The 57,671-nt window shown below is 61.4% G+C and carries 51 protein-coding genes, 1 pseudogene and 1 other annotated feature (1 of these 53 running past the window's edge); of the genes and pseudogenes, 40 read left to right on the top strand and 12 right to left on the bottom strand.

Annotated features, from left to right (window positions below):
• From leuC to CRO06_RS16910, 20 genes are all read left to right on the top strand, one after another.
• A protein-coding gene (gene leuC, locus CRO06_RS17005; protein ID WP_022995982.1) for a 3-isopropylmalate dehydratase large subunit crosses the window boundary here: on the top strand, positions 1-607 show its 3' end. The gene continues 806 nt to the left of window position 1, outside the view; only the last 607 of its 1,413 coding nucleotides appear in the window; its start codon lies off the left edge, out of view; the stop codon is at positions 605-607.
• 6 nt (positions 608-613) lie between these two features.
• Positions 614-1,267, top strand: a complete 654-nt coding sequence (gene leuD, locus CRO06_RS17000) for a 3-isopropylmalate dehydratase small subunit (protein ID WP_097058942.1) — start codon at positions 614-616, stop codon at positions 1,265-1,267.
• A gap of 26 nt (positions 1,268-1,293) precedes the next feature.
• Positions 1,294-2,370 (top strand): 3-isopropylmalate dehydrogenase, encoded by a 1,077-nt coding sequence (gene leuB / locus CRO06_RS16995; RefSeq protein WP_022995980.1) that lies wholly within the window; start codon positions 1,294-1,296, stop codon positions 2,368-2,370.
• Between the two features lie 56 nt (positions 2,371-2,426).
• The gene (asd, locus tag CRO06_RS16990; RefSeq protein WP_022995979.1) at positions 2,427-3,539 is read left to right on the top strand and encodes an aspartate-semialdehyde dehydrogenase; all 1,113 of its coding nucleotides are present in this window, start codon (positions 2,427-2,429) and stop codon (positions 3,537-3,539) included.
• A 112-nt stretch (positions 3,540-3,651) separates the two neighbouring features.
• Positions 3,652-4,665, top strand: a complete 1,014-nt coding sequence (locus CRO06_RS16985) for an aspartate-semialdehyde dehydrogenase (protein ID WP_022995978.1) — start codon at positions 3,652-3,654, stop codon at positions 4,663-4,665.
• Between the two features lie 461 nt (positions 4,666-5,126).
• Positions 5,127-8,264 carry a FimV/HubP family polar landmark protein gene (locus CRO06_RS16980; protein WP_097058941.1) on the top strand — a complete coding sequence of 1,046 codons (3,138 nt, stop codon included), beginning with the start codon at positions 5,127-5,129 and terminating at the stop codon, positions 8,262-8,264.
• Positions 8,265-8,363: 99 nt separating this feature from the next.
• Entirely contained in the window at positions 8,364-9,152 is a 789-nt protein-coding gene (truA, locus tag CRO06_RS16975) for a tRNA pseudouridine(38-40) synthase TruA (protein WP_022995976.1), read from the top strand.
• A gap of 236 nt (positions 9,153-9,388) precedes the next feature.
• On the top strand, positions 9,389-10,033 hold the full coding sequence (locus CRO06_RS16970) for a phosphoribosylanthranilate isomerase (protein ID WP_022995975.1): 645 nt from the start codon (positions 9,389-9,391) through the stop codon (positions 10,031-10,033).
• A gap of 71 nt (positions 10,034-10,104) precedes the next feature.
• A complete protein-coding gene (trpB, locus tag CRO06_RS16965; protein ID WP_097058940.1) occupies positions 10,105-11,316 on the top strand; it encodes a tryptophan synthase subunit beta in 1,212 nt (403 codons plus the stop codon).
• An 11-nt stretch (positions 11,317-11,327) separates the two neighbouring features.
• The gene (gene trpA, locus CRO06_RS16960; protein WP_026949736.1) at positions 11,328-12,131 is read left to right on the top strand and encodes a tryptophan synthase subunit alpha; all 804 of its coding nucleotides are present in this window, start codon (positions 11,328-11,330) and stop codon (positions 12,129-12,131) included.
• A gap of 67 nt (positions 12,132-12,198) precedes the next feature.
• Positions 12,199-13,071, top strand: a complete 873-nt coding sequence (gene accD, locus CRO06_RS16955) for an acetyl-CoA carboxylase, carboxyltransferase subunit beta (protein ID WP_022995972.1) — start codon at positions 12,199-12,201, stop codon at positions 13,069-13,071.
• A complete protein-coding gene (locus CRO06_RS16950) occupies positions 13,068-14,321 on the top strand; it encodes a bifunctional folylpolyglutamate synthase/dihydrofolate synthase (protein ID WP_097058939.1) in 1,254 nt (417 codons plus the stop codon). The genes accD and CRO06_RS16950 overlap by 4 nt, the downstream gene beginning before the upstream one ends.
• A 98-nt stretch (positions 14,322-14,419) precedes the next feature.
• Positions 14,420-15,061 (top strand): SPOR domain-containing protein, encoded by a 642-nt coding sequence (locus CRO06_RS16945; protein WP_097058938.1) that lies wholly within the window; start codon positions 14,420-14,422, stop codon positions 15,059-15,061.
• A 273-nt stretch (positions 15,062-15,334) separates the two neighbouring features.
• Positions 15,335-15,835, top strand: a complete 501-nt coding sequence (locus tag CRO06_RS16940) for a CvpA family protein (RefSeq protein WP_026949739.1) — start codon at positions 15,335-15,337, stop codon at positions 15,833-15,835.
• 15 nt (positions 15,836-15,850) lie between these two features.
• The gene (purF, locus tag CRO06_RS16935) at positions 15,851-17,374 is read left to right on the top strand and encodes an amidophosphoribosyltransferase (RefSeq protein WP_026949740.1); all 1,524 of its coding nucleotides are present in this window, start codon (positions 15,851-15,853) and stop codon (positions 17,372-17,374) included.
• Between the two features lie 17 nt (positions 17,375-17,391).
• Positions 17,392-18,603, top strand: coding sequence for an O-succinylhomoserine sulfhydrylase (locus CRO06_RS16930; protein WP_026949741.1), 1,212 nt, complete (start codon positions 17,392-17,394; stop codon positions 18,601-18,603).
• Between the two features lie 93 nt (positions 18,604-18,696).
• Positions 18,697-19,605 carry an AAA family ATPase gene (locus CRO06_RS16925; RefSeq protein WP_014994963.1) on the top strand — a complete coding sequence of 303 codons (909 nt, stop codon included), beginning with the start codon at positions 18,697-18,699 and terminating at the stop codon, positions 19,603-19,605.
• A gap of 25 nt (positions 19,606-19,630) precedes the next feature.
• Positions 19,631-20,575: a DUF58 domain-containing protein gene (locus CRO06_RS16920; protein ID WP_022995967.1), complete on the top strand. Its 945-nt coding sequence runs from the start codon at positions 19,631-19,633 to the stop codon at positions 20,573-20,575.
• Positions 20,575-22,599, top strand: a complete 2,025-nt coding sequence (locus CRO06_RS16915; protein WP_097058937.1) for a transglutaminase TgpA family protein — start codon at positions 20,575-20,577, stop codon at positions 22,597-22,599. The genes CRO06_RS16920 and CRO06_RS16915 overlap by 1 nt, the downstream gene beginning before the upstream one ends.
• A 221-nt stretch (positions 22,600-22,820) precedes the next feature.
• Complete coding sequence (locus tag CRO06_RS16910; RefSeq protein WP_022995965.1) at positions 22,821-23,591, top strand: iron-containing redox enzyme family protein; 771 nt, start codon at positions 22,821-22,823, stop codon at positions 23,589-23,591.
• A gap of 100 nt (positions 23,592-23,691) precedes the next feature.
• Here CRO06_RS16910 and CRO06_RS16905 read toward each other — a convergent pair whose 3' ends face one another.
• The 3 genes from CRO06_RS16905 to htpX form a co-directional block, all read right to left on the bottom strand.
• The gene (locus CRO06_RS16905) at positions 23,692-24,222 is read right to left on the bottom strand and encodes a YecA/YgfB family protein (protein WP_026949744.1); all 531 of its coding nucleotides are present in this window, start codon (positions 24,220-24,222) and stop codon (positions 23,692-23,694) included.
• A 180-nt stretch (positions 24,223-24,402) separates the two neighbouring features.
• Positions 24,403-25,494, bottom strand: a complete 1,092-nt coding sequence (locus tag CRO06_RS16900; protein ID WP_231504743.1) for a GGDEF domain-containing protein — start codon at positions 25,492-25,494, stop codon at positions 24,403-24,405.
• A 283-nt stretch (positions 25,495-25,777) separates the two neighbouring features.
• Positions 25,778-26,674, bottom strand: coding sequence for a protease HtpX (htpX, locus tag CRO06_RS16895; RefSeq protein ID WP_022995962.1), 897 nt, complete (start codon positions 26,672-26,674; stop codon positions 25,778-25,780).
• A gap of 188 nt (positions 26,675-26,862) precedes the next feature.
• Between htpX and CRO06_RS16890 the strand changes: the two genes are divergently transcribed.
• Complete coding sequence (locus CRO06_RS16890; protein WP_097058943.1) at positions 26,863-27,783, top strand: class I SAM-dependent methyltransferase; 921 nt, start codon at positions 26,863-26,865, stop codon at positions 27,781-27,783.
• A gap of 64 nt (positions 27,784-27,847) precedes the next feature.
• On the opposite strand, the gene CRO06_RS16885 is transcribed toward CRO06_RS16890, so the two are convergent.
• A complete protein-coding gene (locus CRO06_RS16885; RefSeq protein WP_026949747.1) occupies positions 27,848-29,077 on the bottom strand; it encodes a pyridoxal phosphate-dependent aminotransferase in 1,230 nt (409 codons plus the stop codon).
• 108 nt (positions 29,078-29,185) lie between these two features.
• Between CRO06_RS16885 and CRO06_RS16880 the strand changes: the two genes are divergently transcribed.
• The 8 genes from CRO06_RS16880 (at position 29,186) to CRO06_RS16845 (ending at position 37,496) form a co-directional block, all read left to right on the top strand.
• Positions 29,186-29,854, top strand: coding sequence for a DNA-3-methyladenine glycosylase I (locus tag CRO06_RS16880; protein WP_022995959.1), 669 nt, complete (start codon positions 29,186-29,188; stop codon positions 29,852-29,854).
• A 104-nt stretch (positions 29,855-29,958) separates the two neighbouring features.
• Positions 29,959-31,872: a cytochrome c/FTR1 family iron permease gene (locus tag CRO06_RS16875; RefSeq protein WP_097058936.1), complete on the top strand. Its 1,914-nt coding sequence runs from the start codon at positions 29,959-29,961 to the stop codon at positions 31,870-31,872.
• Positions 31,873-32,011: 139 nt separating this feature from the next.
• Positions 32,012-32,785 carry a hydroxypyruvate isomerase gene (gene hyi, locus CRO06_RS16870; RefSeq protein WP_097058935.1) on the top strand — a complete coding sequence of 258 codons (774 nt, stop codon included), beginning with the start codon at positions 32,012-32,014 and terminating at the stop codon, positions 32,783-32,785.
• Positions 32,786-32,824: 39 nt separating this feature from the next.
• Complete coding sequence (gene djlA, locus CRO06_RS16865) at positions 32,825-33,658, top strand: co-chaperone DjlA (RefSeq protein ID WP_080531124.1); 834 nt, start codon at positions 32,825-32,827, stop codon at positions 33,656-33,658.
• Between the two features lie 244 nt (positions 33,659-33,902).
• Positions 33,903-34,145: an HP1242/YdcH family protein gene (locus CRO06_RS16860; RefSeq protein ID WP_022996354.1), complete on the top strand. Its 243-nt coding sequence runs from the start codon at positions 33,903-33,905 to the stop codon at positions 34,143-34,145.
• A 318-nt stretch (positions 34,146-34,463) separates the two neighbouring features.
• Positions 34,464-35,456, top strand: coding sequence for an LLM class flavin-dependent oxidoreductase (locus tag CRO06_RS16855; RefSeq protein WP_097058934.1), 993 nt, complete (start codon positions 34,464-34,466; stop codon positions 35,454-35,456).
• 323 nt (positions 35,457-35,779) lie between these two features.
• Positions 35,780-36,475 carry a transposase gene (locus CRO06_RS16850; protein WP_097058933.1) on the top strand — a complete coding sequence of 232 codons (696 nt, stop codon included), beginning with the start codon at positions 35,780-35,782 and terminating at the stop codon, positions 36,473-36,475.
• 472 nt (positions 36,476-36,947) lie between these two features.
• Positions 36,948-37,496: a hypothetical protein gene (locus tag CRO06_RS16845; RefSeq protein ID WP_097058932.1), complete on the top strand. Its 549-nt coding sequence runs from the start codon at positions 36,948-36,950 to the stop codon at positions 37,494-37,496.
• Between the two features lie 245 nt (positions 37,497-37,741).
• On the opposite strand, the pseudogene CRO06_RS16840 reads toward CRO06_RS16845, so the two are convergent.
• From CRO06_RS16840 to CRO06_RS16825, 4 genes and pseudogenes are all read right to left on the bottom strand, one after another.
• Positions 37,742-38,970 (bottom strand): annotated as a pseudogene (locus CRO06_RS16840) (IS3 family transposase).
• Positions 38,576-38,692 (bottom strand) — a sequence feature (AL1L pseudoknot). (Overlaps the previous pseudogene by 117 nt.)
• A 223-nt stretch (positions 38,971-39,193) precedes the next feature.
• Positions 39,194-42,694, bottom strand: coding sequence for an Ig-like domain-containing domain (locus CRO06_RS16835; protein WP_097058931.1), 3,501 nt, complete (start codon positions 42,692-42,694; stop codon positions 39,194-39,196).
• Positions 42,695-42,703: 9 nt separating this feature from the next.
• Entirely contained in the window at positions 42,704-44,020 is a 1,317-nt protein-coding gene (locus tag CRO06_RS16830) for an outer membrane protein transport protein (RefSeq protein WP_097058930.1), read from the bottom strand.
• A 761-nt stretch (positions 44,021-44,781) separates the two neighbouring features.
• Positions 44,782-45,024 (bottom strand): hypothetical protein, encoded by a 243-nt coding sequence (locus CRO06_RS16825; protein WP_014994944.1) that lies wholly within the window; start codon positions 45,022-45,024, stop codon positions 44,782-44,784.
• 284 nt (positions 45,025-45,308) lie between these two features.
• Here CRO06_RS16825 and eco point away from each other — a divergent pair, with 284 nt between their 5' ends.
• The 5 genes from eco (at position 45,309) to CRO06_RS16800 (ending at position 48,996) form a co-directional block, all read left to right on the top strand.
• A complete protein-coding gene (gene eco / locus CRO06_RS16820) occupies positions 45,309-45,803 on the top strand; it encodes a serine protease inhibitor ecotin (protein ID WP_022996362.1) in 495 nt (164 codons plus the stop codon).
• Between the two features lie 233 nt (positions 45,804-46,036).
• Positions 46,037-46,651, top strand: a complete 615-nt coding sequence (locus CRO06_RS16815) for a hypothetical protein (protein ID WP_051414502.1) — start codon at positions 46,037-46,039, stop codon at positions 46,649-46,651.
• A 389-nt stretch (positions 46,652-47,040) separates the two neighbouring features.
• Entirely contained in the window at positions 47,041-47,724 is a 684-nt protein-coding gene (locus CRO06_RS16810) for a transposase (protein WP_179746630.1), read from the top strand.
• Between the two features lie 203 nt (positions 47,725-47,927).
• Entirely contained in the window at positions 47,928-48,590 is a 663-nt protein-coding gene (locus CRO06_RS16805; protein ID WP_022996365.1) for an ArsR/SmtB family transcription factor, read from the top strand.
• 142 nt (positions 48,591-48,732) lie between these two features.
• On the top strand, positions 48,733-48,996 hold the full coding sequence (locus tag CRO06_RS16800; protein ID WP_158548996.1) for a DUF4351 domain-containing protein: 264 nt from the start codon (positions 48,733-48,735) through the stop codon (positions 48,994-48,996).
• Between the two features lie 48 nt (positions 48,997-49,044).
• Here CRO06_RS16800 and CRO06_RS16795 read toward each other — a convergent pair whose 3' ends face one another.
• Both CRO06_RS16795 and CRO06_RS16790 read right to left on the bottom strand, forming a co-directional pair.
• Positions 49,045-49,302, bottom strand: coding sequence for a hypothetical protein (locus tag CRO06_RS16795; RefSeq protein ID WP_022996367.1), 258 nt, complete (start codon positions 49,300-49,302; stop codon positions 49,045-49,047).
• Positions 49,303-49,443: 141 nt separating this feature from the next.
• Positions 49,444-50,199, bottom strand: a complete 756-nt coding sequence (locus tag CRO06_RS16790; RefSeq protein WP_022996368.1) for an SDR family oxidoreductase — start codon at positions 50,197-50,199, stop codon at positions 49,444-49,446.
• A gap of 404 nt (positions 50,200-50,603) precedes the next feature.
• Between CRO06_RS16790 and CRO06_RS16785 the strand changes: the two genes are divergently transcribed.
• The 4 genes from CRO06_RS16785 (at position 50,604) to CRO06_RS16770 (ending at position 54,897) form a co-directional block, all read left to right on the top strand.
• Positions 50,604-51,773, top strand: a complete 1,170-nt coding sequence (locus CRO06_RS16785; RefSeq protein WP_179746628.1) for a DUF2855 family protein — start codon at positions 50,604-50,606, stop codon at positions 51,771-51,773.
• A gap of 24 nt (positions 51,774-51,797) precedes the next feature.
• Entirely contained in the window at positions 51,798-52,697 is a 900-nt protein-coding gene (locus CRO06_RS16780; protein ID WP_022996370.1) for a LysR substrate-binding domain-containing protein, read from the top strand.
• Positions 52,698-52,907: 210 nt separating this feature from the next.
• The gene (locus CRO06_RS16775) at positions 52,908-53,729 is read left to right on the top strand and encodes an MBL fold metallo-hydrolase (protein WP_244902851.1); all 822 of its coding nucleotides are present in this window, start codon (positions 52,908-52,910) and stop codon (positions 53,727-53,729) included.
• Between the two features lie 478 nt (positions 53,730-54,207).
• Positions 54,208-54,897 (top strand): transposase, encoded by a 690-nt coding sequence (locus tag CRO06_RS16770; protein ID WP_097058925.1) that lies wholly within the window; start codon positions 54,208-54,210, stop codon positions 54,895-54,897.
• Between the two features lie 486 nt (positions 54,898-55,383).
• On the opposite strand, the gene CRO06_RS16765 is transcribed toward CRO06_RS16770, so the two are convergent.
• Complete coding sequence (locus CRO06_RS16765) at positions 55,384-55,737, bottom strand: HVO_A0114 family putative DNA-binding protein (protein WP_244902850.1); 354 nt, start codon at positions 55,735-55,737, stop codon at positions 55,384-55,386.
• Positions 55,734-56,078, bottom strand: coding sequence for a toxin-antitoxin system TumE family protein (locus CRO06_RS16760; protein ID WP_244902849.1), 345 nt, complete (start codon positions 56,076-56,078; stop codon positions 55,734-55,736). Before CRO06_RS16760 ends, CRO06_RS16765 begins: the two co-directional genes overlap by 4 nt.
• 396 nt (positions 56,079-56,474) lie before the next feature.
• On the opposite strand from CRO06_RS16760, the gene CRO06_RS20140 reads away from it, so the two are divergent.
• Together CRO06_RS20140 and CRO06_RS20095 are read left to right on the top strand one after the other, a co-directional pair.
• Positions 56,475-56,762: a DUF4351 domain-containing protein gene (locus CRO06_RS20140; protein ID WP_026949756.1), complete on the top strand. Its 288-nt coding sequence runs from the start codon at positions 56,475-56,477 to the stop codon at positions 56,760-56,762.
• A gap of 286 nt (positions 56,763-57,048) precedes the next feature.
• Positions 57,049-57,671, top strand: a 623-nt coding sequence (locus tag CRO06_RS20095; protein ID WP_179746626.1) for an Rpn family recombination-promoting nuclease/putative transposase, incomplete at its 3' end; no start/stop codon positions are given.

Below are 57,671 nucleotides of genomic sequence, written 5' to 3'. Positions count from 1 at the left end.
GTCCGATGACGACGCCCGATTCGATACCGTGGTGGAGATCGACGCCGCCGACATCCGCCCGCAGGTGTCCTGGGGCACCAGCCCGGAAATGGTAGTGGCGGTGGACGCCAGCCTGCCGGATCCGCAGGCGGAAAGCGATGAAGTGAAACGCTCCGGCATGTTGCGCGCCTACGAGTACATGGGCCTCAAGCCGGGCATCAAGGTCGGTGATATTCCCGTGGACCGGGTGTTCATCGGTTCCTGCACCAATTCGCGAATCGAGGATTTGCGCGCCGCCGCCGATGTGGCCAAGGGACGCAAGAAAGCGGATTCGGTGAAGCAGGTGCTGGTGGTGCCGGGTTCCGGTCTGGTGAAGAAGCAGGCGGAACAGGAAGGCCTCGACAAGATCTTCATCGAAGCCGGTTTTGAATGGCGCGAGCCCGGTTGCTCCATGTGTCTGGCGATGAACCCGGACCGTCTGCAACCCGGTGAGCACTGTGCCTCCACCTCCAACCGGAACTTCGAGGGCCGGCAGGGCAACGGCGGCCGCACCCATCTGGTGAGCCCGGCCATGGCCGCCGCCGCCGCGGTGGCCGGTCATTTCGTCGACGTGCGGGAATTGGGGTAAGCGATCATGGAAAAATTCGTCAAGCATGAAGGGCTGGTGGCGCCGTTGGATCGCGCCAACGTGGACACCGACCAGATCATTCCGAAGCAGTTTCTCAAATCGATCAAGCGCACCGGCTTTGGGCCGAACCTGTTCGATGAGTGGCGTTATCTGGACGAGGGCTACCCGGGCCAGGACAATGACGCACGGCCGAAGAACCCGGATTTCGTCTTGAATCAGCCGGTCTATCAGGGCGCTACTATTTTACTGGCCCGCCGCAACTTCGGTTGTGGCTCCAGCCGTGAGCACGCGCCCTGGGCGTTGATGGATTTCGGTTTTCGCGCGGTGATCGCGCCGAGCTTCGCCGATATCTTCTACAACAACTGTTTCAAGAACGGCTTGCTGCCCATCGTGCTCTCCGAGGAGCAGATGGAAGAACTGTTCCAGGCCGAGGCGGCCAATCCCGGCCTGCGTCTGACCGTGGACCTGGAAGCCCAGCAGGTGCGCACGCCGGACGGCAAGGCCTACGATTTCGACATTGATGAGTTCCGCAAACACTGCCTGCTCAACGGCCTCGATGAGATCGGCCTGACCCTGCAGGAAGCGGACACCATTCGTGCCTATGAGGAACGCCGCCGGGCCCGCGAGCCCTGGGTGTTCGCCGAGCACGTGAACCACTGATCAGGACAACACCACGGAAGCGAACCATGAGCCACATTCTGATTCTGCCGGGTGACGGCATCGGCCCGGAAATCGTCCAGGAAGCGGTGCGCGTGCTGCGCGCCGCCGAGCAGCGTTTCGGCCTCGACATCAGCCTGGACGAAGCGCCGGTGGGCGGCGCCGCCTATGATTTGCACGGTGACCCGCTGCCAGAGAGCACGCTGGACAAGGCGCGCGCCGCCGACGCCATTCTGTTCGGTTCCATCGGCGGTCCCAAGTGGGACACCATCGAACGGGACAAGCGCCCCGAGCGTGGCCTGCTGCGGCTGCGCTCCTCGCTGGGCCTGTTCGCCAATCTGCGCCCGGCGATTCTGTTCCCGCAACTGGCGGACGCCTCCTCGCTGAAACCGGAAGTGGTGTCGGGCCTGGATATTCTCATCGTCCGTGAACTGACCGGCGGCATCTACTTCGGTCAGCCGCGCGGTATCCGTGAGGAGAACGGCGAGCGGGTCGGCTTCAACACCGACGTCTATTCCGAATCGGAAATGCGCCGTATCGCCAAGGTGGCGTTCGAACTGGCCGGCCAGCGCAACAACAAGGTCTGCTCGGTGGACAAGGCCAATGTGCTGGAAGTCACCGAGCTGTGGAAAGAGGTGGTCACCGACGCCGCCAAGGACTACCCGAATATCGAACTGTCCCATATGTACGTGGACAACGCCGCCATGCAACTGGTGCGCGCGCCGAAACAGTTCGACGTGATCGTCACCGGCAACCTGTTCGGTGACATTCTCTCCGATGAAGCCGCCATGCTCACCGGTTCCATCGGCATGCTGCCCTCCGCGTCCCTGGACGAAAACCGCAAGGGCCTGTACGAACCCTGCCACGGCTCGGCGCCGGACATCGCCGGCCAGGGCATCGCCAACCCGCTGGCCACCATCATGTCGCTGGCCATGCTGATGCGCTACAGTCTGGAGCGTGGTGACGTGGCGGATGCGATCCAGGCCGCGGTGGAGCAGGTTCTCGATCAGGGGCTGCGTACCGCGGATATTTACACCGAGGGCACGCGCAAAGTGAGCACCGAGGAAATGGGCGCCGCCGTGGCCGAAGCACTGGCTCGCGGTTGATCGGCGCCTGAACCCATAGATTGAGAAGGGGCAACCCCTTCGGGAGACAAGTCTCAATGAAGAAAGTCGGTTTTATCGGCTGGCGTGGCATGGTCGGTTCCGTATTGATGGACCGCATGCGTGAGGAAAACGATTTCCAGGACATCGAACCGGTGTTCTTCTCCACCTCCCAGGTCGGCCAGGCCGGCCCGGATGTGGGCAAGGAAATTCCGGCGCTGGGCGACGCCAAAAGCGTCGATGAGCTGAAAAAACTGGACGTCATTGTCACCTGCCAGGGCGGCGACTACACCAATGAGGTGTATCCCAAACTGCGTGAAGCCGGTTGGCGGGGCTACTGGATCGACGCCGCCTCCGCGCTGCGCATGCAGGACAACAGCGTCATCGTGCTGGACCCGGTGAACCGCAAGGTGATCGATCAGGCGCTGGACAACGGCGTCAAGGACTACGTCGGCGGCAATTGCACCGTGAGCCTGATGCTGATGGCCCTGGGCGGTTTGTTCAACGCCGATCTGGTGGAGTGGGCCAGCGCCCAGACCTACCAGGCGGCCTCCGGTGCCGGCGCCCAGAACATGCGCGAGCTGATCGCGCAGATGGGCACCATCCACGGTGCCGTGGCGGACAAACTGGCGGATCCGGCCAGCGCCATTCTCGACATCGATCGTCAGGTGGCGGATACCATGCGCTCCAGTGATCTGCCGCAACAGCACTTCGGTGCGCCACTGGCCGGCTCGCTGCTGCCGTGGATCGACAAGGAAATGGAAAACGGCCAGAGCAAGGAGGAGTGGAAAGCCCAGGCCGAGACCAACAAAATCCTCGGTCGCGGCGACCAACCGATCCCGCTGGATGGCACCTGTGTGCGCATCGGCGCCATGCGCTGTCACGCCCAGGCGCTGACGGTGAAACTGAAGAAAGATGTGCCGCTGGATGAGATCTACGACCTGATCCGCAACGCCAATGACTGGGTGAAAGTGGTGCCCAACGAGAAAGAGGCGACGCTGCGTGATCTGACGCCGACGGCGGTAACCGGCACCTTGACCGTTCCGGTGGGGCGCCTGCGCAAGCTGAACATGGGCGGCGAATATCTCAACGCCTTCACCGTCGGCGATCAGTTGCTGTGGGGCGCCGCCGAGCCGCTGCGCCGCATGCTGCGGATTCTGCTGGAGCGGTGATCAAGAAGTCGAACGTCCGGCGCGGACGTCCGGCCCCAACGAACGGCACGAGTCCAGCGGGCTTGTGCCGTTTGTCTTTGTTCTGACGGAACGTTGTCCTGGAGGATAAACAATGTCGATGGAACCCGGATTGGCGGTGGTTGGTGCCACCGGCCTGGTGGGCGATGCCCTGCTGGAGCAACTGGCGCAGCGCAAGGTGCCCTACGGAGAACTGTTCCTGTTGGCCTCGGAAGAGAGCGAAGGCACGTCTTTGCGGGTGGGCGGCCGTTCGCTGACGGTACAGCGGCTGGATGGCTTCGATTTCTCCCGCGTGGCGCTGGTGGTGTTCGCCGCCGGCGCCGCGGTGTCCCAGGAATGGGCGCCGCGCGCGGTGGATGCCGGAGCCATGGTCCTGGACCTGTCACCGGCGTTCCGTTACGAGCCGGACGTGCCGTTGCTGGTGGCCGGGGTCAACGACGAGCAGATTCCCGCCGCCCGCGAGCGCAATCTGGCCGCCGCCGCCGATGCCGCCACCGTGCAACTGATGCTGGCCTTGAAGCCGCTGATGGCGATCTCCGAATTGCAGCGGGTCACCGTGACCCAGTTGCAGGCCGCCTCCTCCTCGGGGCGCAATGGCGTGGAACGTCTGGCCCGCCAGAGCGCGCGTTTGCTCAATGGCATGGACGCCAGCGAAGGCGCGGAACCGCAATACGCCTTCAACCTCGTGCCCACCGTCGGGCGTCTGCAGGACAACGGCTATACCAGCGAGGAATTGAAATTGATGCTGGAAGCCCGGCGGGTGCTCGGCCGTCCGGACCTGGCCGTGGATGTGAGCTGTGTGCAGGTGCCGGTGTTCCATGGCCTTTCCCAGGTGGTGGTGGTGCGCGGCGGTCTGCCCATCGGTCTGGCTCAGGCGCAGGCCTGCTGGGACGAGGCGCCGGGTCTGGCCCAGGACGAAGGCGGAGAGGGGGACGGCGCGTCCCCGGTACGGCAGGTGAAAGAGGAGCCGCTGGTGCGGCTGGCCCGTGCCCGGGAAGACGTGGACGGGCAGGGCGAACTGAGCTTCTGGACCGTGGCCGATAACATCAAGGCCGGCGCCGCCCGCAATGCCGTCCTGCTGGTGGAGCAACTGCTCGCCGGGGCGTGATCCTGCTCTCAACCGTCCGATTCCAATTCCCACAGCGGCCTTGTAGCGACGTGTATGCGGGCCAGGAGGCCAGCGCCCCGCCAACCGCGTGCCCGCAAATCGTGGGCAAAGGAAGTGCTTACCCCCTCGACAACCCCCATCCCGCCAGAATAAAGTCGTAGCTCTCGGGCCGCCCTAGCGGCTCGGGACGGGGGCGTCTCAATCCACGGTTGCGCGCGCATTTTTTCGAAAAAACCATGAAAAATGCGCACTTACTAGCAATATGTGACGCAGTTTCTAGGTTTATACCCCGTCGTCGGGCACAATCGAATGCGGACTTTCTGACCAGAGCGTCTCAGAATAAGGTTTGTTTTCTCTGGATTGTTCCAGGCCTTATTCCGAGACTCGCGGAAAGAAATCCGCAGCGTGCCTGCCGGCTCAGAGGGCGGGGAATACAGAATAAGTAACTGGGGTTCAACCACATGCTCCGAAAATTTGGCATAGGGTTTGTCGCGCTGGCGGCGATGACGCCGGGGCTTGCGGCTGCTCTGGGGGTGGGGGAATACGAGCTTAACTCCTATCTGAACCAGCCGCTGGAGATGGACGTCGTCCTGCACGAAACCGGACGGCTGTCGACAGAGGAAATCGTGGTCAATCTGGCCCCGCAAGCGGAATTCGACTCCGCCGGGGTGGAGCGCGGCTACTTCCTCAATGATTTGACGTTCGAGGTGACCTTCACCGGCGAGGGCGACGGGGTTCTGCACATCCGTTCCCGCCAGCCGGTGCGTGAGCCCTATCTCAACTTCCTGGTGGAGATTCTCTGGCCCACCGGCCGTCTGGTGCGCGAATACACCGTATTGCTGGATCCGCCCAGCTACGACGCCAGCGGTGAGGCGGTCAGTGCCGCCCAGGTTCAACCGGCGCCGGTGCCGGTCGTGCCGCAAGCGCAGCCGAAGACCGAACCGGCGCCGCCCGCGCCGGAGCCCGAACCACGGGCACCCGCCGTCAGCGACGCGGCGACGGAGGGCGAACCGCGAGAAGAACCCCAAGAGGAAACAGCAAACACCGTTGAGCCGGAGGACGATGCTGGAACGGTGGCCGAATCCGCGGAACCGAAGCCGGAACCGGAGCAAGCGGACTCGGACCAGGGTGGCACCGCCAGCAGCGCGACGCCGGGGCGTGGCACTCTGAACGAAAACAATGACCGCTACCGGGTGCGCTCGTCCGATACCCTGTGGCGCATCGCCGCCGAGCATCGCCCTGGCGGCGGGGTCTCCGTCCAACAAATGATGATGGCGATTCAGGAAATGAATCCGGAAGCCTTCATCGACGGCAACATCAATCTGGTGCGGGAAGGCGCGGTGCTGCGGCTGCCCAGCGAACGTCAGGCGGCGGCGATCGCCAGCAGCGAAGCAATGCGGCGAGTGGCCGATCAAACCAGCGAATGGCGCCAGCGGCGTGCGGCCAGCACCAATGCGGAGGAAACGCTGGCGGCGGCGCAACTGGATGCCACCGAGCAAAGCGATGCCGCGCCAGTGGAACAGGAAGGCGATGGCGGCCGGGTTACGCTGGTGGCGCCGGATGCCTCCGACGCCGCCCGTGACGGTGATGGCACCGGTACCGGCGGTGGCGGTGAAGCGGCCACCGCCGCGCTGCAGAACGAACTGGCTATTCGCGATGAGAATCTGGACCGGCTGAGCCGGGAGAACGATGAGCTGCGCAGCCGTATCGATGAGCTCGGCGAGCAGTTGGATACCAGTGGCGAAATGCTGCGCTTGCAGAATGAGAAGATCGCGGCCCTTCAAGAGGCACTGCGGCAGCTGCGGGAGGGCGAGGGCGATGGCAAGGTGGATGAGGCCTTGCTTGCACCTGCTCGGATTACCCCAGCGGAGATGGCCCCCGAGCAACAGGCGCCGGGGGAGCCGGTGCCCGCGGAGACGACGGATCCGGCGGCCAGCACCTCGCCGCCGGCCGACTCCGCCGCCATGGGGGGTTCCACCATTGACTCTTCGACCACGGATACGGAGAGGCCCGACGGCGCCGCCAAGGCCGCGCCGAAATCCCCGTCCCAACCGGCAAGCGGCGCTGACAGTGCCGCTTCCGTGCGTCCGCTGCCGCCGGCGGCCGAGCCGGCTGCCCCGGCGCCCGCTGGCTGGCTGGACTGGGTAATGCGCAACCTGCTGTATCTGGGAGCCGCCGTGGCGGCACTGTTGCTGCTTCTGCTGTTGGCGTTGCGCCGCCGTCAGAGCGGCAAGGATGACCCGGAGGAAGACGCTTTGCCGCCCTTGATGCCGCTGGCGGACGACGGTGACAACGAAGACGAAGGGCGGTCCGGGCAGGACCCGGTGGCGGCGCGGACCGGTGCCGGCGGCGCCGATGACGAGGATCGATCCCGTGCTGCCGCCGCCGCCAGTCAGGATCCGCTGGAAGAGGTGGAGGTCTATGTGGCCTATGGCCGCTACCCGCAGGCGGCGGATTTCCTCCGTAATGAAATCAACCAGGCGCCGGGCCGTAACGATTTGAAAGTGCGGCTGCTGGAAGTGCTGAACGAAATGGGCGATCAGGCGGCGTTCCGGCAACAGGCGGCGCTGTACGCCGGTACCGCGGAGGAACTGGACCGGGCCATCGAACGGCTGGGCGGAGGCGGGCAGGCCGGCACGGACGAGTCCGCTCCGCTATCCCTGGACGATCTGGAACTGGATCTGGCTGGTGATCCCGGCGGGCCGGTCCCGTCGGAGCACGATCAGCAAGGGGAAACGGGGGAGGACCCGCTCAACCTGGATGACTTCGAGTTCAGTCTGGACGATGACAAGGCGCCGCCGAGCGAGGCCGATGACGACGAACCGGTGCTGATCGACGACGATCCGGAAGAGGCCCTGGCTCTGGACGAGGAGCCGTTGACTCACGCCACGCTGACGGTCCGGGACGATACCCCGGTAAGTTCGGATGGCCTGGATCTGGATGATCTGGATTTTTCTTCCGACTTTTCTTCCGACACGGGCGACACCGATGACATTGACGGCCTGGAGCTGGACTCGACGCCGGTGGAAGCCCCGCGGGAGGAGCCTGTAACCGGGACGACGCCGCCGGGATCGGAGTCGCTGGAGTTCCAACTGGACGACCTGGAACTGGAGTGGGAGGGCGACAAGGCCGAGCCCGCTGCCGAGCCGGTCTCCGAACCGGAGAGCGACGACCACGGCGAAGCGGGGACGGAGGATCAGGGTGACGACACCTTCGAGTTTTCCCTGGACGGCCTGGATCTGGACGATGCCGGTGCCGATGAAACCCCGGAGGCGGCGATCGAACTGCCCGAGCCGGTGGCCGCCGATGCCGGTACGGAAGCTTTCGGGGACCCGGCCTTCGAGGCTCCGGCGCCCGCCGAGCCGCCGGCCAGCGAGGTTCAGGAACCGGCCGCGCCGGTACCGGTGTCCGCTGACGAGGATGATGAATTCGACTTCCTGGCGGAAACCGATGAGAACGCCACCAAACTGGACCTGGCTCGCGCCTACATCGAAATGGGGGATATGGAAGGCGCCCGGGATATCCTCAACGAGGTGATCAGCGAAGGCAGTGACAGCCAGCGGGACGATGCCCGCCAGTTGCTGGAGCGCGTCGAGTAAGGCGTATTACGTGTAAGCGAAAACGCCGTTCTGTAAAAAAAGGGGGCGATGCCGTAAGGTATCGCCCCTTCCTTTTGGCGTGAAAAAAACAGGCCCATCATGACCCGGATCGCGTTGGCGGTGGAATACGATGGCAGCCGCTTCCATGGGTGGCAGACCCAGGAGGATGGCGTTCGCACGGTGCAGTGGCACCTGGAGCAGGCCCTGTCGCGAGTGGCGGACCACCCGGTGACGCTGATCTGCGCCGGCCGCACCGATACCGGCGTGCATGCCACCGGCCAGGTGTGCCATTTCGATTCAAACGCCAATCGCGACATGAAAGCCTGGGTCATGGGCGGCAACCGTTTTTTACCCGACGACGTGGCGGTTCGCTGGGCGGTGCCGGTGAGCGACGACTTTCACGCCCGTTTCAGTGCTTTCCGGCGCTGCTATCGTTACGTGATCTACAATGCCGGCGCGCCGCCGGCGTTGTTCCGCCGCCAGGTCACCTGGAACCACCGGCCGCTGGATGTACAGCGGATGGCCGACGCCGCCCGGGCGCTGGTGGGCACCCATGACTTCACTTCCTACCGTTGTGTGCATTGCCAGGCCAAGTCGCCGGTGAAGACGCTGCACCGGCTGGACATTCGGCAGCGCGGCCGGATGATCATCCTGGAAGTGGAGGCCAATGCCTTCCTGATGCATATGGTGCGCAACATCGCCGGCGTGCTGATGGCCATTGGCGCCGGTCATCAACCGGTGGAATGGGCCGCCGAGGTGCTGGCCGCCCGTGACCGCCGCGAAGGCGGTGTCACCGCGCCGCCCTATGGACTGTATCTGGTGGATATCGGTTACCCGGATCAGTTTGAATTGCCGCGGGAGCCGTTGGGGCCGCTCTGGTTGGAGTAGGTTGAAAAGGGGCCGAAGCCACTGTGGGGGCTTGCCTGCAAGCGAATGCGCCGACGCCGGAGGGCCTGAATTCGCCGGCAGGCCAACTCCTGCAGCGGCTTCGTGGTCTGGGAGTATTGAATGGCATGTTCGCGTGCCAGACCCTCGCCGCTTTGCTAACATGGACGGTCCCCGCGGGGGCAGGTGGCGCCGCCTGTGGCGCTGTCCTTCGGCCCGCGTTTCCTGATAGGATTTCGATGAGCACACCCCGGGTTAAAATCTGCGGCATTACCCGTCCGGAAGACGCGGTACAGGCCGCCCGCGCCGGCGCCGATGCCATCGGCCTGGTGTTTTATCCATCCAGTCCCCGCTACGTGGATCCGCGACGTGCCGCGCGCATTCTCGCCGCGCTGCCGCCGTTCGTGACCACGGTGGGCTTGTTCGTCAACGCCGACGCGGGACTGGTGCGCGAGTACCTGCGTGAGCTGCCCCTGGACATGCTGCAGTTCCACGGTGACGAAACGCCGGAGTACGGCGCCGCTTTCCAGCGTCCCTGGATCAAGGCCCTGCGCATGCGTGACGGCGCCGACCCGGCCAGGGTGGCGCGCGAGTACGCCGCCGCCGGCGCCCGCGGGTTATTGGTGGACAGCTATGTGCCGGGCACCCCCGGCGGTACCGGCGAACGCTTCGACTGGGGCCTGCTGCCCCGGGAATCGGCGTTGCCGTTGATCCTGGCCGGTGGTTTGACGCCGGCCAACGTGGCCGAGGCCGTGCGCCAGGTGCGCCCCTGGGGGGTGGACGTGAGCGGCGGCGTGGAGGTGCGGGCGGTGACCGGCGCCACCCTCGGCGGTATCAAGGACCGCCACGCAGTGCGGGCCTTTTTGCGCGCGGCCAAGGCCTGACCCTAGGATCGGACCCTTCGGGCCCGGCGCGACAATCCTGACAGTACGCTATCCCAGACGAGGAGCATGAGGTGACTGAACGTCCTGATTACAAGGCATTCCCCGACCAGCGGGGCCACTTCGGGCAATTCGGCGGACGATTCGTCTCCGAAACCCTGATGGCCGCTTTGGACGAACTGGAAACCATGTACCGGCGTCTCAAGGATGACCCCCAATTCCAGGCCGATTTCGATTACGACCTGGCCCACTACGTGGGGCGTCCTTCGCCGTTGTATCTGGCGGAACGCTGGAGCGAACAGCTCGGCGGCGCCCGCGTCTGGCTCAAGCGTGAGGATCTCAACCACACCGGCGCGCACAAGGTGAACAACACCATCGGCCAGGCCTTGCTGGCCAAGCACATGGGCAAGAAGCGGGTGATCGCGGAAACCGGCGCCGGCCAGCACGGAGTTGCCTCCGCCACCGTGGCCGCCCGGTTGGGGCTGGAGTGTCACGTGTTCATGGGCGAGGAAGACATTCGCCGGCAGCGGCTCAACGTCTACCGCATGAAACTGCTCGGCGCCGAGGTGATTCCGGTGACCTCCGGCTCACGCACCCTCAAGGACGCCATGAACGAAGCCATGCGTGACTGGGTCACCAACGTGGACGACACCTTCTACATCATCGGCACCGTGGCCGGGCCGCACCCGTACCCGATGCTGGTGCGGGACTTCCAGTCGGTGATCGGCCGCGAAGCCCGGGAGCAGAGTCTGAAGCAGGCCGGCAAACTGCCGGACGCGCTGGTCGCCTGTGTCGGCGGCGGTTCCAATGCCATTGGCCTGTTTCACCCGTTCCTGGAGGACGAGGGCGTGGCCATGTACGGCGTGGAAGCCGCCGGTGATGGCGTCGACACCGGCCGCCACGCGGCGCCGCTGACCGCCGGGCGTCCCGGTGTGCTGCACGGCAACCGCACCTATTTGATGGAAGACGAGAGCGGCCAGATCATCGAGACCCACTCGGTGTCCGCCGGTCTGGATTATCCGGGGGTCGGTCCCGAGCACTCTTGGCTCAAGGACATCGGCCGGGTCAATTACGTGGCCGCCGATGACCAGGAAGCGCTGGCCGCGTTCCGGGAACTGACCCGGGTGGAGGGCATCATGCCGGCGCTGGAATCCGCCCACGCGCTGGCCTATGCGCGCAAGCTGGCGCCCACCATGAGCGCGGATCAGAATCTCATCGTCAATCTGTCCGGACGGGGTGACAAGGATATCCTGACCGTGGCCGATATCGACGGCATCGAGTTTTGAGGGGGAATGCCATGAGCCGTATTCAAGCCTGTTTCGAACAACTGAACACGAGCGGCCGCAAGGCGCTGATTCCCTATATCACCGCCGGTGATCCCAACCGGGAAGTGACCGTGCCGGTGATGCACGCGATGGTGGAGGCGGGCGCCGACATCATCGAACTCGGGGTGCCGTTCTCCGATCCCATGGCCGATGGTCCGGTGATCCAGAAAGCCTGTGAGCGGGCTCTGGAATCCGGCACCAGCCTGCGCGACGTGCTCGCCATGGTCGCCGAGTTCCGGCGTCGGGATGATCGTACTCCGGTGGTACTGATGGGTTATCTGAACCCGGTGGAAGCCATGGGGTACGAAACCTTCGCCGATGCCTGCGTCAGTGCCGGCGTGGACGGGGTGCTGCTGGTGGATCTGCCGCCGGAGGAATGCGAGGACATCGTGCCGCGATTCCGCCAGCGCGGTGTCGATCTGATTTTCCTGGTGGCGCCGACCACCACCGATGAGCGTATTCGCCGCATCGGCGAGGCGGCCAGCGGTTATCTTTACTATGTCTCCCTGAAGGGCGTCACCGGCGCCGCCACCCTCAATGTGGAGGAAGTGGCGTCGCGGGTTGAAACAATTCGCAACCTTGCCCAATTGCCCATTGGGGTAGGCTTTGGTATCAAAGACGCGGCATCGGCCCGGGCCGTCAGCCGGGTCGCTGATGGCGTGGTGGTGGGCAGCGCGCTGGTCAACCAGATCGCCGCCAACGCGCAGCGCACCGAGGCCATCGCACCGGCGGTGGCCGCCGTGCTTGCCGACATGCGCTCCGCCATGGACGAATAAGCCGATGCCGTGCTCGCTTGGCGATAAGCGGGTCCCATAAAGCGGGTCAAATACAAGGGTCTAGGTAATGAGCAACAACTGGCTGGAAAAGATTTTGCCCGCGGTTCGCCGGCCGCAGGAAAACCGTCGCAACAGCGTACCGGAAGGTCTGTGGCGCAAGTGCCCACGCTGTGACAGTGCTTTGTACCGGCCGGAGCTGGAGCGCAACCTGGATGTGTGCCCCAAGTGCGAACACCATATGCGCATCGGGGCCCGCAAACGCCTGAAGCTGTTCCTGGATGAAGGCGTCACCTCCGAGATTGGTGCCGAGCTGGCGCCGGAGGATCGGCTCAAGTTCAAGGATTCCAAGAAGTACAAGGACCGCCTCACTGGCGCGCAGAAGGACACCGGCGAGAAAGACGCGCTGGTGGTGCTGAAAGGCAAACTGCATGGCCTGCCGCTGGTGGCCTGTGCCTTTGAGTTCCGTTTCATGGGCGGCTCCATGGGTTCGGTGGTTGGCGAGCGTTTCGTGCGCGCGGTGGAAGTGTGCCTGGAACAGCGACTGCCGCTGGTGTGTTTCTCCGCCAGTGGCGGCGCGCGCATGCAGGAAGGTCTGTTTTCCCTGATGCAGATGGCCAAGACCTCCGCTGCCCTGGAGCGCTTGCGCGAAGCCGGGCTGCCTTTCATCTCGGTACTCACCGATCCGGTCTATGGCGGCGTGTCCGCGTCGCTGGCCATGCTGGGCGACATTAACGTGGCCGAACCCAACGCCCTGATCGGCTTCGCCGGTCCGCGGGTGATCGAGCAGACCGTGCGGCAAAAGCTGCCGGAAGGTTTCCAGCGCAGTGAGTTCCTGCTTGAGCACGGCGCCATCGACATGATCGTGCCGCGTCTGCAAATGCGTGACACTCTGCATCGTCTTCTCGCCAACATGACCCGGGCGCCGCTGTCCACTCAATGAGCGACCTCCAACACTGGCTCGAACGCATCGAGCGGCTCCACCCCAGTGAAATCGAGCTGGGGCTGGAGCGTTTGCGCCGCGTCGCCGGAGATCTGGGCGTGCGCACCCTGCCGATGCCGGTGATCACCGTGGCCGGCACCAACGGCAAGGGCTCGGTGGTGCGCCTGCTTACCGCCATGGCGGAGGCCGCCGGGCTGCGCTGCTGCGTTTATACCTCACCTCATTTGCTGCGTTTCAATGAGCGTATCCGGCTGCCCGATGGCCCCGCCTCGGACCAGGCGCTGTGCCAGGCTTTCGCGGCGGTGGAGCAGGGGCGCGGCGACACCGCGCTGACCTATTTCGAGTTCACCACTCTGGCCGGACTGTGGCTGTTCCAGCGCAGTGACGCGGACCTGTGCATCCTTGAAGTGGGCCTGGGCGGGCGGTTGGACGCGGTCAACCTGATCGACGCCGATGTGGCGGTGGTCACCTCGGTGGGGCTGGATCATCTGGACTGGCTCGGCGATAGCCGCGAAGCGATTCTGCGGGAAAAAATCGGCATCGGCAGGGCCGGCCGGCCGCTGGTCTACGGTGAGTTGGCGGCGCCGTCGAATCTGGACTCGGAACTGGCGGCGCTGGCGGCCTTGCCGCTCAGGGCAGGGCGGGAGTTCACGCTGGGCGACGGGGAAGTGACCGTGCGCGACGGCGATGAGGAACGTCGCTACCGGATACCGGAGTCGGCGCGTCTGGGCGATGACAATCTGGCCACCGCGGTCCAGGCCCTGGCCGCGGCGGGTTTGGCGCCGGCCCCTCATATTCCCGGCCAGGTGGTGGATACCGGCCTGACTGGCCGTTGCGACCGGCGCCGTTTCAAAGGTATCGATTGCCTCCTCGACGTCGGTCATAACCTGGAAGCGTTGACCCGGCTGCGGCATCGCTTGCCGGCCTGTGCCGGCCGCCGCCGGCTGGTGCTGGGCATGATGGCGGACAAACCGGTGGAGCAGGTGGTGGCGCTGTTCGCCGGCGAGCCGCTGGAGTGGTATCCGTGCCGGCCGGATCTGCCCCGCGCCGCCACCGTGGAAAGGCTGGTGGCGGCGTTGCCGGAGACAGTCCGGAAGGCGGCGGTCCATCCTTGTGGCAGTGTTGCCGAAGCGTTGGAAGCGGCGGTGAACGACAGCGATACTGGCGATCAGGTGGTGATCGTGGGATCCTTCTACACTGTGGCCGAAGCCCTGACGGTGATTGAGGCGGTTCCGCCGCCGGCGCGCTAGAATCCCGCTGGCGCCAGGCCGAATCGTCTCGGAGATGACCGGCCTGGGTCCGTGCCCCTCCCGTTGTTGGACCTTTTATTCGCAAGGAGCCTTCGTTCGTGCACTCCCGCACCCGTCACCGCTTGATTGGCCTGTTGCTGCTGCTTCTGCTGGCGGCGATTCTTGCCCCTCTGGTTTTGCGCTCTCCGGATCAGGTCCGGGTGGCGTTGGATATGACCTTGCCGGAAGCACCGGCGCTGGAAACCACCGAAGTGGAGCCGGTCATCGACGAACAGGAGCAGGAAAGCCTGGAACGGGAGATCGAAGCGGACCAGCAGGCGGTGGCCGAAGCCGGCCAGGCGGAACTGCAAGAGCCATTGCCCGAAGAGCAGGGGGGCAAGGACGAGGCGGCTCCGGCCCCGGAGGAGCAGACCGAGCCCAAGCCGGAATCCCAGGCGCAACCGGATCCCGAGCCGGAATCCGAGCCCGCCCCGGCACGGAACGGCACCCTGCCGACTTCGGGCTTCACCGTGCAAGTGGCCAGTTTCAGTGATCAGGCCAATGCCGAGGCCCTGGTGGAACGGCTGCGCGAGGCGGGCTACAACGCCTATTTCCGCGCCCAGGAACAGGACGGCAACCGCTGGCAGCGGGTGTTCGTGGGGCCGGAAATCCAGCGTAAGGACGCCGAGGCGATGAAACAGCGCCTGCGCGATGACAAGCGCTTCGCTCTCGACGGCCTGGTGCGCACCTTCGTGCCTTAGTGATCTCTATGGGAGCTTTGTCCGGTCTGTGGGAGCTTGCCTGCAAGCGAATGTGCCAACACCGCAGGCCCGATTCGCCAGCAGGCTGGCTCCCACAGTTCGTACCACAAAGCCGCTGTGGGAAGCTGGCCGGGCGGCGCTCCGCTTGCCAGCGAATATGCCCCTATACACATAGGCTCCGACGATGACGTTCATTCAAGTTCATCCATGGGCAAGCGCGGGACGCTCTGGTAAACTTTGCCGCCTGTTCCGCCCACGCCCCATCTCATGACTCTGAATCTGGCAGACGGCATCATCCTGTTCATCATCGCTGTGTCGGCCCTGATCAGCCTCCGCCGCGGTTTCACCCGGGAAGCCTTTTCTCTGCTGACGTGGGTGGCCGCCTTCGTGGTGGCGCGGCTGTTCAGCCCGGCGCTGGATGCGCTGCTGGTGGATCAGATCGAGACCCCCAGTCTGCGTTTGGCGGTGGCGTTTGGTGTGCTGTTCGTCCTGACACTGGTGATCGGCGCGCTCATCAATCATTTGCTCGGCGAGTTGGTCCGGGTCACCGGCCTGAGCGGGACCGACCGGCTACTGGGCATGGTATTCGGCGCCATTCGCGGCGTCCTGCTGGTGGTGGTGCTGGTCGCACTGGGCCGCCAGCTTTTCATCGAGGATCCCTGGTGGCAGGCGTCGGTACTGGTACCGCATTTCGTCATGCTGGAGAACTGGACCCGCCAGGTGGCCGGGGATCTGCTCACTTATCTCATCAACATCAGCGCAAGCTCCAGCTAGCTCGAGGATAAGCAAATGTGCGGCATTGTTGGCATCGTGGGCCACTCCCATGTGAACCAGGCGATCTACGACGCCTTGACGGTCCTGCAACACCGTGGACAGGATGCCGCGGGCATCGTTACCTGTGACGGCGACCGGCTGTTTCTGCGCAAGGACAACGGCATGGTGCGGGACGTGTTCCGCAACCGCCATATGCGCCGGCTGGTCGGCAACATGGGCATCGGCCATGTGCGTTACCCCACCGCCGGCAGCTCCAGTTCCGCCGAGGCACAGCCGTTTTATGTGAACTCGCCTTATGGCATCACGCTGGCGCATAACGGCAACCTGACCAATTCCGAGGCGCTGGCTGAACACATCTTCCGTGCTGATCTGCGCCACATTAATACCACCTCCGATTCCGAAGTGCTGCTCAACGTGTTCGCCCACGAGCTGCAACTGCGCGGCAAGCTGCAGCCGGAGCCGGACGACATCTTCGACGCGGTGGCGGCGGTGCATCGCCGGGTGGAGGGCGCCTACGCGGTGGTCGCCATGATCACCGGCTACGGTATTCTCGCGTTCCGCGACCCGCACGGTATCCGCCCGGTGTGCTTCGGCAAGAAGGACACCGAGCAAGGGCCGGAATACATGGTGGCTTCCGAGTCGGTGGCGCTGTCTTCCCTGGGCTTCCATCTGGAACGGGACCTGGAACCCGGTGAAGCGGTTTACATTACCGCCGACGGCCAGATGCACACCCGCCAGTGCGCCGACAATCCGCAGCTGAGCCCGTGTATTTTCGAACATGTTTATCTGGCCCGTCCGGATTCCATCATGGACGACATTTCCGTGTACAAGGCACGTCTGCGCATGGGCGAAAAGCTGGCGGAGAAAGTCGAGCGGGAATGGCCGGATCATGACATCGACGTGGTCATTCCGATTCCCGACACCAGCCGCACTTCCGCCTTGCAAATGGCCAACCGGCTCAACGTGAAGTACCGGGAAGGCTTCATCAAGAACCGTTACATCGGCCGCACCTTCATCATGCCCGGCCAGCAGATGCGGCGAAAATCCGTGCGCCAGAAACTGAATGCCATCGAGCTGGAATTTTCCGGCAAGAACGTGCTGCTGGTGGACGACTCCATCGTGCGCGGCACCACCTGTCACGAGATTATCCAGATGGCGCGCGAAGCCGGTGCCCGCAAGGTCTACTTCGCTTCCGCCGCGCCGGCGGTGCAGTATCCGAATGTGTACGGCATCGACATGCCCGCCGCCGATGAACTGATCGCCCACGACCGCAGCGTCGAGGAAGTTTGCCGGATCATCGGCGCCGACCGTCTGATCTATCAGGATCTGGACGACCTGGTGTCCGCCTGCAAGGAAGGCAATTCACGGGTCAAGGAATTCGATTGTTCCGTGTTCAACGGCGTTTATTTAGCCGGTAACATCGACCAGGGTTATCTCCAGAATCTGGAGCAACGCCGCAACGACCTGGCCAAATCCGCCCGTGAGCAGGCCCGGGCCCTGGCGGAAAACGAAGTCATCGATCTGCACAACTCCAATTGAGGTGAACCGAGAACATCATGAGCGACTTTTCTGATCCAAACGAACTGCATACCGATACACTGGCGATTCGCTGGGCGCAGTTACGTACCGATCAGATGTCGCACTCGGAGCCGCTGTTTCTTACCTCCAGCTTCGTCTATGACAGCGCCGCCCAGGCGGCGGCGCGGTTCTCCGGCGAGGAGCCGGGCAACGTTTATTCCCGTTTCACCAATCCCACCGTGGCGGCGTTCGAACAGCGCCTGGCCGCCATGGAAGGGGCGGAGAAGGGCGTGGCCCTGGCTTCCGGCATGGCCGCCATCAGCAGCACGTTCTTCGCGCTGCTGGCCCCGGGCGATCACATCGTCAGCTCCCGCAGTGTGTTCGGCACCACCAATGTGGTGTTCGACCGCTACCTGAAGAAATTCCAGGTCGAGACCACCATGGTGGACCTGGCGGACCTGGAGCAATGGCGCGACGCGATCCGGCCGGAAACCAAGGTGCTGTTCCTGGAAACGCCGTCCAATCCGCTCTCCGAAGTCGGCGACATTCCGGCCCTGGCGAAACTGGCCCATGACAACGGCGCCATTCTTATCGTCGACAACTGCTTCTGTACGCCCGCTTTGCAGAAGCCGCTGGCGCTCGGCGCGGATCTGGTGATCCACAGCGCCACCAAATACCTGGATGGACAGGGACGCTGCCTGGGCGGCGCCGTGGTGGGCCCGGCCAAGCTGGTGGATGAAGTGCACGGTTTCGTCCGTTCCGCCGGTCCGAGCATGAGCCCGTTCAATGCCTGGGTATTTCTCAAGGGGTTGGAGACCCTCGGTATCCGCATGGAAGCCCATTCCCGCAACACACTGGCGCTGGCCGAATGGCTGGAACAGCAGCCGGGCATCGCGCGGGTGCATTACGCCGGACTCAAATCCCATCCGCAGCATGAACTGGCGGCGCGTCAGCAGAGCGGATTCGGCGCGGTACTGGCGATCGAAGTGGAAGACAGCGATGGTAACCGGGACCGCCAGGCCGCCTGGCGTTTCATCGATGGCACCCGGCTGATCTCGATCACCGCCAATCTTGGCGATACCAAATCCACCATCACCCATCCGGGCAGTACCACCCATGGCCGGGTGGCGGAAGAAGACAAACAACGGGCCGGCATCACGGAAAACCTGATCCGTATTGCGGTAGGCTTGGAAGACTTGGCGGACCTGAAAGCGGATCTGTCCCTGGGGCTGAAAACGCTGGGGTTTTGAGAGAAGAGATCCGACATCGGGTGTAGCCAGCCTCTTTTGGGCTCCTGAATTGGGGGGAGCGCCGTTTTAAAAAACGACGACAAGGCCGTACCCATGCAGGCACTGGAAAAAGCCCTGGCCCAGGTGGGCCGGGTGGTATTGGGGAAACCGGAACAAATCAAACTGGCCTTGGCCTGCATGCTCGCCGGCGGCCATTTGCTGATCGAAGACCTGCCCGGCATGGGCAAGACCACTCTGGCTCAGGCCCTGGCGCGGGTATTCCGGCTCGATTACCGGCGGGTTCAGTTCACCAGCGACATGTTGCCGGCGGACATTCTCGGGGTCTCCGTATTCGACCCGGACAGCCGTGAATTCACCCTCCGGGAAGGGCCGGTATTCACGCAATTGCTGCTGGCCGACGAGATCAACCGCGCCACGCCCAAAACCCAGGGGGCGTTACTGGAGGCCATGGAAGAGCAGCAAGTATCGCTGGATGGCCTGACCCGGCCGCTGCCCGAACCCTTCTTCGTGGTGGCCACGCAAAACCCGGTGACCCAGGCCGGCACCTTCGTCTTGCCGGAATCCCAACTGGACCGCTTTTTGATGCGCATTTCGCTCGGCTATCCGTCGCCGGAAGTGGAGCGGGATCTGCTTGCCGGCGGTGACCAGCGTGATCGGGTACGTCAACTGGAAGCGGCGATTGAGCCTTCGGGGCTGCGGAAACTTTGCCGCTTCGTCGATCAACTGCGTGCCACCCGGGAGCTGATCGACTACGTACAGCGTTTGCTGGACGCCACCCGTGCCGACAGCCGTTTCGTCGCCGGTCTTTCGCCCCGTGCCGGCCTGGGACTGCTGCGCGCCGCCCGTGCCTGGGCGTTGCTGCACGGTCGCGACTATGTGCTGCCGGAAGATGTGCAGTCGGTCTGGGCGGCGGTGGCGGAACACCGGCTGCAGCCCCGCGAAGGCGGCAACGTGGCGGCGATGACCCAATCCCTGTTGCAGACCGTGCCGGTGGTGCGCTGACCGGCGCGAGCGAAGGAGGGCGGCCATGGTAAAACGCGCCTGGCAAAACTGGTTGGCCCGACGTCTGCCGCGTGACCATCAGGTGCAGTTGAATCAGCGTCGTATCTTCATTCTGCCCAGCGGCTATGGTGTGCTGTATCTGGTGGTGGCGCTGCTGTTGTTTCTCGGTGGTGTCAATTACGAGAACAATCTGATTCTGGCACTGTGTTTCCTGATGGTGTCCTTGTTCGTGATGGGCATCCTGCACACTTTCCGCAATCTTTCCGCTCTGACCCTGCGCGCCGGCGCCGCTCGCAACGGTTTTGTCGGCGGGCACGGTGGTCTGGCGGTGGTGCTGGTGTCGCGGGGGCAGCCGCACCGCAGTGTGTGGTTGAGCTGGCCGGGGCAGGATGCCCAGGAAGTCAGTTTGGAAACCGGAGAAGAAAAAACCGTGTGGCTGAATCTGGCGCTGCCTCGGCGCGGCCCGGTCCGGCCCCAGCGGTTACGGGTGGAAAGCCGCTATCCCTTGGGCCTGCTGCGGGCCTGGTCATTGGTGGCGCTGGAACATCATTGTCTGGCCTGGCCCCGGCCCCGGGAGGACGCCCCTTCGCCCTGGGAGGGCCGCGGCGGTTCCGGTGGCACCGGCCGCCACGGCAGTGAAGCGTTCCAGGGGCTGCGCGCTTACGTGCTGGGGGATTCCCTTCGCCAGGTGGACTGGAAAGGTTATGCGCGCGGTCGCGGCATGAACACCAAACTGTTCGACGCCGAGGAGGGCGAACGGCTCTGGCTTGGCTACGACCGTCTGGAAGGCCTGCCCGAGGAGCAACGCCTGGCGTTGCTATGCCATTGGGTGTTGCTGCTGAGCGAGGCCGGACAACCCTTTGGTTTGCGCTTGCCCGCCATGGAACTGGCGCCGGGCAGCGGTGATGAACATCGCCTGCGGGCTCTGGATCTGCTCGCGCTGCACGGCAACGAGGGAGGGCAGCGCTGATGGCCCGCCTTTATCAGGTACCCAGTCACGCCCGGCCCTGGCTGACCGCCGCCATTCTCGCCATTTCCCTGCCGCAACTGCTGCGTGGACCGTTCTGGCAGGTGCTGTTGTTGCTGGCGATCCTGTTGTGGCGGGCACTGATGGATCGTCAGCGGGCGCCGCTGCCGGGCCGATGGATACGGGTGTTGCTGTTGCTCGGCACCGTCGGCGGCATTTATCTGAGCTTCGGCCGTCTGATCGGGCCGGAAGCGGGCACCGCTCTGATTACCAGCCTGTTCGCCCTGAAGTATCTGGAGCTGGTGGGGCGCCGCGACGCCTATGTGCTGATCATCATCGGCTATTTCGTCTGCGCCACCATCCTGCTGTTCCAGCAGGGATTCTTCGTTTTTCTTTATGTCTGCCTGTGTCTGTTGCTGCTTACCGCCAGTCTGGTGGGGATTCACTACAATGATTCCCAGGCGCGCTCGCGCCAGCATCTGGGCAAGGCGGCGGTGCTATTACTGCAGGCGGTGCCGTTGGCGGTGGTGTTGTTCGTACTGGTGCCGCGGCTGCCGCCATTGTGGAACGTGCATACTGATCAGGGCCAGGCGCGAACCGGCATGAGCGACACGATGGCGCCCGGGCAGGTCAGCAATCTGGCCGAGTCCAGCGCGATCGCCTTCCGCGTGCAGTTCGATGGCGAGGTGCCGCCTTACCGGCAGCGCTATTGGCGTGGCCTGACCTACAGCTGGTTCGATGGCCGTACCTGGAGCCAGGCGCGGCCGGACGATTGGGGTGATGAACTGACCTTCTACAGCGGCCGGGGGGCGCCGCCACTGTGGTACCGGGACCTGCTGCGGCGGGCCGCGGACCGCCCTTACTGGGACTATCAGGTGATCATGGCGCCGAGCCAGAGGCGCTGGCTGTACGCGCTCAATACTCCGGTGCCGGAGTTCGATGGTCTGGTGCTGGCCCGTGACCGGCACCTGGTGGCCACCGAACCGGTCACCGGTAATTTCCGCTATCGGGTGCGCAGTTACACCGGGGTGCCAATGACCGAACCGCTGGCGCCGGATCAGCGTGCGTTGATGTTGAGTTTGCCGGAACAGGGTTTCCCGCGCGCTCGTGAGCTGGCCAGCCAATGGCGCCGGCAATATCGGGACGATAGCGCCCTGGTGAGCGCCGCCTTGCACTGGTTCCGCGACGAGCCGTTTCATTACACCCTCAGCCCGCCCGCCGTCGGCCCGGATGTGGTGGACGGTTTTTTGTTCAATACCCGCCGGGGATTTTGCGAGCATTACGCCAGCAGCTTCGTGGTGCTGATGCGCGCCGCCGGCATTCCTTCCCGGGTTGTGGGGGGCTATCAGGGCGGCGAAGCCAATCCCATGGGCCGGCACCTGTTGATCCGTCAGTACGATGCCCACGCCTGGGCCGAGGTGTGGCTGCCCGGGCGCGGCTGGGTGGAAGTGGACCCGACCGCGGCGGTGGCGCCGGAAAGGGTGGAACTGGGCTTGCGCGGCTCCCTCAGCCAGGCCGGCGAGGTCCGGCTTCCCGGCGATGGGATCGGGCGTTTGCCGGTGCTGTTTCAATTGCGGCAATGGGCGGACCTGCTTGAATTCCGCTGGCAGAGCTGGGTGCTGGGTTATGACCTGAAGCGCCAGAACCAGTGGCTGTCCCGCTGGCTTGGCGCGGTGACGCCCTGGCGGCTCGCGTTGCTGTTGCTGACCCTGGCGGCACTGTTGGTGCTGGCCACGGCGCTGATCATGTTCCGGGGGCGCGGTCCTCGCTCCGCCACGCCGCTGACCCGTGAATACCGGCGGCTGGCCCGGGGGCTGAGCAAACGCGGAGTACGGGGGGCGGAGCGCCTGTCCGCCGCCCAACTGTGCGAGCGGATCGCGCGCCGCTGGCCGGCGGCGGAACCGGCGGCGCTGAGCTGGCGGGAGACCTTCGAACGGCTGGCCTATCAACAGGACACGTCGCCGTCCATCGGCGCGTTGCGAGCTTTGCGCCGGCAACGACGGCGGTTGCTGAGGGCATGTCGTTGACTCTTGTGAGGTAGTGAGCCTGGACGCCGATTCGCTGGCAAGCCAGCTTCCCACAGCGGCTTCGTGTCCCTTCCGTGGGAAGCTGGCTTGCCAGCGAATGCAGCGCGAATTCATGATTCCGGAATCCAGCCATGCGGCCCTGGCGTCCACTGGCACAACCACCAAGAGCGCAGTAGGCTTTATCCCTTGATGATCACGGGAACGATCAAAAAGGGGAGACCATGTCCGTCGCGCGCTATAAGGAAGCTCTGCAACTCACCGATCACGAACCCTGGGCGCAACACTTTTGGCAGGCGCTGGTGCCGTACAAGGACCAGGTGGTTGAGCATCCGTTGTTCGTGGAAATGGGTGAGGGGACTTTGGCACCGGAGCGGTTTCGCGACGCGTTGCTGCACTTCTATCCCTTGGTGGAAAATTTTCCCAAATACATGGGCCTGGCATTGGCCAAAACCCGGCCGGGCATTTTCCCCGGTCACGAGGAAAGCAAGAACTGGCTGATCGGTAACATCAAGGTGGAGCAGCGGCACGCCTATTGGTATCAGGACTGGGCCGCCGGCTTCGGTATCGATCAATCCATCCTGGAGAACACCGTGCCGCCCGCCGCCATGGACGCGGTGAACCATTACCTCTGGTCCATCGGCGAGCGCGGCACTCTGGAGGAAAGCATCGCCGCCACCAACCTGGCCATCGAATGGGCCACCGGCGAATGGAGCCAGCGCGTGGTGAAAGGCATGACCCATTACGCGGAGCAGGGAGTGGCGGAGATCAACCGGCATACCATGGCCTGGTTACGCGCCCATGCCAGTTACGACGACGCCCATCCCCATGAGGCCATGGAGCTGATCAAACGTGTGGCGATGGAACCGGAATCCCGCCGCCGCGCCTTTACCGCCGCCCGCCGCGGGCTGGAATACTACCTGCTGGCGCTGGACGATTGTTATCGGATGGGCGGGGAAAGAGAGGAAGAGCAGACACCGGAGTTCAATGAATAGTTAATAGAGAACAGTGAATAGTTAACAGCGAAAACCAAAAAAATGGCGCGGCCTCTTCACTCTCAGCACAAACTGTCCGTTCTCGCGCAGCTATTAACTGTTAACTATTCGCTGTCTGAAAGTGCAGCACCAGTTCTTCCAGCAGGTCCGGCAGGCCGGTGGCCATTTGTCGGACCACGGCGGAGTTTTCCCACAGTTCGTCCAGGGACGGGTCCTCGTCCACGCCGGAGATCAACACCACCGGCAGCAGCCAGTTGGCCATGGTGTCTTCGTGATCCTGATACCAGTCTTCCTCGCGCAGGAACACGCCGGCGAGGAAGCCCGCGCACCAACTGGCCAGATCATTGCCGTCCTCTTCCCGATAGGGATCCAGCAGGCACGGCAGGGTGGTGCGTTCACCATTGTACAGGCCGGTCAGCAGACGGCCGCGCAGCGACACCAAGGCATCCAGCACCGGCTCGGGCAGCTCGCTTTCCAGGGCGGTGTTGAAATCCTCCGGGCCCCCGTAGGGCCCCACCGCCAGGGCGCAGGTCAGGCCATGAATTTCCACCCAGGTAGGGGCGTCCTCGCCTTCACTGGCGAAATGCCCTTCGATGGTTTGCTTGAGACTCGGGTTGCTGACATCGCTCATAGATTCCTCCACATGCGGGCAAGGATACCGGTTTGCGCCACGGATGGAAGCGCCATGGCGGGGCATTATTCGCTTGCAAGCCAGCTTCCCACGGTAGCGTCACCAATCATGCGGGAAGTCTCTCGGCGGGAAGCTGTCAGGGCGGCGCTTCGCTTGGCAGCGAAGGAGCGTGCATCGTGCTTACCCGCTGACCCTGTTGCGGCCTTCGGACTTGGCCCGGTACAGGGCCTGGTCGGCCCGTTCCAGCAAGGTGCGGGCGGTGTCGCCGGGTTGGTAGGCGGCGAGGCCGCAGGAGAGGGTCACCCGCAGGTCCGGTGCGAAGGCGTAGCGCGCCTCGGCGAACCGTTCGCGTAATCGGGTGATGGCCGCCAGGCAGGCCTCATGGTGGCTGCGTGGAAACAGAATGGCGAATTCCTCGCCACCATAACGAGCCAGCACATCGGTGCGTCGCAGACAGTGGCTGGCGACGTTGGCGAAGCGCTGTAGCACCGCGTCGCCGGCCTGATGCCCGTAGGTATCGTTGACCGGCTTGAAATGGTCCAGATCCACCAGTGCCAGATACATCGGTGCTGGCTCCCGGCTGATCCGGCTCAGTTCTTCATCAAACCGTTCGAGAAAGTGGCGGCGGTTATACAGGCCGGTGAGCTCGTCGCGCACGGCGATGCGCGCGAGCCGGTCATGGGCTTGCAGCAGTGATTCGCGCTGGGTGCGGAAACGCTGTTGCAGGCTCTGAATGTGGCCGCCCATGGAAACGAACCAGGTCAGGGTGAGCGCCAGAATACCCCAATGACTGAACATCAGGGTGAACTGCCGTTGACCCGGCAGCAGCAGCCACTCGTAAATCAGTAGCAAGGTGAAGGCGCTTTGCGCCACCAGCGCCATGGCGATCTGCCGGCGCCGGTGAATCGAGAAGACACCGAAGGTCATCAGCATCAGGTACAGGCACAGCAGGGCGCCGCGCAGCTCCCGTGCATAGTGCAGAATCAGCGTGATCACGGCGATGCCCACCAGCATTTGCGCCACGGTCAGGCTGGGGTCCTTGAAACGCTCGCTGTAGCCGCTGCGGATCATCACGAAAAACACCGCGTTGATCGCCAGCAGTATCAGTAATAAAGGAAGATGGGGCAGATCCGGCGCCACCGCGCCCAGTCGGGTGCCGATCGCCAGCCCGCCCCACATCAGCAAATAGGAATACACCGCCATCAGCAGGCGGCGCAGGCGCAGGGCCCGATCCGGGTGATCCCGGGGCAGCAAACGAAAACCGGGTTCCAATGAATGTCGACTCAAAGACAGCGGCCAACGGTCACCCGGGGGCGGTGAGGCCGGGGTGCCTGGGCATGTTAGTAGTTATATAAGCGTCACCCTACACGGAGCGGGGCAGGCGGGGAAGTGGAAAAGGAGGGGGGGATTGGCCCTGGAACAGGAACCCGGAGGTCGCTACGAAGCCGCTGTGGGAGCTAGCCCTGCTGGCGAATAGGCCTTGGCGTTTGGGACTATTCGCTTGCAGGCAAGCTCCCACGGAGACTCCGTAGTCTTCTCTGTGGGGTAGGTGGCCCTAACCGTAGCGCTTGTCGCTCAGCGCCTGGATCCGATCATCCAGCGGCGGGTGCGAGCGGAACAGGGCGGAGAGTCCCCGGCGCACGCCGCTGTTGATACCGAACGCCACCAGGCTGTCGGGCATCTGGTTCGGCACCTCGGATTCCGCTTTCAGCCGTTGCAGAGCGGCAATCATGTCGCGGCGGTCCGCCAACTGGGCACCGGAGGCATCGGCGCGGTACTCACGGAAGCGGGAGAACCACATGACGATGACGCTGGCGGCGATCCCGAAGATGATTTCCGCCACGAACACCACGATGTAGTAGCCGAAGCCCAGGCCGCCCTGGCCGTCGCGGCGCAGGAAGCTGTCGATCACGTAGCCCACCACCCGGGCGGCGAAGATGACGAAGGTGTTGACCACGCCCTGGATCAGGCTGAGGGTGATCATGTCGCCATTGGCCACGTGGCCGATCTCGTGGGCCAGCACGGCGCGGGCTTCCTCGGGACGGAAGCGTTGCAACAGTCCCTGGGATACCGCCACCAAAGCAGCGTTCTTGTTCCAGCCGGTGGCGAAGGCGTTGGATTGCTGAGCGGGAAAGATACCCACTTCCGGCATCTTGATACCCGCTTTCCGGGACAGCTCATCGACGGTGGCCAGCAGCCAGCGCTCGGCTTCGTTGCTGGGCTGCTCGATCACTTGCACCTTGGCGGACCATTTCGCCATCGGCTTGGAAATGAGCAGGGAAATGAGCGAGCCGGCGAAGCCAAAGACAGCACTGAAAATCAGCAAATTGGTCAGATCCAACCCGGTGCCACTTTGTGCCAGGTAGGAATTCACCCCCAACAGGCTCAAAGTAATGCTGGCGACCACGATCACCGCCAGGTTAGTGAGCAGGAAAAGCGCAATGCGCATCATCGGTATGTTTCTCCACTGACTGATGTTGTTGGCCCTGATGGGTCCGATGCCCGGACACCAGCGTACCCGACGTGGAGGGCCCCCACATCGAGCAAACTTCAATGGAAAATGGGGGCAGGGCGGTTGCCTTCAAGGTCCGGCAGCGGAATACTCCCGCTTTTCCCGGCGTGACTGCGAATGCCCAGGCTATGACCCACTCCTTTTCCATTGACCAGCTCGATCCCTATTTGGTTCCCCCGAAGGACCACCGGCACCGCCTCTTTCATGGCCGCGGCAAAACCCTGCCCGGCTGGGAGGGCTTGACTCTCGACCGCTTCCCGCCAGTGTTGATGGCGACCCTGTTCGACGACTACGACGCCGCCACTCTGGATGCGCTGGAACAGCGGCTGCGGGCGGTTCTGCCGGAACTGGATTGTGACACCCTGGTGTTTCAGCATCGTCATCGTCGGCCAGCGCTGACCCGGGTGATCATCGGCGCCGTGCCGGAACCGCACTGGGCCCATGAAGGGGGCCTGCGTTACCGATTGGATTTCGAACGGGGCCAGAATCTGGGGTTCTTCGCCGATATGGCGCCCGGGCGAAGCTGGCTGCGGGAGCGGGCGGCGGGCAAGAAAGTGCTGAATCTGTTCAGTTTCACCTGCGCCTTCTCACTGGCGGCGCTGGCCGGCGGCGCCGAATCGGTGGTGAACATCGATCTGTCCGCGCCGGCGCTGGCCCTGGGGCGGGAGAATCAGGTCGCCAACGGCTTCGCCGACGCCCGGGTGCACTATCTGCCGCACAATATCTTCCGTAGTTGGAAAAAACTGCATAGCCTGGGCCGCTATGACCTGATCGTGGTGGACCCGCCCAGCGCCCAGCGCGGCAGCTTCATGGTGGAGAAGGACTACCCCAAGGTACTGGAGCGGCTGTCCAAGCTGCTGGCGCCGGAGGCGGAACTGCTGGTGTGTCTGAACGCGCCCTGGCTGGGACGGGACTGGATCGAGGCGCGGGTGGAGGAACGATTGCCGGGCGCCGTTCTGGAGGCGGTACTGCCGGGAGCGCCGGGCTTCGATGAAGCCGCGGAGCCGGCATTGAAAGTGCTGCATTATCGTTATCGGCGGCCTGACTAAGATCGCGGTCCGTGGACCATGGATGTCCCACGGCGGCTCACGAGCCGCGATTCGACGTTGCCGTCTACTTCTTGCGAATGCGATCCAGATAACGGGCGATGCGGCCGATGGAATCCTCCAGGTCGTCCACCCGGGGCAGGAACACCACCCGGAAGTGGTCCGGGTCCGGCCAGTTGAAGGCCGTGCCTTGAACGATCAGGACGTGTTCCTCGCGCAGCAGATCCAGGGCAAAGGCCTCGTCATCCTGGAACGGGAACACTTTCGGATCCAGCCGCGGGAACAGATACAGGGCGGATTTGGGCTTGACGCAACTGACCCCGGGAATGGCACTGAGCATTTCCCAGGCAATATCCCGCTGCCGGCACAGCCGCCCGCCCGGCGCCACCAGATCATCGATGCTCTGGTATCCGCCCAGCGCCGCCTGGATCGCGTTCTGGCTGGGCACATTGGCGCACAGGCGCATGCTGGCCAGCATCTCCAGACCCTCGATGTAGCTCTCCGCCAGATGCTTGGCGCCGGAGATGATCATCCAGCCGGAGCGGAAGCCGGCGGCGCGGTAATTCTTGGACAGGCCGTTGAAGGTAATGAACAGCAGGTCGTCCGCCAGGGAAGCGATGGAAGTGTGTTTCTCTTCGTCGTAGAGGATCTTGTCGTAGATCTCGTCGGCGAACACGATCAGGTTGTGTTCGCGGGCGATCTGCAGCATGTCTTCCAGCAGGGCGCGGTCGTAGTTGGCACCGGTGGGATTGTTCGGATTGATGATCACCAGGGCACGGGTGCGGTCGGTGATTTTCGAGCGCAGATCGTCCAGGGCCGGGTGCCAGTCCTGCTTTTCGTCGCACAGGTAATGCACCGGGTTGCCGCCGGAGAGGCGCACCGCGGCGGTCCACAGCGGATAGTCCGGCGCCGGCAGCAGTACCTCGTCGCCGTTATTGAGCAGGGCCTGCATGGCCATCACGATCAGCTCGGAGACCCCATTACCGATAATGATGTCGTCCACCGAGACGTCCTGAATGCCTTTGGTCTGGCTGTACTGCATCACCGCCTTGCGGGCCGGGAACAGGCCCTTGGAGTGGCAATAGCCGGTGGCGTCGGGCAGATTATGGATCACATCCTGGAGCAGTTCTTCCGGTGCCTCGAAACTGAACGGCGCGGGGTTGCCGATATTCAGTTTGATCACCCGGTGGCCTTCATCCTCGAGCCGATGCGCCTCACGCAACACCGGACCGCGAATGTCATAGCAAACACCTTTGAGTTTGTCCGACTTACCGATCCTGAAAGGATAACCGCTCATGGAGATCTCTCGCCCTGATCCGCGAAACAGAAGAATGGGAACCGATTCTACATGGGCGCGGAAATGCTGTATATGAAGGGGCGGCCCCAATAGAGGAGAAGCAATACCATGATCAAGTTCGAGGAACTGATGGCCCTGGCGGTCAACCGCAAGGGCGGCCTCAAAGCGGTGGAGGCGGCGCTGCCGGAAGTGAAGACGCCGGCGCAATTGCGTAAACCTGACGATGCCTTTTACTTCTCCGCCATGACCCGTCGTGTGTTCCGGGCCGGTCTTACGCACAGTCTGGTGGACGCCAAGTGGCCAGCGTTCGAACAGGCGTTCTTCGGTTTCGATCCGGAGAAACTGGTGCTGATGCCCGACACCATGCTGGAAGAGCGCATGCAGGACACCCGCCTGATCCGGCACTGGGGCAAGATGAAAGCGATTCGCCATAACGCGCAACTGGTGCTGGACCTGCGCAAGGAATACGGCGGAGTAGGGCGCTGGCTGGCCGGCTGGCCCGAGGAGGACACCGTCGGCATGTGGCAGTTGCTGAAGAAGCGCGGCAAACAGCTCGGTGGTAATTCCGGCGCCGCCTTTCTGCGCATGGTCGGCCGCGATACCTGGTACCCCACCAACGATGTCATCGCCGTGCTCAAGTCCCATCGCATCATCGACAAGCCGCCGGTCAGCCAGCGCGATCAGGCCGCCGCCCAGGCCGCGTTCAACCAATGGCAAAAGGAATCCGGCCGTCCCCAGGCGCACATCAGCAAGATTCTAGCCTTCACCGTGGGATAAGCCAAAGTAAAGATCGCAAACCAGAGAAGAACACTTTGACTTTTGCGCATCGGAGCGCGACCATAAATGAGAATAATTCTGCTTTCTTTCGGGCTCCTTATCTCATGACCAGAACCCTTCAGCGCTGGCTGGGCGCTTTCGTTGTACTGTTTTTGCTGTCATCCCTGGCTCAGGCCGCCTCCCAGACCGCTTTGGTGCAATTGGTGGAATACGTCGGCGCCGACTACATCAATGCGGTGCAGGACGGCGCCATCGTCAGCGACGAAGAATACGTGGAGATGGAAGAGTTCTCCCGTCTGCTGCATGAAGGGATCGGTCAACTCGACGACGTGGCGGGTCGGGACACCCTGCTGGAGCAGGCCGCCGCCTTGCAACAGGCGGTGGCCGACAAGGCGCCGGAGGCCGATGTGAAAGCCCTGGCCCAGTCCATACGCGGTACTCTGGTGGACGTCTACGGCATCCCGGTGATGCCCAAGGCGGCGCCGGATATGGCGCGGGCCGCGGAAGTTTATCAAAGCACCTGTGCCCTGTGTCACGGCCAGGAAGGGCGTGGTGATGGCCCCGCCGGTGCCGCGCTGGAGCCGGCGCCCACCGATTTCCATGAGCTGGCCCGCTATGAAGGCCGTTCTCTGCTGGGGCTGTACACCACCATCACCGGCGGTGTGGAAGGCACCGGCATGGCCGCCTATGAAGAGACCCTGAGTGAAGCCGACCGTTGGGCGCTGGCCTTCTATGTCGGCAGCATGGCGGTGACCCCGGACATGGCCGCCAGCGGCAAGACCGCCATTAATAACGAGCAGGAGTTGAAAACCGCGCTGACCCTGGACGCGGTGATCGCCAAGGCGCCGGAAGACGTGCGCAATCAACTCGGTGACCAGGCCTATGACGCCGCCGGTTACCTGCGCACCGAACCCAAGGCGTTGTTCAGCCAGAACCGCTTCATCGAGATCAGTGACGGCAAGCTGTCGGAAGCCGAGCAGGCCTACGCCGCCGGCGATACCGGCGCCGCCCGTGCCGCCGCGCTGTCCGCCTATCTGGACGGCTTCGAGATGATCGAGCAGCAGCTCTCCGCCGTGGATCCGGCCATCATGCGCGGCATCGAACGCCGCTTCATGGCCGTGCGCGAAGGCATCGAGCGTGGCCTGCCGGAAGCGGAAGTCAGTGATCGGGTGGCCCAGGCCCGCGCCGGTCTGCAGGAAGCGGAGGACATCCTCAGTGGTGACGGCCTGAGCGCCGCCGCTACCTTCTCCGCCAGTTTCTTCATCCTGTTCCGGGAAGGTCTGGAGGCGCTGCTGATCATCGCCGCTTTGCTGACCTTCACCCGCAAGGCCGACGCCAAGACCGCCACCCGCTACATTCATTACGGCTGGATTCTGGCTCTGGCGGCCGGTATCGCCACCTGGTACGTGGCTTCCACTCTGATCAACCTGAGTGGCGCCACCCGGGAAATCACCGAGGGCGTGGCCGGTATCGCCGCCGCCGTGATTCTGTTCTACGTCGGTTTCTGGATGCACAACAACAGCCAGAGCCAGAAGTGGCTGGGTTACATCAAGAACAAAGTCGACAGTGCTCTGGATGGCGGCACGGTATGGGCCCTGGCGGTGGTGTCGTTCATCTCCGTGTACCGCGAGATGTTCGAAACCATCCTGTTCTACCAGGCGCTGTGGACCCAGGTGACCGCGGCGACCCAGTCCTACCTGTTCTATGGTTTCGGTGCCGCCGTGGTGGCCCTGGCCGTGGTCTGTGTGTTGATCTTCCGCATCGGCATGAAGCTGCCGCTGGGGCTGTTCTTCAAGGCCACCAGTCTGATCCTGCTGGTGCTGTCGGTGATCCTGCTCGGCAAGGGCGTGGCCGCGCTGCAGGAAGCCGGCATCCTGAACGCCCGCTATCTGCCGTTGCCCACCATTGAATGGCTGGGCTTCTTCCCCACTATTCAGGGGGCATTGGCTCAGGCCGCGGCGATCGTACTGGCGGTGCTGATGTGGCTGCGTAGCCGGGGGCAGGCGAAAAGCAGCTGAAAAAGCAGTGAAGAGTTAATAGTTAATAAGTAACAGCGAAAAACAGCGCGGCTCGGGGGATGCCCTCGGGCCGCGTTTTGTTTGTGGGGCGGGAGGGATCGGGTAACATGTGGCGGCGCTTTGGTCTGGGAATTCCCGCATGCCCCGTTTCGCCGCCAATCTGACCCTGCTATTCACTGAATACCCCTTTATGGAGCGCTACGGTGCCGCCGCCCGGGCCGGCTTCAAGGGCGTGGAGTGTCTGTTCCCCTATGAATGGCCCGCGAAGGTGTTGGCGGAGTGTCTGCGCGCGCACGATCTGCGGCAGGTGCTGTTCAATCTGCCGGCCGGGGATTGGGATGCTGGCGACCGCGGGCTGGCCGCCTTGCCCGGCCGGGAAGCGGAATTCCGCGACGGCGTGGCGCGGGCCCTGGCTTATACCGAAGCGTTGGACTGTCCACGGGTCAATTGTCTGGCCGGCATCCCTTCCCCGGACGCCGATCCGGAACACTGCTTCGAAACGCTGGTCCACAATCTGCGTTACGCCGCTGATCAACTGGCGGAGCAGGGCAGGGAAGTGACCGTGGAGCCGATCAACACCCGGGTGGACATGCCGGGTTTCTTTCTTGCCACCAGCGACCAGGCGCTGGCCGCGATCACGGCGGCGGACCGGCCCAATCTGCGTTTGCAGTACGATCTTTACCACGCCTGGGTGATGGGCGAGGCGGTGGCGGCTTCCCTTTCCCGCCTGCGGCCCCATATAGGGCATGTACAGTTCGCCGATGCCCCCGGCCGCCATCAGCCGGGCAGCGGCGAAATGCCGCTGGCGGAGTTGTTCGCGCGGTTGGACCAGATTGGTTATCAGGGTTGGGTCAGCGCCGAATACCGGCCCCTGGGGCACACCCGGGACAGCCTAGGCTGGCTGCCGGTTTAACCCGCGGGCACAACTAAGGACAGGAGCAAGCGAGTCTTTATGAGAAGTTGGGGTGGCAAGATCATTGTCGGTCTGCTCGGTATGCTGGTGGGCGGCCCCATCGGTCTGGCGGTGGGAGTGTTGATCGGACACTTCCTGGATCGCGGCGTGGAACGGGTGCAGTCGTTCAACCCATTCCGGCCGTACCGGCCCGGTGAGAAGGAAGAGGTGCAGGATGCGCTGATGTCGGCGGTGTTCTCGATCATGGGGCATCTGGCCAAGGCCGATGGCCAGGTCAGCCGCACCGAGATCCAGCACGCCGAGGCGGTGATGGCGCGCATGCAACTGAATCCGGAACAGCGCCGTCACGCCATCGACTGCTTCAACCGGGGCAAGGCGCCGGACTTTCCCCTGGACGCCACCGTGGTGGAGTTCCGGCAGCGCATTCGTCACCGCCGCCATCTGGTGCTGGTGTTCCTGGAAATCCTGCTCCAGACCTGTCTGGCGGACGGAGAACTGAAACCGGAGGAAGAACGGATTCTGATCCGGGTGGCCAACGGGCTTGGGGTGCCGCCGGACCAGTTTCGTCAGATCCTCAACATGCTGTTGGCCCAGGCCCGCTTCGCCGGAGCCGGCGGCGGCGCTGGTGGTGCCGGGAGCGGCCAGCCCGGCGCCAGCCGCCCCTCCATCAATGAGGCCTACGGCGTGCTGGGGGTGGAACCTTCCGCCTCCAATCAGGAAATCAAACGGGCCTACCGCAAGCTGATGAGCCAGCATCACCCGGATAAGCTGGCGGCCCGCGGCGTGCCGGAGGAAATGATCCGCATGGCCACGGAAAAAACCGCGGAAATCAGCAAAGCCTATGAAATGATCAAGACCGCGCGGGGCTTCTAGGGCCTGTTCACACTATTTTCATCGCGCCTGCTGGATCCCCTTTTTGCCTCCAGCGAGGCGGAGGGCGCGCGGTTTGGTCATTCCAAATGAACGACGAGTAACGCAGTGTGGTGGCGTTTTAGCCGCAACAGGCGCGGTGGACATAGTGTGAACAGGCCCTAGACCCCTCGACAGTACCCGGGCCCTGGGTTAGCGTTGGAGAGACCTGCCCGTCCTTGCGACCGCCCGTTGATGAGGGATCGACATGCTTGGCGAGATACACAGCATTCACCACGAATTTCCCGAACACCACGCCCGGATCGACGAGCTGGCCCGCAGCGATCCGGGGTTCCGCTCCCAAATTCAGGAACACGATAAACTCGATAAGCGGATCCGTGGCCTGGAGCTGCGCGAAAGTCCCATCGGCGACGAAGAAATGGAAGCGCTGAAACGCCATCGACTGCACCTCAAGGACCAGATCCTGAAACGCCTGCTCAATGGCGCCTGATCCCGCGCTACGAAGTCGCTGTGGGATCTGGCCCGGTCCGTGAGAGCTTGTCCGGGCGGCGGGCCGCTGCAAGCGAATCCGTTGACCAAGAGCCCATTCGCTTGCAGGCCAGCTTCCCTCGGTGGCTTGGTAGCACAAACTGTGGGAGCTAGGTTGCTGGCGAACATGGCGAGCAGCTCTGTGCCCGGGCCTCTTGTAATTTAGCCGCCGATCCTTGCCCATTCCTATGCCAGGCGCCCGCCGTACCTGGCTTTCCTTTGACTTTTACCGTCAACTGCCCCATCTCTTTGCCCATCGTTTGTTCGTTCGGGAGTTTATATGACGGCCTATTCCGTTCTGGATCTCTGTCCCATCCTGCGTGGCGGGGATCCCACCCAATCGTTTCGCCATTCCCTGGATCTGGCCCGCCACGCCGAGCAGTGGGGCTACACCCGCTATTGGGTGGCGGAGCATCACAACATGCCCGGCGTGGCCAGCTCCGCCACCGCCGTGGTGATCGCCCACATCGCCGTTGGCACTCAACGCATCCGGGTCGGTTCCGGCGGTATCATGTTGCCCAACCACGCGCCGCTGGTGGTGGCGGAGCAGTTCGGCACCCTCGCGTCCCTGCACCCCGGCCGCATCGACCTGGGACTGGGGCGGGCACCGGGCACCGACATGGAAACCGCCCGCGCCTTGCGTCGCGACCTGCAATCCAGCGCCATGGAATTCCCCCAGGACGTGCAGGAACTGATGGCCTATCTGGATGACCCGGACCCGGAACAGCGGGTCAAGGCGATCCCGGGCGTGGGCACCAAGGTACCGGTGTGGCTGCTGGGTTCCAGTTTGTTCAGCGCGCAATTGGCGGCCCGGCTCGGCCTGCCATTCGCGTTCGCCTCCCACTTCGCGCCGGAAGCGCTGCACGATGCTCTGGCGATCTACCGCGACCGCTTCGAGCCGTCACGCTACCTGGACAAGCCCTACGCCGCGGCGGGTATCGGCGTCTACGGCGCGGACGACAACCGTGAAGCTCAGCGGCTGTTTACCTCGGTGCAGCAGCAGTTCACCAACCTGCGCCGCGGCCGCCCGGGGCCGCTGCCGCCGCCGCTGGAAAACATGGATGAATTCTGGTCGCCGCTGGAACGGGCCGGCGTGGAGCAGGCGCTGCGTTGTTCCATGGTCGGCGATAAAACCACGGTCACCGAAGGGCTGCGGGAGTTTCTCGACAAAACCCAAGTGGATGAAGTCATCATTACCTCCGGCATATTCGACCACGACGCTCGTTTGCGTTCTTACAAAATGGCGTCGGAGATATTAAGCGAATTGCCATGATGGCGGGTTGATATCGCCGATTCGAAGGATAACCGCCATGGACGGCCTGTTACAAAAAATCGTCGGGAACCATTTTTGACGTTGCCTTGGCAACGGCCCGCAAGGTAAACCGCCATGGACGGCGGTTACAAACAAATCGTCAGGAACGATTTTTGACGTTACTTTAGTAACGGCCCGTAGGGTAACCGCCATGGACGGTGGTTACAAAAAAGGGGACAGAAACCCTGGACAAAATCAATCGGTCGTTTCAAAGTGAATGACTGCACCGGCGGGTTAAAATCCGCCGGCCTCGGAAAAAAATAACAGCGAAAAAGGGGACGACCATGCCACGGAGCGGGCGGTTGATTCTTCCAGGGTATCCACATCACGTCATGCAGCAGGGATTCCGTGGGCAAACGGTATTCCACACCGATGGGGATTTCCGCAAATACCTGCGCGACATGCGCGAACTGAGAGAGGAACTGGGCGTGCGTATCTACGCCTGGTGTCTGCTCAGCAACCAGGTGCATCTGTTGCTCGACCCGGGGTCTGATCCGGAGGCTCTGCCGGAATTCATGAAGGCACTCTCCCTGCGCACCACACGCCACCGCAATCGGCGTCGTCAGCAAAACGGCAGCCTGTGGGAAGGGCGTTACCGCTCCTCTCCGGTACAAACCGGCTACTGGTTTCTTGCCGCCGTACGCGGCATCGAACTGCAAGCGGTGATGCTCGGTGAAGCGGTCCACGTGGGCAGCTACCGCTGGTCCAGCTACCGGGAACGCATGGGCAGGGCGGAACCTTATTGCCTCGATCCCCACGCTGATTACCTGGCGCTTGGCCGTACCGATGAAGAACGGCGGGAAAGCTACCGCCTGCTGATGCGGCAAGGTCAGAGCGAGCAGGAGTGGCGCCATATCGAACTGGCGCTGCGCCGCAGCCAGCCCATCGGTGATGATATGTTCACCCAATCCGCCATCAGCAAGGCATCCAAGACGGTTACATCACGTAACCGGACCCGCCCTCGAAGCCGGAAATCCTGAGCTTTTCAGCGCTTCCCCCGCTCGATGAGCGGGGGCACGTCTTTTCCATCCTCCGTTCGTAAAATGCCAACGCTTCGCGCACGCTTTTTGGGGCTCGTGTTTCGGAACCTTGTTTCAGATTTTCATAAAAAACAGCAAGTTAAAGAGATTTTGGTGTTTCGGGAATAAGTAAACCTTTACGGCATAAATGTATCTTTTTTGCCCGGACCTTGGCCCTTTTGGTCCTTCCAGGGAAGCAAAAGGGGGACAGGTAACTGAGGCTAAGTGCTTGATTTAAGAGCGCCTTTAAAATGTAACTGAACGATAAATGGCGAATTTTGAAAGATCAACTTAAGACACAACTGTGCACCGTTGTAACCTCATAGTCAGTCGGTACGGGGGACAACACAACGACCAGTACCGGCCACGGCAAGCCAAGGAAGCAGTAACGACTTGCCACCAACCCAAAATATGGAATTAAGAGGAATTGATCATGAAGAATATGAAGAAAGCTTTGATCATGGCGATCGGCGGTGCGGCTCTGATGGGGGCTGCCAGTGCTCAAGCGGCCAGCATCTCCCAAGTTGGCTCCAACCCCTTCACCTTTGTAGGTTCTACGGTTCTTAATCAAACTGGCTTGCCGTCAATTACGTGTACCCTGAGCCTGACTGGTAATGTAACTTCTGGTGGTGGGGCCGTGACTGTTGACGTGACTAGTGGTTCCGTCAGCGGTGGCTTCGGCTGTAGCGCAGTGGAGCTTGAATTCCCGTGGACTGCTACTACGACTACCGCTGCTGCAGCGGGTGAAGATACTGCGGTCACCTTCGACGGGGTAATTGTTTATACTACTTTGTTTGGCAAGCAGTACTGTGGTAGCTCCAGCGGTAATTCCGTGGATGCAGTATTCAACAATGGTAGTGTGGCATTGAACGCTGCGGCTTCTCAGTTCTCCTTTAATACCAACGTCGGCTCTAACTGCACCGTAAACGGTACTCTGACGGGTCAGAACTTCCCGACCCAGGACGTAGACCTGCTGCCGTAAAGCTAATGAAGAGAACTTCTCTCTTCTAATGGTTTTGTGATGGCGCCATGGTAAATTAGGTGTTGTTACGGATCCCAGTAAAAACCCCGGCCACACTTGGTCGGGGTTTTCTGTTTCTGGTGTATATGTAATGCTCTATGGTTGCTTGATACTTGCCAGCCGTTTCTCAATGAAAGCGACTCTATATAGGGAATTTCACAGGAAGGTGAACCGCCCTGGGTTTTGAGGAGGCTGTTTGGTTTAAGTCAGGCTACGATAGCGCCCTGACTGTCGAGTTGCCTGTAGTAGTTTGCCTCAGCTTCCGCCGGCGGGATATATCCCAGTGGCCCCATCAGTCGCTGATGGTTGAACCAGGACACCCACTCCAGCGTGGCCAGCTCCACGGATTCCATGGACTTCCAGGGGCCACACCGATGGATCACTTCCGCTTTGAACAAACCGTTGATGGTCTCGGCCAGGGCGTTATCGTAGCTGCCGCCCTTGCTGCCTACCGACGGATCAATGCCGGCTTCGCCCAGGCGTTCGGTGTAGCGCACGGAAACGTACTGCGAGCCTCTGTCGGAGTGGTGAATCAAGTTCTCCGAATCGCCCGGCTGACGGGCGTAAAGGGCTTGCTCCAGGGCGTCGAGCACGAAGTCGGTGGTCATGGTGCGGCTGACGCGCCAGCCCACGATACACCGGGCGAACACGTCGATAACAAAGGCCACATACAACCAGCCTTGCCAGGTCGAGACATAGGTGCAGTCCGAGACCCAGAGCTAATTGGGGCGATCCGCGGTGAACTGGCGGTTGACCCGATCCAGCGGACACGGCACCGACCGATCCGCAACGGTGGTGCGCACCGTCTTGCCTCGGCGTGCGCCGCGCAGGCCCAGGCGACGCATGAGCCGTTCCACCGTACAGCGCGCCACGGGAATGGCTTCCCGGTTCATCTGCTTCCAGACCTTATCGGCGCCATACACCCTCAGGTTGGCATTCCAGATTCGTTCGATCTCCGGAATCAACCGTTCATCGCGCTTGGCCCGGTCGCTACGCCGTTCCGGATGGCGCTGCCGGACCGCATGGCGCCAGTAGGCCGATGGGGCAACCCGCAGCACTCTGCAGATCGGCTCGACCCCATAGGTATCCCGGTGCTGATCGATGTAGGCGTTCAGGACTTCAGTTTGCGGTCGAGCTCCGCTTGGGCGAAAAAAGCGCTGGCCGTTCGAAGGATGTCATTGGTGCGCCGTAATTCCTTGTTCTCGCGCTCCAACTCCTTGAGGCGCTGGGCCTCGGCCGTGGTCGTACCCGGCCGGTCTCCGGCATCAATCTCGGCACGCTTGACCCATTCCAGCAAGGTCTGCGGTACGCAACCAATCTTCGGCGCGATGGACTCCACAGCCGCCCACAGGGATGGGTACTCACCACGGTGTTCCTGCACCAGGCGAACCGCACGCACTCGAACTTCAGGGGAAAACTTATTGGATTTGGTCATGGCTCCATTCTCTCAGATGCTAGAGCCTCCTCAAAACCCAGGGCGGTTCAGAGTGATGTGGTTCCGTGAGAGACGACTTCGTTAACTGAGAAATTTGCGAGGCGTATTGGTGATTAAATACAGAGATTTTTCAGATTAAAAGGAGGCCGTTAAAAGCACTATGATTCAATAGGTAGTAAAATATGAAAGGAAGCCCCGCAGGAACGCGGGGCTCAACGAAGGTTTATTTGATTGGAGCGGATATATACTGAAGGCGGCTGCCGTACGCTGGGATTCTTAGAGGAAGGCTGCCGGCGCTTACGCCATCGTGCTGATGCATCACGATATCGATATCGACATCGTTCGTGTTAAACTGAGAAATCATCATTCTCCCATCATCAAGGAACTGGATTTCCCCTGAAAGGTCCATTGTGGCGGGGTAGCTCATAAAGCTATGGGTTGGGTCCAGGTAAGGAAGATTGTGGCCCAGTTCGATACCGTCCATATAGAGATCCACCGAGGTGGTTAATATTGGGGTACCGTTGCCTTCGTCCTTGATCCAGCCTTCAATTGGTTGAGAGCGGACTCCTGACTGACCTTTTGAATAGCGCATTCTTAGCATTTGTGCGCCGCTTTTGCTGGAGCCAAAGATTGGTCCACCGGTGAGATGGAAACGAACCGGAATAGAGGTTGACATGAACTGGCTGGGCCAGATCAGGACCTTGATGCCGCGGCCTTCCACGTACTCTCCAGTGACCTCAGCGGTAAGGGCGCCGGTAAGATAGGTGAACTTCTGTTTGGGGCATTCATAGGGAATACCATATACCGCGAAGGGAACTGCGGGGTCCCATGCAATGGCCTCTTTATAGCCACACCCAACACTGGCTCCGTTTACGACAGGGGCTGGAGGTACCTTTGTAGAATCCGGTTCAACGCCCCTTGTATCCAAGGAAAATACCTTGGCGCTGTTGGGGGGAGGTAAAACGCCATTCGGGTCGAGCAGGGGATCCGCGTTGGGATCCAAGGGTTGATCGTCAGCCCCTTTTTCTTCGGCGTAGTATTGGTAGAGGTCAGTAGCAGGGCTTGTATAGAATGCTCCTGAGCCGTCAGTGATTTGTTCGTTTTTTTCGTGCACGAAGTTTGCGTTGACATCATAGGATGGCGAATTCGCCAGGATCTGAAGCACGTTGCTATTCGTCGTATCGCCCTTAAAGTATAGAACGATGTCCGGACCACCTGCGTCATAGGGCTTTCGCTCGGTGAGGAAATTCCATTCTCTTTCTGAGCTATCAGGAAGAGGGGTTCCAGGAGGGCCGGCGGCATAGACGGGTTCGAAATCGATGTCGGCAAAGTAATCCGTTTGTATCGGGTAGCCGTCGAGATCGCAAATTGCCTGGCTGCCATCGCATGTCGCGGTGTTGGAATAGCTGTCGCCATTGGACTTAAGGGTATAACTATATAACTTGCCTTCTACCCAGGGTGTCGCCGGCGTGAACTTCAAAACTTTGCCGCTGAGAGAATAGGCCCCCTCCACAGGTGTGGAATTGCCATTCTCATCAAATTCGCTGACAAGGAAGCTGCTGCCGAGTTTGATGCTCATCGGGTCAATTTCTCTTGAAAACTGAACGACGATTGGTTTGTTTGCGGAGAGCTTCGGGACTGGCAGCAGGTCGTCTGCTTCTTTCTGGTCATATTGTGAGCCTTGATCCCACCCTGGGAATGCGCCTTCGCAACGGCCTTGTATGTCGTTGTCCAAGTCCCGGGTCGTTTCATCAATGGCACACGGAAAGCCGGGATACGTCGACAGGACGATTGGTGAGCGGTGCTCTACCGGGATAGGGCCGGTTGTAGGAGGGGGGGCTCCATTTTCTCCGGAGATGGCTTCTCTTTCCGTGACAACCAGAGGGAGGGTAATATCGTTTATTTGCGAGGGCTGTAGCGGATTGCCCGCAAGATCGGTGATTCCTGTGGGAATTGTAAGGCTATAGACATAGTCCTGCTCGGGTCTAGGATTCTTCAGGTTATTTTTGGGTTTAATGACGATAGAGGTCCCATCAGCGTAGTAGCTGATTTCTTGTTCTATGCCATTCTCATAGAATACAAATCTCTCCCCACCGATATTCTGAAGATCCAGTTTTTCGCTGAAGTTCAGAATGATAGGATCGCCAGGCATATAGAGCTGGGATTTATCATGAACGACGCCATTTTCATCGGTGTACTCACCCAACGTCCAGCTCTGCAGAACCGGCGGCTGGTTATCTTCCATCTCAGCCACCGCATCCACCGGCGGATTTTGCTGGTCTTTGTAAGACTGCAGCTGGAAGCTGAGCAAGCCGTAGCCGTATTCCTGGCCAAGCACATTCGGTTCCACCACGCTGACGGCGTCGATGTTGAGCACGCCTTCGGTGGTGTCCACGGCGGCGGTGCCGATCAGTTCGATGTGCAGAATGTCCTGGGTGAAGGCGCCGTTGGTGCGCGGGTCTTCGGTGGCGATGGCCACGTCCATGAACAGGTGCACGATGCGCAGGGCGTCGCTGCGGTTGCTGTTATAGGGGTTGGGCACTAGGTACCCGGTGGCGTCGCTGAGCATGCGCATTTCCACCTGGCCGGAGGAGAAGCCCGCCGGTACGTGGCCGCCGATCAGTACATCGATGCTGCTGCCGTCGAGCACGGTATTGCGCGGCAGACGGATCGGGGTGACATCCGGGTACTGGGTGACGTCCGCCAGTTCCGCCATGACCGCGTTGTTGCTGGCCTGGGTGATGTTGGCGTCTTCGCCCAGCAGTACGCCGTTCACCGGCACCTCGTTAATCGGCTTGCCGGTCAGCGGTGACAGGTTGGTGCGGTTGGCGGAGTCGGTGATGCGTTGCACCAGCACCGCCGGTTCACCGCGCGGAGAGGAGTCCTTCGGCGTAAAGGCGATTTCGTCGCCGCCGAAGGTCTCGCCATAGACGCTGGTGATGCCGTCGCCCAGGCGCAGGGTGTAGGTTTCTCCCGGCGTCAGGTAGGAGAAATACTTGTCTTCGGGATCGTCGGATTGCGGGTTCGGGTCCACGGTCATGTAGCGGTCGTTGACCACCAGCACCGCGTCCACCAGATTACCCTGGCTGTCGTACAGGCCCACGTTGTCCGCCGGCGCGGTGCTGCTGGCCGGTGCGTTGCCGTAGTGCACGGTGGCAGGGTCGATGGGCTGGCTGAACTGGAAGCGGAAGGTGGAGAAGTCCATCACCGGTTCGCTGCTACCGCCGTCGGGGATGCGCCGCTCGATGACGAAGTCGTCGCTGCTGACCACCAGGGAACGCGGGCCCTCATGCATCGGCCGGGTGGTGAAGCCCAGCACCTGATTGGCGGCGGTGCCTTTTTCCAGTTTCAGGTTCTTGATCACCACGGTGTAGTCGGTGAGCGGTTTGAGTTTGTCGTCCGGGGTCAGTACCAGGCCGCGGGGTTCGCCGTCCACGGTGGAGAACGTCGCGGCCAGGGTTGGGCCGCTGGCGTCGCCTTCGTGCAGGGTAATGGCTGCCTCGGCGGCGTCCACGGTGACGGCGCTGGAGAAACGCAGTACCACCGGGGCCGGCGTCGGCACTTCGGTCTGGCCGTTGTCGGGGTAGGCGTAGAGCAGGCTCTGACGTTTGCTTTCACCGGCGTCGGGGCCCGGCATGTCGCTGCCGCCACCACCGCCACAGGCGCTGAGAATCAATGCGGAGGAGATCAGCAGGGCCCCCCGCTTCAGGGTCAACGTAATCATGACTACTCCTTAGAACTGCATGCTGATGGAGGCGGCGAAGACGTTGACGTCGCCGTCGGTCTTGACCAGGTCGTCGTTACCGGTCTGATCGGAGTACAGGTGGAAGCTGCGCTCGCCGATATCGTGATACTGGTAGGCCAGATCGAAGCGCACCGGGTGCTTGAAGCCGTAGACACGATCGGCGGTGGCGTGGAAGCCGATGCCATAGATGGTGCGGCGCGCATCCAGGTAGTTGATCTCCTTATTGACGCCGGTTTCCAGCGGCGACTCCTGATAGGCGATACCGCCGGAGAAGCCGATACCGGGCTCAAACTCGTATTCGACGCCGACACGGGGGATAAAGGTGTCCCGGAACTGAAGGTCGCCGACATCCTTGATGTCATCGTGGCCCGAGGTCAGTTTCTCCTCCAGCTTGGACCACTCCTGGAATTCCAGGGCCACGCCGGTGCGCCACTTGCCTTTTTTCACCTGGGTGCCGAACACATAGGTGTTGGGCTGGTAGGAGTCGATGGTGCTCAGGTTGATGAACAGGCCGGGTTCCGGAATGGTTTCCGGGATGACCATGTTGGCGTCAACGCTGACACGGGCATAGGAGTAGCCACGGAAGGCAAAGGCGGTTTCCACGCCGTTGTACCAGCACTCGGCGTCGGGGCAGAAAGTCTCCTTCCAGTCCAGGCTCATGCTGAGGATGGGCCGCAGTACCGGCTTGGCGGTGACGTCCAGTTGTTCGTACTGGGTGTCGCCAGCCAGGTTGCTCCAGGCATAGAGCTTGGCGTCGGAGTGCAGGGTGATGCGGGTGCCGAAGCCGATGGCGAGGCCGCGCCAGATGTTGGTGCCGACGCCCAGGGACAGAAACAGCGGCTCGCGGCCGTGGCTGAAGTATTGCCCATAGGGGGCGGTGCTGGAGTTGAACGCCATCAATTCCTGGGAGTACTTCTCGGAGCCGATCAGCAGACCAAGCACGATGGGTTGGCCCAGTTCGGTGATGTCGGACAGATCGGTGCGCAGGCCGAGCAGGATCTGCTGGGCGGGATCGTCCTGGACCTTGTAGGTACCGTGGTTCTGGCTGTCCGCCTTGAGATTGGGGTCGGCGTGGAGCAGGCCGGCGGTCATTTCACCGCGGGTGTCGCGGGCCAGATAAGCGGGATTGTAGAAGGCGGTGGAGACCTGGGTGTTGAACATGGAGAGGGCCTGGACGGTGGCGACATCGCTGGGCATGACGCCGTAGGTGGTGGCCAGGTTACCCATGTTCGCGGAAGCTATCGCGGGGGCAAGCAACAGTGCGCCGGCGCGAAGTCCGTTTCTCAGGCGGGAGCGTGATGACATTGGTGACAATCCTCCAATTTCTTATGTGATCTTCTTGGCGTTTTTTTTATGTAGTGCCGCCCTCGGATTCGGGAGAGTAAAGGGGTGGAGCGGCGTACAAGGGGTAGGGTAGGACAGAAGTCACTGTGTCCAGAATTTGTCATTGAAAAGAGACTCTTCAAGACACTTGAAGGAATATAAAAAATCAATAAAAACAAATGGTTATGATTTTTATGTAAGTGTGTTGTAACGCTCTTTTGGCGCTAAGGTCCAAGGAAAAAAGAAACAAAAATAGCCCAAAAGTTTACTTTGCTCGAACCAATATGGGGACACAAAACGTATACCCTGACCAGCGCTGTACTCTGAAAAAGGGGACACGAAGCATAAGGAGAAGGAATTAGCGCTGGAATGCCCGTAAAGTAAGGGGTCGGCCATTGTTCCTGCCCGCCATGCACCATTGATTTTTAAGTAAACATGTGTTCACAACCGTGATGACGGCGATTTTTGTCTCGGCTGCCAACCGGGGCTGGAACGAACTGCTAAGCGTCTGTAGGAGCCAGCCCTGCTGGCGAATCGGCCTTGGCATGGTGATATTCGCTTGCAGGGTAAGCTCCTACAGAGACTTCGTGGGGTGGGGCTCTGAAAGGAGAGGTGGAAAAAATACGATAAAGCCCGTTTCCCGAAGCCCGGATCGGATCTCGGGCTTCAGGCATTGTTTGTCCCCGAGACGGGTCAGTGCTGACTGCCGGTGCCGCGAAGCCAGCTCAGGATCGATTCCCGTGTCAGGTAATGAGGTTTTGCGCGTGGCCGTTGGTCTTGGGCCGTTCGGGCTTTAAACGACCCAGTTTGACGTTTTTTGACGCGCGCACCTCACCGTTGGAAAAGGTATAGACGTCTCCGGTTTCGGAGAGAAACACGGTCCAGTAGAGCTCGTGTTCCGGCCCATAGTCGATCAGTACGTGGGCCAGTCCCTCGCCCCTGGGGGTATTCAGGGGAATCGCCGGATTCAACTGAATCATCATCATGGCCAGAACCTCCATGGTTAATGCCAACACCCCGATTGTGGCGTGAGGCGAAGCGGAAACACCATAAAAGGACTGTAAAAGTAGATGAACGGTTACCTGTTTTACCGTATTTGACCGCTTTTCAGCGTTTTTCGATGCAACCTTTGCGTGGATTGCCGATCACAGGAGATCCCGCCCTGACCATCACGCAAATTCGCAAAAGTGGTTTGGAGCGAAAGTTCGAGAACGGGTAGTTTAAAGGGCGTGTCCAATGGCACGACCGCATAGTGAATGGAGGCTGAAGAATGAATTCAAGGATTAATGCCCTGCTGGGCGGCGTGCTGCTCACCGTTGCCTTGCCGGCCCTGGCTGCCGAGTCGGAGCCGCTTCCGCTGGAGAAGGTGGCGCCTTATCCGCAAGCGGAGGAAGGTTACCAGCGCTGGGTGATCCGCCTGCCCGAAACGGAGAATCCGGCACGCATGCAAGTGGAGCTGATGCCCGGCAAAATTCAGTCGGTGGACTGCAACCACACATGGTTCCACGGCAAGCTGGAACAACGGACTCTGGATGGCTGGGGCTATTCCTATTGGCGGCTGAGCGATGTCAGCGGGCCGGCGTCCACGCTGATGGGCTGTGGCGACGATACGCGCCGTGACGCCTTTGTAGGCGTCAACGGTGACGGCTTCGTGCTACCCTACAACAGCCGTCTGCCGGTGGTGGTGTACCTGCCGGAAGGGTTCGAGCTGCGTTACCGCCTGTGGCGCGCGGATGAGGAGCAGCTGGAGGCGGAGCAGGAGTAGGCGCGTACACGGCCGTGGGATGCGCGCCCACGTCGTTCGCCGCCAGGGCGGCTCCCACAGCGGCTTGGTAGTATGATCCGGAGCCAGCCCAGACGCGTTGTGGGAGCTGCCCTGGCGGCGAACTCAGTACCCTGGGAACCGATTCACAATTTCGGCGCCAAGCCACGACAACAACCGCTTGACTGGTGTTCAATGTCAGGCACGATGGAAGAAAAAAGTGCTCAGGAGGAGCCATGCCCCGGACCCAGCGTCCCGTTATAAACGGATATTTCAATTACTTCGAGCAATGCGGAGACGCCATGCGCAGCGTGTTCCGCGATAACCTCGATTGCCGCCGCTATCTCGCCAACCTGTACGAACTCAAATTGCGTTTTGAAGTGCCGATTTATGCCTGGTGCCTGTTGCCCGTGAGCGCCAGCATTCTCACCGGCCCGTTTCGCAGTAGCGACGACGCCACCGAATTCATGCAGTCACTAAGCTTGTTTCAGGTGGAGCCGCGCCGTATGCCGGCTCCGAGCACCGCCAGCCGTCGTTGGGAACAGCGCTTTCAGCTGTGTCAGGTGGCCCCGGGGTACTGGCCGCTGGCGTGCATGCGCTACATGGAGTTCCTGCCGGTACGGGCCGGTGAATGTGATATGCCCTGGAATTACTCCTGGAGCAGTTTCCGGGCGCGCATGGGCATCGAACCCAGTGCCTTGCTGGATCCCTACCTGGGCTACCTGCGCATGGGCAACGACGAAGAAGATCGCCGCGAATGCTACCGGCTGTTCATGGGGCGCGGTGTGCCGGATGGCGAGGCCGCGACCATACGTGAAGCCCTGCTCAGAGCATCGCCGTTAAAAGGATAACGACAAAGAGTAACGACGATTTCTGCCTTCCAAGCCAACATTGGCTCTCTTGCGGCATCCAAGGGTGCCGTTTTTTTTGTGCATAAAACTTGTCCGTCAGGTTTTAACGGCCTCTTCAAAGAGCGTTGCTCATATTATTTTCAATAGTGTCTTCCGCTATGTCGGGGGTGCATTTTTATACGGAAAAACAAGGTCCGTCGCCTTTTTTCAGGTAGGCTGTCGCGGCAAAACAAAAGGGGACAGATAAAATCCGTACCATGGTGCCGATTTCGGGTTGGTATTTTTAGGGTGAAGTGTAAAATTATCGAAACATAATTAAAGACTGTGCAGAGAGCATGGCTATGCCACGGAAGAGGCGTTTTATTCTTCCAGACTTCCCCTGTCATATCATGCAGCGAGCCCGAACCGGTGAGCGGATATTCCGGGAGGTGGAAGAATTTCATAAATACTTGCTGGATGTTCAGGATCTGCGCACCAAACTGGGTGTGAGGATTTATGCATGGTGCCTGTTGAGCGATCAGGTCAATCTGCTGCTTGATCCCATGGGCGATCCCCAGCGCATTAGCGAATTCATGAAGTCGCTGTCGGTAAGAACGGTGCGCCGGCACAATCGCATCGCCAAGCGTAATGGCCGGCTTTGGGATGGGCGTTATCGCTCCAGTCCGGTGCAATGGGGCCCGTGGTCGTTGTCCAGCATGCGTTATATCGAAACTCTGCCCTTGAGTATGGCGGGGGTGGAGCATATTGATCATTACGACTGGTCCAGCCATGTCATCCGTATGGGATTCATGGCCGGTTATCCGCTGGATAATCATCCGGATTATCTGGCTCTGCACAGCGATGAAACAGAGAGGCAAAAGCTCTACCGCCGGCTTCTGACCCGGGAGATGGGGGACGCCGAATGGTGCCATATCCATAACGCTATTTACCGCAGCCAGCTTACCGGTGATGACCGCTTCATCGACCAGGTGGAAAAAGCCACCGGTGTCCGTATGGCCCGCCGGGGGCCCGGCCGCCCCAAGGGCTCGTTGTCTCGAACCCCCCGCCGCCGCAAGGCACGCCGCCGCCGCTGAACGGCCAGCTACAAGGCCAGCCCGATTCGCCAGCAGGCTGTGGTTCCCACAGCCTGCTGGCGAATACCCAACACCAGAAGTCCCATTCGCGTTGCAGGGCCACCATGGGAACCTCCTACAGGGAGCGACGGCGGAGATTGCGATAAAACACCACCTTGGATAAGGTTTATTCAATTGATTTATTGATTATTTGAGGTCCGTGCATGCCTGTGTCCCGCCAGGAACTGTTTGATGTGCTCTCCCAACTGGGCCGCGCTTTGGGTAATGGCCATCGGCTGGCGCTGCTGGAGCATCTGGCGCAGAAGGAAGCGCCGGTGGAGGAGTTGGCGGGGGCCAGCGGCCTGTCCATCGCCAATGCCTCGCAGCATCTCCAGCATCTGCGCCGAGCCGGGTTGGTCACCGCCCGCCGGGACGGCCGGCAAATGGTCTATCGGCTCACCGATGAGCGCATTCTGAGGCTGCTGACTCTGCTGCAAGAGGTGGCGGAAACCCATCTGGCTGAAATGGAACGCCTTATGGGGCGGCTGTTCGCCGACGATGATGCCGGCGAAGCCCTCGAGCCGATGACTCGCGCTGAATTACAGCGGGCCCTGGAGGAGGGGGCGGTGACCTTGCTGGACGTGCGCCCCAACGCGGAGTATCAGGCCGGACATCTGCCGGGCGCCCTGAACGCACCGGTGGCGGAGTTGGAGAGTATGCTGTCGGCGCTGCCGCGGGACCGGGAAATCGTTGCCTATTGCCGTGGGGTCTACTGCGCGTTCTCCCATGACGCCGCCCGTCTGCTGCGTGAACGGGGCTTCCAGGTGCGCCGTTATCAAGCGGGCATCCTGGAGTGGCGCGCCGCGGGATTACCGTTGGTGGATTAGGGACTAGGGCCTGTTCACACGGCGGGATGGAAATAGTGTGAACAGGCTCTGGCCGGGAGCCTGACATCTGTTAGACTCGAAGTCGGATCATGGAATGTCAAACGCCGTGAGGCGCGGACGAAACTGGCAAGAGGTAAACACCATGCTGGTGGAAACAATAAAAGAATCACAACAGCAATATCGACAAGCGGGCCTGTCCCAGGGCGTGGCACGGCAATGGCAACAGGGCGTCGAAAAGGGCGCCACCGATGTCGCCCGGTCCATCCTGCAACGTCAGCTGCAGCGCCGTTTCGGCCATGTCCCTCCCCACATCGAAGCGCAACTGAACGCGGCGCGCCTGGACGAACTGGACCAATGGATCGATCGCTTGTTCGATAGTCTGACCATCGGCGAAGTATTCCGCTGATCCGGCGTGATGATGTGCCGCCAGATGGCGGTGCTCAAGGGCTCTGGCTCATTTTTCCGAGGTGCTTTGCTGCCGCCAGGCCCAAAGCGCGGCGAGGGCGGGAATGCCGAAAAGAAACAGGTGCACCAGCAATTCTTCACCGAGAGCGTATCCGGCGCGCAGCCCCTGGCTCAGGTTGACGGCACTGACCAGCAGCCACACCACGATGAACCCCAGGGCCGCGCGGCCACGCCAGTGGGGACGGCTGAATAACTGCAACATCCCCAGCAACAGCAGCCCAGCGGCGATGAAAATAAGCGTACGCATGATGATTTCCCCAAATTAGCATCCCGAGGACGGCGGACTATGAAGCCGCTGTAGGAGCTTGCCTGAAAGGGAATACCCCAATCAGAGGCCACATTCGCCAGCAGGCTGGCTCCCACAGCGGCTAGCGCCGACGGACCATGCTCAGCGCGTGGTGTAGCCGCCGTTGGCGAAAATGGTTTGGCCGGTGATCCACCAGCCTTCGGTGGCGAGGAAGCGGACGATGGGTTCGATGTCCTCGATTTTTGTCAGGTCCCCGTTCATTGCCTGGGATTTATGAAACTCCACCCGTTCCGGGGTCTCCTGGGGATAGAAGAAGGGCGTGTCCATGGGGCCCGGGGCGATGGCGGTGACGGAGATGCCACGGGAACCGAACTCCTTGGCGGCGGCCCTGGTGAAGTGGTCCACCGGCGCTTTACCGCCGGCATAGGTGGAATAGCCGTCGGTGAAGGCCCCCAGCAAGGCGGTGACGATGGTGATGATCTTGCCGTTGTCGTTGAGGGTCCGGCCCGCTTCCTTGATAAAGAAATAAGCCGCTTTGGAATTGATGTCGAACATCGAGTCGTACTCGTCTTCCGACGTTTCCAGGATCGGCTTGCGCAATACTTTGCCCACCGTGTTTACGGCGATGTCCACGCCGCCGAAGTGGGATATGGCCTGATCGAACAAGGCGGTGACCTGATCCGGTTTGCTCAGGTCGCCCTGTACCGCCAGAGCCTCACCGCCGGCATTCTTGATCGCCTGTACCGTGGCTTCGGCGTCCGCCTTGGAGCCGTCGCTGTGATAGTGCACCACCACCTTGGCTCCGCCTTCCGCCATCTTGCGGCTGATCAGGCCACCCAGGTTCTTGGCGCCGGCGCCGATCACGGCCACTTTGTTTTGCAGAGTCTGCGCGGTCATATCCGTTATCTCCTTTACTGGATTTAGCTGCGTATGCGATGCGGCGAATCCTCGAATCAAAAGGGAGGGGAGGTCACCGTCCTTGTTGAGGTTAACCACCCGCCTTCCCGGGATCATGTCTCCTTTCTCGACAGCAGTGTTCGAACTGAACGAACAATGCGCCGCTATCCGGTACGTCATTCGTTTCCCTCCGCTGGGCCACGAATCCGCTGTAGGCGCTTGCCTGCAAGCGAACCGCTTCGGACCTGGCGGCCAATTCGCTTGCAGGCAAGCGCCTACAGCGGCTTCGTAGAAGTCTCTGAATTTATATCGCCATATTTGTTGCAACGCGGATTGCGCTTAACGCAATCGACCCGGAGAAATCGTGCCGCCTAGGATGAGCCTTCCAGAGGGAGAGCATGATTATGAACAATAGTGACACGGCACATTTTGTTATGACCGCCGTCCATGGCGGTCACCCTTCGGGCCGTCGCCATGCAACGTTAAAAATTGCTCCCGGCAGTTTTTTCGTGCGGCGCGACGATCCGCGTACCTTCCGCTGGCAATGGGGTAAGCAATTACCCCCTTTGCCAAAGGGCGAAATAGAGGTGGCGGCGGAGAAATTCGCGCTCACCGCCAACAACATCACCTACGCGCGTTTGGGAGACAGCGGCCGTTACTGGGACTTCTTCCCGCAGGCGGATGGTTGGGGTTCGGTGCCGGTGTGGGGCTACGGGCGTGTCATTGCCTCCCGGCATGAGGAGATCGCAGAGGGAGAGCGGATTTACGGCTACTTCCCAATGAGCAGCCACCTGCGCCTGGCACCGGAAAAAGTGACCGCCCGGCGGTTTTTGGACGGCGCTGGACATCGCCGCGAGCTGCCATCCACCTATAACGAATACACCCGCGTGACCGAGCCGGAAACGGATCGGGAAAACCCCCATTTGGTATTGCGGCCCTTGTTCAGTCTGTCGTTTTTTCTGGCTGACTGGCTACAGCAGCAGCGGGCTTTCGGTGCCGAACAGATCCTGATCTCCAGTGCCTCAAGCAAAACCGCCCTGGGATTGGGTTTCATGCTGACCGGAGCGGACCGCCCCGCCGGCGAGGTGATCGGGCTTACCGCGCCGGCCAATCGGTCCTTCGTGGAAAGCACCGGACTCTACGACACGGTGCTGTGTTATTCCGATCTGGATACGGTCCGGCGTCGGCCGTCGGTGTATGTGGACATCTCCGGCAACCAGAGCAGCAGGGCGGCGGTGCATCGCCATCTCGGTGATGCTCTTCGTCACAGTTGCCGGGTAGGCTTTACGCACTGGGACGCGGCTTCGACGAACCTGCGTGAACGGGAACCGGGGTTACCGGGCCCGCCGCCAACCTTGTTTTTCGCGCCGGACCATATTCTCGCCCGGCGGCGTGCCTGGGGAGCGGAACGTCTGGCCGAGACGGTGCGGGATCACTCCGCGCGCTTTTACCGGCACGCGGCACGATGGCTGGAAATCCAGTCGTCCCATGGGCCGGAAGCGGTGGAGCAGGTCTATCTTGAGGTACTGGAGGGCCGGGCACGCGTCGATCAGGCAAACGTGCTTTACTGGTGACCTCTGATCCGAGGAGATGCGAATGTGAACCGGCGCTCGCCACCCTGGGGGGCAATCGAAGCGTTTATCGTCGCCGCGCGCACCGGAGGGTTTCGCGACGCGGCGGAGAAGCTGGGGTTGAGCCCGTCGGCATTTTCACGCCGCATCCAGGCCCTGGAAGAACACATCGGCGTGCAATTGTTTGACCGCTCCGGGCCCTCTCCGCAACTCACCGCCGCCGGCCGCCGTTATCTTCTGCGCCTGGAGCCCGGCTATCAGGCCCTGCGCGCCGCCACCGAATGGATGGCCCCGGATCCCGCGCACCGTCCGTTGCGGGTGGGGATTTCCCAGTCTCTTGCCATCAGTTGGCTGTTGCCCCGCCTGCATCGCTTTCAGGCGCGTGAACCGGGCATCGAACTGATCCTGCAAACCCGTTCCGGTGACATTGATCTGCTGGGCGGTGCCGCGGATGTGGGGATTCTCTTCGGTGACGGGCAATGGCGCCATCTGGTCTCGGAGCCGTTGATGGCGGTCACCGCCGAGGTGGTCTGCGCCGAACGGCTGGCCTACGATCTGCCGCCGCCCGCGCGGATTGAGGATTTGCCTCGTCACCGCCTGCTTGAAGCGGTGTATCCCGCCAACCAGTGGCGCGACTGGTTCCACTGGGCGGGACAACCGTCCTGGTCCGGCCAGGAACGGCTTCGTTTCGACAGCTTGCAGGTTTTGTATGAAGCCGCCGCCCGTGGCCTCGGTGTCGCCCTTGGTGTTCGTCCCCTGGTGACCCCGTTTCTGGAAAGCGGGCGGCTCGCCGTGGCCTTTCCCGGCACCTGGGCGATTCCCGGCCATTATCACATCGCCACCGCGCCCGGGCGCCGGCATGACCGGGCCGTGCAAGTGTTCTGGCAGTGGCTGAAGGAGGAAGCAGGCGCGCCGGAGAACGCCTGACGCCGACAATCAACGGTGTAAATATGCCTTTGCGTTGCGCACTGCTATAGAGTGTCTACTGGTATTGCATGACATTCTTTCAAGAAGGTTAATAAAATGAATTCAGGCAAGAACAATAAGGCTTCCAATATAACGGTCCAACGTGCTGATTTCGGCCGTGTTTCCGTCCTGTTTGGTGAAAAAAGCGGTAAGTATCCCGATGGTAACCAGGTGCTTGTTCGTGGAACCGATACTCGCGCGGCGTTCGACACTCCGATTGTCTCGAACTATATCGGCGCGGAGTTCGACGCCACCGAGCTGGTGGTGATGGGGCATGTGCATGAAGACCATATGGCGGGGCTGCACCGTTTGCCCGAAGCCGAGGTTCATGTGCATGAGGCCGACTTGCCATCGGCGCGCAGCTGGGAGGGCCTGGTGGCCGCCTTCGGTATGACATCGGAGGAGCGTATCGAGCAGACACTGAAGAAGTTCCAACGGGACTTTTTCTACGCGCCCCGGCCCGATGCACAGGGGTACCAGGACGGCGCGTGCTGGGAACTTGGCGGTTCCACGGTTCGGGCCTTCCACATGCCCGGGCATACCGCGGGCCACTGTGTGCTACTGGTGGAACCCGAGGGTGTGGCCTTTATCGGTGATATCGATCTGACCGGGTTCGGCCCTTACTATGGGGACGCCTGTTCGAACCTGGGCGACTTCCGCCGCACCCTGGCGCGGCTGCCGGATATTCCCGCCAAAGTCTGGGTCACCTCGCATCATCGGGGCGTCTATACCGACCGGGAGCATTTCCTCAACGACCTGGCCGCCTTCGCCGCCAAGATCGATCAGCGCGAGCAGCGGCTGCTGGATCTGTTGAGCGAATCCCCAAGAACGTTGGGGCAGTTGGTGGAGCAGCGGCTTCTCTATCCTGCCGGGTTCAACGCCGCCTGGGTCACGGACGCCGAGACTCGCACCATTTCGCAGCACCTGGCCGAACTTACAGCCAATGGGCGGGTGATCATGGACGAACCGGGTATCTATCGGCTTGGGAACTGAGCGCCTTCGCGGCCTCTGAGAAACGTCATGACGGACTCGATCCGGCATCTCCTGCCACGAAGCCACGCACCCTGCGGAGGGCGATGCCCGGGGTGTTGTCCAAAGATTCCCCTATACCCATTTTAAGAAAGAGCTGACTTCGCTTTTATCCTTATGAGCGGAAGGGCGGTTTTGGGCCAGATCTTATTCCATTTCCTGTAATAAAAATAAAAAAAGCGCCGTGGATTGGCACTATCGCAAAAACGGGCTCGAAGCGAATTGCGGGAAATCGAAGTGAAGGGCGAAAGCCTTGAAAAGACGCAGAGCGGCCCCGGAAGTGATCGACGCTAGGATAATTATTTGTTATAAATCGAATTGTATAAAAATAATACAAGAACGCAATTTCCTGTCAGCGCCATACCGGCATGAGGAAGTCAGCGCAGCCACCTGAAAACACAATGATTTCCGATAGGGCCAAAGGCGACTATGGAGCAGGGGCATGTCAAGGAAGAAACGAACTCTGGTGGTGGGGGAAGCTCATCACGTCTTTGAGGAAAGTCATAACCGGGAACCGGTATTCGTCGAGGACCAGGATTACCAGGAGTACCTGCGTCTTCTGCAAGTGGCCAAGGCCCGCTTCCAGGTGCGGGTGCATGGTTGGTGCCTGTTGCCCGGTGCCGCCCATTTGCTGCTGCGCCCCATGCGCAGGGCGGATGACCTCAGCTGCTGCGTTCAGTATGTGCAGCGCCGCTACAGTCAGGACTTCAACCACCGCCATGGCCGGGATGGCGCGCTTTGGCATGGACGCTTCCGCAGCGCCTTGGTGGAGCCCGGGCAGTGGCTGTTGGCGGATCTGCGTTACATGGAGCTGTTGCCGGTGATGGAGGGACTGAGCAGGTCGGCGGGGCGTTACCGCTGGAGCAGTCATGGGGCTAGGATGCGTGGCGACCACCCTGGATTGATCGATTTCAACGAAGGTTTCCTGCATCTGGGACCGGACATCAACAGCCGCCGGGACGCCTTCAGGGAACTGTTGTCGATGGGCTGCGAGGAGCGCGAACGGGAGCGTATCGAAACCGCGGTGAAGCGCAATCAATACATCGGTAGCCGGGCCTACGCCGACAAGCTGGAAAAGCTCACCGGGGAGCGTCTTCACTTCCGTGGGCGTGGCCGGCCCAGGAAGAAATAACCGTGGTGGCCCCCTTCAATTCGGGCTTTGGATAAGAGCGTAAGTCGCTCTTTTTATTGATGTTTTTAATCGGTAAAAGGTTGTCTGTCCTGGCTGGATGAGCGATAGTGATCCGTGTCGATCGGAAGCCTTGTGTTTCCCATCGTGGATGAACTTGTTGGTTTTTGCTGTTGTTTATGCACGCTCAGCCAGGGCCTTCCCTGCCTCCATATTGGCCCCAAACCAATCGGCCTCTGGTTTGAGCGTTTTTTCCCCTTTGGAGTACGTCTTCGAGGCTCATGGAGCCGGTGTTCGACTAGCACCCACCCGAGATTTATTTCCCCTGTAGGAGCCTGCCTGCAGGCGAATTGTTTTATTCTCCCCAAGAAAACCTTCGCCAGCAAGGCTGGCTCCCACAGCGGCTTCGTAGCCCCTGTGGGAAGCCGCCTCGGCAGCGAATCGACGCGCCAGGCAAAATCGTCCGAATAGCGCTTCAAAGGAAATCGATCAGGCCGCGATGATACGGAAGCGGGCTGCTTTGGCGATAGGCCGCACCCGATTCTGTTCCCGTTTCAGGTCCACGATGCCGTAATGGGACAGCGTTTTCAGGGTACGGGACAAATTACTCACCCTTCGGCCCGTGGTTTCCGCCAAGGTGGAGATAGAGGCTGGTCGGGTTTCCATTATCACCTTGAGCAGTGCGCGATTGTCGTCACTCAGAACCTCGGCGAGGGAGCGCATGGAAGTAAACCAAATTCTGGGTTCCCCCCGAGCGGGCTTGTAGTCGCCCCTGGCGATGGCCAGGGCACGAGAGCGGATCTGTTCCTGGGGAAGAATGCCGATAACCATGGTCTTCATCATCGTTGTATCTCCACTAACATTCGATCCACATCGTCGAAAAAATCACTTAAAAGCTGCGCGGCATCCGTGAACTCATAAATCGTGCCTTTATCCTTGGCATGCTGATGTCTGTGGTCGTGAGCCAGAATACGTCCCGCATACTTGAAGCCTCGGGTAGGTCTCACGGCATGAGCGTTGTCATAGCCCAATATTCGTCTTCCATATGGCTCATGGAGTGTTAACGAGTAGCGAATGCCGTGCGGTACCTCAGGCGAAGGCTTTACGGCCCAGGCCTTGATTTTGATCCAGTACCCGCGCTCCTGGTCGAGAACCGATCCATCCAGATCAAGCAAAGTCGCCATGGCGGGATCATGTCGCATAGAGTATATCATCTGTTGATAAGATTGGGCATGCCGGAGCCCTCGTGGATTGGGGGGGGGCAGAGGAGCTGAGTAATATGAACTGTGTAGCGGGCGGTATCTGTCAGCCAGCACGGAAGTTGTTGTCAGCCGAAGCAGTGCGGATGTAGGAAAAGAGCTCCGCGTAAAAGAAACCTGGTTGCCGCGGTGTTCGCGCTTGAAAATGGGGCAACATCAAGAGACATGCTGCGCGTCATTGCGCGTTTGGTGGACTGGTTGAAGGATCCAGAGCAACAATACCTGGAGCAAGGTATTCTGGAATGGTTACGTCGCCGTGGGCCAAGCCTGGACTCCCAGGTGCCCTGGCAAGCGGTCCATAATTTAAGGGAGGCACACAGTATGCTTGAGGACAGAGTACGGGAATGGAAGGCTCAGTTTTGGCGTGAAGGCCTCGAGGCCGGCATGAAGAAAGGCCGAAAGCAAGGGCTGCAAAAAGGTCGTCAGGAAGGTCGTCAGGAAGGCTCCACCACCGAAGCCCGAAACATCCTGCTGCGCCAGCTACGGCGCCGCTTCGGTGAAGTGCCGACGGAGATCGAAATCAGGCTGAACAGCGCCAGCCGGGAACAGCTGGAAGATTGGATCGACCGCGTTTACGAAGTGGAGACAGTGGAAGCGGTTTTCGACTAGCACCACCCTGTATTCATACCCCTGTGGGAGCCTGCCTGCAGGCGAATTCTTTTCTCCTCTCCAAGAGAACCCTTCTCCAGCAAGGCTAGCTCCCACAGCGGCTTCGTAGTCCCCCCTGTGGGAAGCTGCCTCGGCAGCGAATCGGCACGCCAGGAAAGACCTGATTCGAATGACGCGAACCTTTCTTACACTCACTGTCTTTTTCCACTGACAGGTCTTTCCGTTTCGGCTGACAGACCGCGCCTGTTTCTCACTGTCATAGTGTTGTCCTGCCAGGGGAGGGGATATGACAGATCACGATACTAGCTACAAGTTTTTATTCGCACACGCAGAGATGGTGCGGGACCTATTGCTGGGGTTCATGGAGGGGAGCTGGGTGCGGGAGCTTGATTTTGTCTCTCTTGAGAAAGTCAGTGATGGCTATGTCAGCGACGACTTGCGTGCCCGGCATAACGACGCCTTATGGCGGGTACGCTGGAAGAGGGAGTGGCTGTACATCTATCTGATGCTGGAGTTTCAATCCAAGGAAGACCGTTACATGCCCGTCCGGATTCAGACATACCTTGGACTGTTGTATCAGGATCTGATTCGGCGAGGGGAACTGGAAGTGGATGGGCGCCTGCCCGCGGTTCTGCCCATTGTGTTGTACAACGGTCGACGGCGCTGGCGTGCCGCCACGGATCTTAATGATCTGATCCAGGAGTCACCGGAAGCATTGCACCCCTATCTGCCCAGGCAGCGTTTTTTCCTGGTTGACCAGGGGTTTTATGCAGACAAGGGTAATCTGAGAGAAAGAAACCTGGTTGCCGCGGTGTTCGCGCTTGAAAATGGGGCAACATCAAGAGACATGCTGCGCGTCATTGCGCGTTTGGTGGACTGGTTGAAGGATCCAGAGCAACAATACCTGCA

Source organism: Alloalcanivorax xenomutans (genome assembly GCF_900217905.1).
Classification (GTDB): Bacteria; Pseudomonadota; Gammaproteobacteria; order Pseudomonadales; family Alcanivoracaceae; genus Alloalcanivorax; species Alloalcanivorax xenomutans.
This window is presented reverse-complemented; position numbering and strand designations above follow the sequence as displayed.

Coding starts and splice junctions, on each gene's coding strand:
- CRO06_RS16825 (WP_014994944.1), bottom strand. CDS start 45,024: ATGATGATGATTCAGTTGAATCCGGCGATTCCCCTGAATACCCCCAGG.
- CRO06_RS16815 (WP_051414502.1), top strand. CDS start 46,037: ATGCCCCGGACCCAGCGTCCCGTTATAAACGGATATTTCAATTACTTC.
- CRO06_RS16845 (WP_097058932.1), top strand. CDS start 36,948: ATGAAGAATATGAAGAAAGCTTTGATCATGGCGATCGGCGGTGCGGCT.
- CRO06_RS16880 (WP_022995959.1), top strand. CDS start 29,186: ATGATCAAGTTCGAGGAACTGATGGCCCTGGCGGTCAACCGCAAGGGC.
- CRO06_RS16950 (WP_097058939.1), top strand. CDS start 13,068: ATGAGCGACCTCCAACACTGGCTCGAACGCATCGAGCGGCTCCACCCC.
- CRO06_RS16765 (WP_244902850.1), bottom strand. CDS start 55,737: ATGATGAAGACCATGGTTATCGGCATTCTTCCCCAGGAACAGATCCGC.
- CRO06_RS16805 (WP_022996365.1), top strand. CDS start 47,928: ATGCCTGTGTCCCGCCAGGAACTGTTTGATGTGCTCTCCCAACTGGGC.
- CRO06_RS16980 (WP_097058941.1), top strand. CDS start 5,127: ATGCTCCGAAAATTTGGCATAGGGTTTGTCGCGCTGGCGGCGATGACG.
- CRO06_RS16810 (WP_179746630.1), top strand. CDS start 47,041: ATGCAGCGAGCCCGAACCGGTGAGCGGATATTCCGGGAGGTGGAAGAA.
- djlA (WP_080531124.1), top strand. CDS start 32,825: ATGAGAAGTTGGGGTGGCAAGATCATTGTCGGTCTGCTCGGTATGCTG.
- leuD (WP_097058942.1), top strand. CDS start 614: ATGGAAAAATTCGTCAAGCATGAAGGGCTGGTGGCGCCGTTGGATCGC.
- CRO06_RS20140 (WP_026949756.1), top strand. CDS start 56,475: ATGCTTGAGGACAGAGTACGGGAATGGAAGGCTCAGTTTTGGCGTGAA.
- htpX (WP_022995962.1), bottom strand. CDS start 26,674: ATGATGCGCATTGCGCTTTTCCTGCTCACTAACCTGGCGGTGATCGTG.
- CRO06_RS16830 (WP_097058930.1), bottom strand. CDS start 44,020: ATGTCATCACGCTCCCGCCTGAGAAACGGACTTCGCGCCGGCGCACTG.
- CRO06_RS16835 (WP_097058931.1), bottom strand. CDS start 42,694: ATGATTACGTTGACCCTGAAGCGGGGGGCCCTGCTGATCTCCTCCGCA.
- CRO06_RS16910 (WP_022995965.1), top strand. CDS start 22,821: ATGTCCGTCGCGCGCTATAAGGAAGCTCTGCAACTCACCGATCACGAA.
- CRO06_RS16860 (WP_022996354.1), top strand. CDS start 33,903: ATGCTTGGCGAGATACACAGCATTCACCACGAATTTCCCGAACACCAC.
- asd (WP_022995979.1), top strand. CDS start 2,427: ATGAAGAAAGTCGGTTTTATCGGCTGGCGTGGCATGGTCGGTTCCGTA.
- CRO06_RS16925 (WP_014994963.1), top strand. CDS start 18,697: ATGCAGGCACTGGAAAAAGCCCTGGCCCAGGTGGGCCGGGTGGTATTG.
- CRO06_RS16855 (WP_097058934.1), top strand. CDS start 34,464: ATGACGGCCTATTCCGTTCTGGATCTCTGTCCCATCCTGCGTGGCGGG.
- CRO06_RS16985 (WP_022995978.1), top strand. CDS start 3,652: ATGTCGATGGAACCCGGATTGGCGGTGGTTGGTGCCACCGGCCTGGTG.
- hyi (WP_097058935.1), top strand. CDS start 32,012: ATGCCCCGTTTCGCCGCCAATCTGACCCTGCTATTCACTGAATACCCC.
- CRO06_RS16850 (WP_097058933.1), top strand. CDS start 35,780: ATGCCACGGAGCGGGCGGTTGATTCTTCCAGGGTATCCACATCACGTC.
- truA (WP_022995976.1), top strand. CDS start 8,364: ATGACCCGGATCGCGTTGGCGGTGGAATACGATGGCAGCCGCTTCCAT.
- CRO06_RS16770 (WP_097058925.1), top strand. CDS start 54,208: ATGTCAAGGAAGAAACGAACTCTGGTGGTGGGGGAAGCTCATCACGTC.
- CRO06_RS16885 (WP_026949747.1), bottom strand. CDS start 29,077: ATGAGCGGTTATCCTTTCAGGATCGGTAAGTCGGACAAACTCAAAGGT.
- CRO06_RS16915 (WP_097058937.1), top strand. CDS start 20,575: ATGGCCCGCCTTTATCAGGTACCCAGTCACGCCCGGCCCTGGCTGACC.
- CRO06_RS16920 (WP_022995967.1), top strand. CDS start 19,631: ATGGTAAAACGCGCCTGGCAAAACTGGTTGGCCCGACGTCTGCCGCGT.
- CRO06_RS16875 (WP_097058936.1), top strand. CDS start 29,959: ATGACCAGAACCCTTCAGCGCTGGCTGGGCGCTTTCGTTGTACTGTTT.
- CRO06_RS16890 (WP_097058943.1), top strand. CDS start 26,863: ATGACCCACTCCTTTTCCATTGACCAGCTCGATCCCTATTTGGTTCCC.
- CRO06_RS16970 (WP_022995975.1), top strand. CDS start 9,389: ATGAGCACACCCCGGGTTAAAATCTGCGGCATTACCCGTCCGGAAGAC.
- trpA (WP_026949736.1), top strand. CDS start 11,328: ATGAGCCGTATTCAAGCCTGTTTCGAACAACTGAACACGAGCGGCCGC.
- CRO06_RS16785 (WP_179746628.1), top strand. CDS start 50,604: ATGAACAATAGTGACACGGCACATTTTGTTATGACCGCCGTCCATGGC.
- CRO06_RS16760 (WP_244902849.1), bottom strand. CDS start 56,078: ATGGCGACTTTGCTTGATCTGGATGGATCGGTTCTCGACCAGGAGCGC.
- accD (WP_022995972.1), top strand. CDS start 12,199: ATGAGCAACAACTGGCTGGAAAAGATTTTGCCCGCGGTTCGCCGGCCG.
- eco (WP_022996362.1), top strand. CDS start 45,309: ATGAATTCAAGGATTAATGCCCTGCTGGGCGGCGTGCTGCTCACCGTT.
- purF (WP_026949740.1), top strand. CDS start 15,851: ATGTGCGGCATTGTTGGCATCGTGGGCCACTCCCATGTGAACCAGGCG.
- leuB (WP_022995980.1), top strand. CDS start 1,294: ATGAGCCACATTCTGATTCTGCCGGGTGACGGCATCGGCCCGGAAATC.
- CRO06_RS16905 (WP_026949744.1), bottom strand. CDS start 24,222: ATGAGCGATGTCAGCAACCCGAGTCTCAAGCAAACCATCGAAGGGCAT.
- CRO06_RS16930 (WP_026949741.1), top strand. CDS start 17,392: ATGAGCGACTTTTCTGATCCAAACGAACTGCATACCGATACACTGGCG.
- CRO06_RS16795 (WP_022996367.1), bottom strand. CDS start 49,302: ATGCGTACGCTTATTTTCATCGCCGCTGGGCTGCTGTTGCTGGGGATG.
- CRO06_RS16800 (WP_158548996.1), top strand. CDS start 48,733: ATGCTGGTGGAAACAATAAAAGAATCACAACAGCAATATCGACAAGCG.
- CRO06_RS16790 (WP_022996368.1), bottom strand. CDS start 50,199: ATGACCGCGCAGACTCTGCAAAACAAAGTGGCCGTGATCGGCGCCGGC.